This window comes from Enterococcus termitis, from assembly GCF_001730305.1.
Taxonomy (GTDB): domain Bacteria; phylum Bacillota; class Bacilli; order Lactobacillales; family Enterococcaceae; genus Enterococcus_L; species Enterococcus_L termitis.
The window spans coordinates 57,672-115,342 of sequence record NZ_MIJY01000045.1; the positions used below are offsets into that span (position 1 = coordinate 57,672).

The 57,671-nt window shown below is 36.9% G+C and carries 50 protein-coding genes and 3 pseudogenes (2 of these 53 cut by a window edge); 39 read left to right on the forward strand and 14 right to left on the reverse strand.

What is annotated here, in order from left to right:
- The 9 genes and pseudogenes from BCR25_RS16925 to BCR25_RS16960 all read left to right on the forward strand — a co-directional run.
- Positions 1-936 carry the 3' portion of an AMP-binding protein gene (locus tag BCR25_RS16925; RefSeq protein ID WP_069664789.1) on the forward strand. It extends 291 nt beyond the left edge of the window, so the window shows 936 of its 1,227 coding nt (coding positions 292-1,227); its start codon lies off the left edge, out of view; it ends in the stop codon at positions 934-936.
- An 11-nt stretch (positions 937-947) separates the two neighbouring features.
- Entirely contained in the window at positions 948-2,264 is a 1,317-nt protein-coding gene (locus tag BCR25_RS16930; RefSeq protein ID WP_069664790.1) for a glutathionylspermidine synthase family protein, read from the forward strand.
- On the forward strand, positions 2,264-3,574 hold the full coding sequence (locus tag BCR25_RS16935; protein ID WP_069664791.1) for an MATE family efflux transporter: 1,311 nt from the start codon (positions 2,264-2,266) through the stop codon (positions 3,572-3,574). Before BCR25_RS16930 ends, BCR25_RS16935 begins: the two co-directional genes overlap by 1 nt.
- The gene (locus BCR25_RS16940; RefSeq protein WP_069664792.1) at positions 3,567-4,883 is read left to right on the forward strand and encodes a circularly permuted type 2 ATP-grasp protein; all 1,317 of its coding nucleotides are present in this window, start codon (positions 3,567-3,569) and stop codon (positions 4,881-4,883) included. The genes BCR25_RS16935 and BCR25_RS16940 overlap by 8 nt, the downstream gene beginning before the upstream one ends.
- A gap of 660 nt (positions 4,884-5,543) precedes the next feature.
- Positions 5,544-5,699: pseudogene (locus BCR25_RS21010) on the forward strand (methyltransferase); the annotation flags it as partial.
- A gap of 12 nt (positions 5,700-5,711) precedes the next feature.
- Positions 5,712-5,891: pseudogene (locus BCR25_RS20770) on the forward strand (DNA alkylation repair protein); the annotation flags it as partial.
- 6 nt (positions 5,892-5,897) lie between these two features.
- Positions 5,898-6,539, forward strand: a pseudogene (locus BCR25_RS16950) (ABC transporter ATP-binding protein).
- A complete protein-coding gene (locus BCR25_RS16955) occupies positions 6,536-7,294 on the forward strand; it encodes an ABC transporter permease (RefSeq protein WP_069664794.1) in 759 nt (252 codons plus the stop codon). Before BCR25_RS16950 ends, BCR25_RS16955 begins: the two are co-directional and overlap by 4 nt.
- A 135-nt stretch (positions 7,295-7,429) precedes the next feature.
- Positions 7,430-8,830 (forward strand): glycoside hydrolase family 1 protein, encoded by a 1,401-nt coding sequence (locus BCR25_RS16960; protein WP_069664795.1) that lies wholly within the window; start codon positions 7,430-7,432, stop codon positions 8,828-8,830.
- 39 nt (positions 8,831-8,869) lie between these two features.
- Here the strand turns inward: BCR25_RS16960 and BCR25_RS16965 are convergent, their stop codons facing one another.
- From BCR25_RS16965 to BCR25_RS16980, 4 genes are all read right to left on the reverse strand, one after another.
- On the reverse strand, positions 8,870-9,592 hold the full coding sequence (locus tag BCR25_RS16965) for a GntR family transcriptional regulator (protein WP_069664796.1): 723 nt from the start codon (positions 9,590-9,592) through the stop codon (positions 8,870-8,872).
- 139 nt (positions 9,593-9,731) lie between these two features.
- Positions 9,732-10,991, reverse strand: coding sequence for a PTS cellobiose transporter subunit IIC (celB, locus tag BCR25_RS16970; protein ID WP_069664797.1), 1,260 nt, complete (start codon positions 10,989-10,991; stop codon positions 9,732-9,734).
- A 172-nt stretch (positions 10,992-11,163) separates the two neighbouring features.
- The gene (locus tag BCR25_RS16975; RefSeq protein ID WP_083242738.1) at positions 11,164-11,988 is read right to left on the reverse strand and encodes a TPM domain-containing protein; all 825 of its coding nucleotides are present in this window, start codon (positions 11,986-11,988) and stop codon (positions 11,164-11,166) included.
- Positions 11,989-11,994: 6 nt separating this feature from the next.
- Complete coding sequence (locus BCR25_RS16980; protein WP_069664798.1) at positions 11,995-12,594, reverse strand: LemA family protein; 600 nt, start codon at positions 12,592-12,594, stop codon at positions 11,995-11,997.
- 521 nt (positions 12,595-13,115) lie between these two features.
- On the opposite strand from BCR25_RS16980, the gene BCR25_RS16985 reads away from it, so the two are divergent.
- The 9 genes from BCR25_RS16985 to BCR25_RS17025 all read left to right on the forward strand — a co-directional run bounded on the left by BCR25_RS16985 (position 13,116) and on the right by BCR25_RS17025 (position 21,342).
- Complete coding sequence (locus BCR25_RS16985) at positions 13,116-14,003, forward strand: SDR family oxidoreductase (RefSeq protein WP_069664799.1); 888 nt, start codon at positions 13,116-13,118, stop codon at positions 14,001-14,003.
- A 31-nt stretch (positions 14,004-14,034) separates the two neighbouring features.
- On the forward strand, positions 14,035-14,469 hold the full coding sequence (locus tag BCR25_RS16990) for a DUF2188 domain-containing protein (RefSeq protein ID WP_069664800.1): 435 nt from the start codon (positions 14,035-14,037) through the stop codon (positions 14,467-14,469).
- Between the two features lie 39 nt (positions 14,470-14,508).
- The gene (locus BCR25_RS16995; RefSeq protein WP_069664801.1) at positions 14,509-14,952 is read left to right on the forward strand and encodes a hypothetical protein; all 444 of its coding nucleotides are present in this window, start codon (positions 14,509-14,511) and stop codon (positions 14,950-14,952) included.
- A gap of 195 nt (positions 14,953-15,147) precedes the next feature.
- Entirely contained in the window at positions 15,148-17,199 is a 2,052-nt protein-coding gene (locus tag BCR25_RS17000; protein WP_069664802.1) for a BglG family transcription antiterminator, read from the forward strand.
- Positions 17,196-17,477 (forward strand): PTS sugar transporter subunit IIB, encoded by a 282-nt coding sequence (locus BCR25_RS17005; RefSeq protein WP_069664803.1) that lies wholly within the window; start codon positions 17,196-17,198, stop codon positions 17,475-17,477. Before BCR25_RS17000 ends, BCR25_RS17005 begins: the two co-directional genes overlap by 4 nt.
- 23 nt (positions 17,478-17,500) lie before the next feature.
- Positions 17,501-18,868 (forward strand): PTS ascorbate transporter subunit IIC, encoded by a 1,368-nt coding sequence (gene ulaA / locus BCR25_RS17010; RefSeq protein ID WP_069664804.1) that lies wholly within the window; start codon positions 17,501-17,503, stop codon positions 18,866-18,868.
- Positions 18,868-19,698 (forward strand): transketolase, encoded by an 831-nt coding sequence (locus BCR25_RS17015; protein ID WP_069664805.1) that lies wholly within the window; start codon positions 18,868-18,870, stop codon positions 19,696-19,698. Before ulaA ends, BCR25_RS17015 begins: the two co-directional genes overlap by 1 nt.
- Entirely contained in the window at positions 19,698-20,621 is a 924-nt protein-coding gene (locus BCR25_RS17020; protein ID WP_069664806.1) for a transketolase family protein, read from the forward strand. The genes BCR25_RS17015 and BCR25_RS17020 overlap by 1 nt, the downstream gene beginning before the upstream one ends.
- Positions 20,622-20,811: 190 nt before the next feature.
- Entirely contained in the window at positions 20,812-21,342 is a 531-nt protein-coding gene (locus BCR25_RS17025) for a DNA-3-methyladenine glycosylase I (RefSeq protein ID WP_069664807.1), read from the forward strand.
- A 227-nt stretch (positions 21,343-21,569) separates the two neighbouring features.
- On the opposite strand, the gene BCR25_RS17030 is transcribed toward BCR25_RS17025, so the two are convergent.
- Complete coding sequence (locus BCR25_RS17030) at positions 21,570-22,745, reverse strand: aminotransferase class I/II-fold pyridoxal phosphate-dependent enzyme (protein WP_069664808.1); 1,176 nt, start codon at positions 22,743-22,745, stop codon at positions 21,570-21,572.
- A 136-nt stretch (positions 22,746-22,881) separates the two neighbouring features.
- Positions 22,882-24,189 (reverse strand): PTS sugar transporter subunit IIC, encoded by a 1,308-nt coding sequence (locus tag BCR25_RS17035; protein ID WP_069664809.1) that lies wholly within the window; start codon positions 24,187-24,189, stop codon positions 22,882-22,884.
- A gap of 165 nt (positions 24,190-24,354) precedes the next feature.
- Here BCR25_RS17035 and BCR25_RS17040 point away from each other — a divergent pair, with 165 nt between their 5' ends.
- Entirely contained in the window at positions 24,355-25,203 is an 849-nt protein-coding gene (locus BCR25_RS17040) for a MurR/RpiR family transcriptional regulator (protein WP_069664810.1), read from the forward strand.
- A 109-nt stretch (positions 25,204-25,312) separates the two neighbouring features.
- On the opposite strand, the gene BCR25_RS17045 is transcribed toward BCR25_RS17040, so the two are convergent.
- The gene (locus BCR25_RS17045) at positions 25,313-26,047 is read right to left on the reverse strand and encodes a MerR family transcriptional regulator (protein WP_069664811.1); all 735 of its coding nucleotides are present in this window, start codon (positions 26,045-26,047) and stop codon (positions 25,313-25,315) included.
- Between the two features lie 445 nt (positions 26,048-26,492).
- Between BCR25_RS17045 and BCR25_RS17050 the strand changes: the two genes are divergently transcribed.
- The gene (locus BCR25_RS17050; RefSeq protein ID WP_069664812.1) at positions 26,493-28,715 is read left to right on the forward strand and encodes an ATP-binding cassette domain-containing protein; all 2,223 of its coding nucleotides are present in this window, start codon (positions 26,493-26,495) and stop codon (positions 28,713-28,715) included.
- Positions 28,716-28,780: 65 nt separating this feature from the next.
- On the opposite strand, the gene BCR25_RS17055 is transcribed toward BCR25_RS17050, so the two are convergent.
- Complete coding sequence (locus BCR25_RS17055) at positions 28,781-30,271, reverse strand: AcpB/EbpR/MafR family transcriptional regulator (protein WP_083242739.1); 1,491 nt, start codon at positions 30,269-30,271, stop codon at positions 28,781-28,783.
- Positions 30,272-30,609: 338 nt separating this feature from the next.
- On the opposite strand from BCR25_RS17055, the gene BCR25_RS17060 reads away from it, so the two are divergent.
- The 9 genes from BCR25_RS17060 (at position 30,610) to BCR25_RS17100 (ending at position 41,767) form a co-directional block, all read left to right on the forward strand.
- Complete coding sequence (locus BCR25_RS17060) at positions 30,610-31,170, forward strand: helix-turn-helix domain-containing protein (protein ID WP_069664814.1); 561 nt, start codon at positions 30,610-30,612, stop codon at positions 31,168-31,170.
- Between the two features lie 78 nt (positions 31,171-31,248).
- Positions 31,249-35,799, forward strand: coding sequence for a hypothetical protein (locus tag BCR25_RS17065; RefSeq protein ID WP_069664815.1), 4,551 nt, complete (start codon positions 31,249-31,251; stop codon positions 35,797-35,799).
- Between the two features lie 14 nt (positions 35,800-35,813).
- Positions 35,814-36,137 (forward strand): LPXTG cell wall anchor domain-containing protein, encoded by a 324-nt coding sequence (locus BCR25_RS17070; protein ID WP_069664816.1) that lies wholly within the window; start codon positions 35,814-35,816, stop codon positions 36,135-36,137.
- Between the two features lie 48 nt (positions 36,138-36,185).
- Entirely contained in the window at positions 36,186-37,043 is an 858-nt protein-coding gene (locus BCR25_RS17075) for a WxL domain-containing protein (protein ID WP_069664817.1), read from the forward strand.
- Positions 37,044-37,118: 75 nt separating this feature from the next.
- Positions 37,119-37,994 (forward strand): WxL domain-containing protein, encoded by an 876-nt coding sequence (locus BCR25_RS17080; protein ID WP_069664818.1) that lies wholly within the window; start codon positions 37,119-37,121, stop codon positions 37,992-37,994.
- 91 nt (positions 37,995-38,085) lie between these two features.
- A complete protein-coding gene (locus tag BCR25_RS17085) occupies positions 38,086-38,880 on the forward strand; it encodes a WxL domain-containing protein (RefSeq protein WP_069664819.1) in 795 nt (264 codons plus the stop codon).
- Positions 38,881-38,968: 88 nt separating this feature from the next.
- Positions 38,969-39,706, forward strand: coding sequence for a WxL domain-containing protein (locus BCR25_RS17090; protein WP_069664820.1), 738 nt, complete (start codon positions 38,969-38,971; stop codon positions 39,704-39,706).
- Positions 39,707-39,843: 137 nt separating this feature from the next.
- Positions 39,844-40,950: a WxLIP family cell surface protein gene (locus BCR25_RS17095; protein WP_069664821.1), complete on the forward strand. Its 1,107-nt coding sequence runs from the start codon at positions 39,844-39,846 to the stop codon at positions 40,948-40,950.
- Between the two features lie 100 nt (positions 40,951-41,050).
- On the forward strand, positions 41,051-41,767 hold the full coding sequence (locus tag BCR25_RS17100) for a winged helix-turn-helix domain-containing protein (RefSeq protein WP_069664822.1): 717 nt from the start codon (positions 41,051-41,053) through the stop codon (positions 41,765-41,767).
- Between the two features lie 104 nt (positions 41,768-41,871).
- Here BCR25_RS17100 and BCR25_RS17105 read toward each other — a convergent pair whose 3' ends face one another.
- The gene (locus tag BCR25_RS17105) at positions 41,872-42,120 is read right to left on the reverse strand and encodes a hypothetical protein (protein WP_069664823.1); all 249 of its coding nucleotides are present in this window, start codon (positions 42,118-42,120) and stop codon (positions 41,872-41,874) included.
- 801 nt (positions 42,121-42,921) lie between these two features.
- Here BCR25_RS17105 and BCR25_RS17110 point away from each other — a divergent pair.
- Both BCR25_RS17110 and BCR25_RS17115 read left to right on the forward strand, forming a co-directional pair.
- Positions 42,922-43,242, forward strand: a complete 321-nt coding sequence (locus tag BCR25_RS17110; RefSeq protein WP_069664824.1) for a hypothetical protein — start codon at positions 42,922-42,924, stop codon at positions 43,240-43,242.
- A 22-nt stretch (positions 43,243-43,264) separates the two neighbouring features.
- The gene (locus BCR25_RS17115; RefSeq protein WP_069664825.1) at positions 43,265-44,041 is read left to right on the forward strand and encodes a C40 family peptidase; all 777 of its coding nucleotides are present in this window, start codon (positions 43,265-43,267) and stop codon (positions 44,039-44,041) included.
- Between the two features lie 430 nt (positions 44,042-44,471).
- Here the strand turns inward: BCR25_RS17115 and BCR25_RS17120 are convergent, their stop codons facing one another.
- The 4 genes from BCR25_RS17120 to BCR25_RS17135 all read right to left on the reverse strand — a co-directional run bounded on the left by BCR25_RS17120 (position 44,472) and on the right by BCR25_RS17135 (position 50,167).
- A complete protein-coding gene (locus BCR25_RS17120; protein ID WP_069664826.1) occupies positions 44,472-45,902 on the reverse strand; it encodes a 6-phospho-beta-glucosidase in 1,431 nt (476 codons plus the stop codon).
- Positions 45,903-46,022: 120 nt separating this feature from the next.
- A complete protein-coding gene (locus BCR25_RS17125; RefSeq protein ID WP_069664827.1) occupies positions 46,023-47,354 on the reverse strand; it encodes a PTS sugar transporter subunit IIC in 1,332 nt (443 codons plus the stop codon).
- Positions 47,355-47,584: 230 nt separating this feature from the next.
- Complete coding sequence (locus tag BCR25_RS17130) at positions 47,585-48,346, reverse strand: MurR/RpiR family transcriptional regulator (protein WP_069664828.1); 762 nt, start codon at positions 48,344-48,346, stop codon at positions 47,585-47,587.
- Between the two features lie 309 nt (positions 48,347-48,655).
- Entirely contained in the window at positions 48,656-50,167 is a 1,512-nt protein-coding gene (locus BCR25_RS17135) for an amino acid permease (protein ID WP_069664829.1), read from the reverse strand.
- 96 nt (positions 50,168-50,263) lie between these two features.
- On the opposite strand from BCR25_RS17135, the gene BCR25_RS17140 reads away from it, so the two are divergent.
- From BCR25_RS17140 to BCR25_RS17160, 5 genes are read left to right on the forward strand one after another with little or no spacing between them, the layout of a single operon-like run.
- Positions 50,264-50,692 carry a hypothetical protein gene (locus BCR25_RS17140; protein WP_069664830.1) on the forward strand — a complete coding sequence of 143 codons (429 nt, stop codon included), beginning with the start codon at positions 50,264-50,266 and terminating at the stop codon, positions 50,690-50,692.
- Positions 50,693-50,701: 9 nt separating this feature from the next.
- Positions 50,702-51,721 carry a sensor histidine kinase gene (locus tag BCR25_RS17145; RefSeq protein WP_069664831.1) on the forward strand — a complete coding sequence of 340 codons (1,020 nt, stop codon included), beginning with the start codon at positions 50,702-50,704 and terminating at the stop codon, positions 51,719-51,721.
- Positions 51,718-52,365, forward strand: a complete 648-nt coding sequence (locus tag BCR25_RS17150; protein ID WP_069664832.1) for a response regulator — start codon at positions 51,718-51,720, stop codon at positions 52,363-52,365. Before BCR25_RS17145 ends, BCR25_RS17150 begins: the two co-directional genes overlap by 4 nt.
- Before the next feature lie 11 nt (positions 52,366-52,376).
- Entirely contained in the window at positions 52,377-53,114 is a 738-nt protein-coding gene (locus BCR25_RS17155; protein ID WP_069664833.1) for a sirohydrochlorin chelatase, read from the forward strand.
- A complete protein-coding gene (locus BCR25_RS17160; protein WP_069664834.1) occupies positions 53,102-53,542 on the forward strand; it encodes a precorrin-2 dehydrogenase/sirohydrochlorin ferrochelatase family protein in 441 nt (146 codons plus the stop codon). Before BCR25_RS17155 ends, BCR25_RS17160 begins: the two co-directional genes overlap by 13 nt.
- A gap of 143 nt (positions 53,543-53,685) precedes the next feature.
- On the opposite strand, the gene BCR25_RS17165 is transcribed toward BCR25_RS17160, so the two are convergent.
- Positions 53,686-54,105: a hypothetical protein gene (locus tag BCR25_RS17165; protein ID WP_069664835.1), complete on the reverse strand. Its 420-nt coding sequence runs from the start codon at positions 54,103-54,105 to the stop codon at positions 53,686-53,688.
- A 173-nt stretch (positions 54,106-54,278) separates the two neighbouring features.
- Between BCR25_RS17165 and nirB the strand changes: the two genes are divergently transcribed.
- The 3 genes in view from nirB to cobA are tightly spaced (at most 2 nt apart) and all read left to right on the forward strand, a layout consistent with a single transcriptional unit that may run on beyond the window.
- Positions 54,279-56,681: a nitrite reductase large subunit NirB gene (gene nirB, locus BCR25_RS17170; RefSeq protein WP_069664836.1), complete on the forward strand. Its 2,403-nt coding sequence runs from the start codon at positions 54,279-54,281 to the stop codon at positions 56,679-56,681.
- Between the two features lies 1 nt (position 56,682).
- Positions 56,683-56,988 carry a nitrite reductase small subunit NirD gene (gene nirD, locus BCR25_RS17175; protein WP_069664837.1) on the forward strand — a complete coding sequence of 102 codons (306 nt, stop codon included), beginning with the start codon at positions 56,683-56,685 and terminating at the stop codon, positions 56,986-56,988.
- Positions 56,989-56,990: 2 nt separating this feature from the next.
- Positions 56,991-57,671: the 5' portion of a uroporphyrinogen-III C-methyltransferase gene (cobA, locus tag BCR25_RS17180; RefSeq protein WP_069664838.1), read on the forward strand. It continues 300 nt past the right edge of the window; only the first 681 of its 981 coding nucleotides appear in the window; the start codon lies at positions 56,991-56,993; the stop codon falls past the right edge of the window.

The following is a 57,671-nucleotide window of genomic DNA, read 5'->3' on the forward strand; positions in this document are numbered from 1 at the left end:
GCAGGTATAGGCAGAGATGATAGGGTTGCTACTTTTGGAATACCAGGAACCAAGACTTCAGAATTTAGTGTTTACTTAGGTTTAGAAAAAACGGGATGTTTTATTCTTCCTATTGGTGTACATGATGATTTTGATTATATTTACCATGCTATAAAAGAACATAATATTAACACACTATTAGTTATGCCGACAGATTTATTAACTTTTGTAAATTATCTTAACCAAAAAAAATATTTTTTGGAAATTGAAAAAATCATTACTGGAGGAGAAGCACTTGCCAGCACAAGTAAGCTATTTCTTTCTGATTCGATTGGAGTAAAATTCTTCGGTTCTACTTTTCAAGGAATGGATTTCGGTACTATTGGTTATAATAATGGAAGTAAAGATTCTAATGTATATTGTATTAATAATGATGATTTGTTCATTGAGGTTTTAAAGCTTAATGAGCAAGGTATTGATAAAGGCGGAGAAATTGTTGTGACGAATATTTCTCGTAGATTATCACCAGTTGTTAGGTATAAAACTGGTGATTACGGATTGAAGTTTTTTGAAAATAACAAAATGTACATTAAGGTATTAGGAAGAGTTGGAAGTAAGCCTAAGATTGGTGGAGAAATTTTTAACTTGGATATATTAGATAGATTCATAGAAAATAAGTCTTTCTATACAGGAAGACATCAAACTGTAATAAGCAAAGAAAATAATGTGGATAAAGTTCTAATTAAAATTGAGACAATTCTAAATACAGATTTTTCTTACCAGAGTGAAAAAGAGCGATTAAATAACTTCTTAAAAGAAAATCATCCTAAGCTAGAAAGTCAATTGCTGAATAACTATATTGAATCAATAGATTTTTTATTTGAGAATGAAAAATCCATAAAATTTCACAAATCAGAAAATACAAAAAAAATAATAAAAGTTATAGATGAAAGGTAGTGTTTAGACATATGATCAAACTAACAGCAGATGAATTTATTCATAATAATCAAATTATTCAAAATGCAATAAAGGAAATGAATGTCTCTTTTGAAGGGAGAGAATTTCCATATTCGATGCAGCCGTTGATTGTAAAAGAATCAGAGAGCAATTATTTTAAAGAAGCAACAGAAATATTGAGTGATTGTCTTGAAATAGTACTAAAAGCATATAAAGAAGATGATTTTGTTAGAAGTTATTTTTCACATTATGATAAATACAAAAGTTTAATACTATCCTCGACACCAGGTAAACAGATAACAATTTCTAGGTATGATGTTGTCTGGTATGGACGAGAATCATTTAAAGTTTTTGAATGTAATACTTGTTGTCCAGGGGGAGTGTCAATACTTGGTGATATAAAGAAAAATTATGTGCAACTTCCATTTATAAAAAAACATTTAAAAGAAAAATTATATGTTCCTTTTGAATGTGATGAAACCTCGAGTTTCATCAATGCTTTAAAACAAAGATTTGATGAAGCAACGGATTATGCCCCAAAAAAGATTGGAATAGCTTTTGCCAATTATGAAGGATTCTATTCTTATGAATTAAAAGAATTATGTACTGCTGCGAAAAAAATGGGCTATAACTCCTGTGTATGTGATGTCACAGACTTATATATTGGAAATGGAGATAAATTATATTACGAAGAAGACGAAATAAATATTGTTTACTACAAAGTTGATCAATTATTGCTTAATGAAAATATTTTATCAGAAATTATTACAGCTACAAAAAATGGATATGTTGTGTCTGTAAATTCTTACCCAGCAATGTATATAACTGAAAGTAAGATTGTTCTCGCCTTATTAAGAGATAGCTATTTCCAGAATAAATATTTAACGGATATTCAAATAAAAATTATTGAAAAGCATATACCATGGACTAAGAAATTATCCGACTCAGAAAATGTTTTTCATGAAGGTAGTTACGTTGGTTTAATTGATTTTTCAATAAAAAATAAAGATAAATTGGTATTGAAAATTGATAATGAAACTAGAGGAGCTAACATATATATTGGAAGGAATATTAATATTGAAAAATGGGAAAACCTTCTAAGAGCTAACAACAATAAAAATTGGATAGTTCAAGAATATTGTGAAATTCCTAATACGGTAGTTTTAGAAAATATTAATGGAGAAATAGTGGAAACGAGAAAAAAATACGGTATAGATTTCTTTATGTATAATGGGAAGTATTCAGGGATAGTTTCTAGATTATCAGAATCGGATATTATAAATGTTGGTTCTGGGGGGTATGAGCAACCAGTGTTGGTGATAAAATGATGTCTACAAAGCAACTTTTCAAAAAATCGATACCAATTATTTTATCTCAATCATCTTCAGTAATAATGGGATTGGTAAATCTTATTTTTATTAGTAGTTTTGGTTATCAACAAATTGGGATAGTTGGTATAAGTAATGTTTTTATACAGAACGCTTTAATCATATTAATTTCGTTTACTTTTCAAACGTCACTTAATGTTGTCAAAGCTAAGCATGATAAATTTAAGACTGAAACTGAAATAGTAAATTCATTGTTGGTAGCAACAATGATAAATTTACCAATTATTATCATATTGATTACATTTTCTAAACAAATTCTTAATTTGTTAGGTGCTTCGCAAGAGTTAGTAAATATTGGTTTAACTTATTTTATAATCAGGATAGTATCTATATTGTTCATTTCAGTATCTAGAGTGGGTGTTTCTTTATTTAGAGGGTTGGGAAAAAATAGATTAACAATGTATATTACAATATTGTGTAATATAATTAATATTATGTTGAATTTTGTATGTATAAACATTCTGAAATTTGGGTTGAATAGCTTGGCCTACAGTCTTTTAATATCAGAAGCAATCCAAATTATAATACTAGCTTATTTTATAAAAAAGGAAGGATATACTATATTTTCTGATTTCAGAAAGAAAGTAAATATGAGAATAATAAAAAAAGTGAATTTTGAAGGCTATAAAATAGGTTTGCAAGACATTGGACTGACTTTAACATCAGTTGTTTTTACTATGTTTGCAGCAAAAATAGGGGAAAAAGAATTGGCTGCAACAGAAATTCTATTAAATCTCTTAACGCTAACTTATCTTCCAGGTATAGGAATTGGCATAATTTCTGCACTAGAGGTTGGAGAAATTATTAGTAATCAAAAGCAAAATATAAGAGATCAACTAAAGAAATTAAGAAGAATTTTTATAAAAGTTTCACTACTATTTAATGTGCCTGTTTCTGTTGTTTTTATTTTCTTTTCGAATTTAATAGCTTCAGTGTTTACAACGGATTCTGCGATAATAAATATCCTAGTTAATATAATGTGGTTGTCATCAATATTTTTAATATTTGACACTATTCAGATGATATTAACTGACTGTGTAAGAGCCTTTGAAAAGAACAACGAACTTTTATTTGTTACTTTAATATTGAGTATGTTCCTCTTTGTTCCACTAAGCTATTTTATGAGTTTTACTTTAAATATGGGAATATATGGAATGTGGATTTCTTTTTATTTTTATTTGGTAGTACAAACCATAGTATTAAATTACTTATATTCAAAAGAAATGAGAGGGAAAGGTTACTATGAATGATTTTATAAATGAAAATAAATACAATGTTTTATCTATGAATGGTTTTTCTGAATTTCAAAAAGATATGAATGATCACAATATATTGGATATAAATGGGGGGGTCCCTATTCTCAATATACCAGGAATAATTCACCAAGATTTTTATGAGGAAATAGGAAATGTGAGTGTCAGGATATTAGGAATTATTTATAAAGTAGTCAATGAGACCTTCTCAGTTGAGGGTAAAAGTCTATTTAAGAAAATGGGATTTAATGAAGATGAGATAGATGTTTTTTTAAAGACTTTTGGAGATAACACTAACTTAATGTCTAGATGTGATGTAATGTTAGATCAAGAAAAGAAAGATTTCAAAATATTAGAATTTAATGTGGATAGTAGTGTTGGTGGCATGGAGATAGCTCAAGTAAATGAACATATGCTAAGACTATCACTATATAAAGACTACTTTAATAGTAATGATTTTTACTTTGTTGACCCTTTAGAAGAGTTTGCAAAAATGCTTTATAAAAACTCGAAAAACATGGGAGTTAAGACTATTGCTATAGTAGACAGTGAAGAGTATATAGATGGTTATGTGTGGAGCTTAGGAATCATGAAATCATATCTGGAAAAAAAGGGCTTTTCAGTTGTAATAGGAACTCAAAAAGATTTAGAGTTAAGGGATGATTTTCTATTTGTTAATAATAAAAAAATAGATCTAGTGTATAGAGTATTTTTGAATGAGGATGTCAAGAGTAACTACAGTTCACTATTGCCGATGTATGAAGCATATAAAAATGATAATTTGATTATTGTTAGCGGGTTACATACAGAAATTTATTCAAACAAAATTGTTTTTGCAATGATGTACGATAAAAATGTTCAATCAATATTAAGCAGTGATGATGTGAAATTAATTGAAAAATGCATACCTTATACGGGATTAGTTGAAATAGGAATTAAAAATTATTTGATTAAAAATAGAGATAAATTAGTTTTAAAGCCTGTTAGTGGGTATGGAGGTCATGGTATTTACCTAGGATGGGAATATGATGAAGATGCTTGGGAAGAAGTTATAAGTCAAATTATTGAAGACAGGACAAAATATATATTTCAAGAGCGAGTTTATCCTGCCGAGGAATTTCAATTAAAAGTTGTTGAAAACAGATGTGTATCAGAGAAATACATATCGACTTGGGGATTTTATATATTTGATAACAAACTTTGTGGGAGTATGTATAGAGGGCAAAATGTATCTAGTGGAGAAGTCGTCAATGCAGCGCAAGGAGCAGGAATGACATCAGTGTTTATAGAAAAGGAAGATTTGTGAGATTTCAAATGTGATGATAAGTAGAATATATGAAACTAGCGAGAAAAAAATTCGCTAGTTTTTTGGCTTTGCGCAAAATAGTAGAAACGCAATTCTATTGACGAAATTAGCAATTTAATGAATATCATTTGTCTATTGTGTTGAATAAGTAGAAAGAAGCTGTGAAAATAGATTGTCATTTTTCGATTTAAACGGCGTGATAATCTTCGATATAATTCGTTATTTGCCTTCTCTATATGTAAATTATACGTGTAAATAATCAGAATCTTACATAAGCCGATTGTGTCATATTCTCTTAAATATGCATTTCCCAAAAACAGTAGCTATTGATACATTGATTTTGTTGTAAGTTTTGGTAATAAAAACATGAAATAATAAAGGATAATTGAGAATTAACTTTCTTATCCTATAGCTATTATTAGTCCAACAGCTTTAAGAAACAGCAAGATTTGCACCACTAGTAGGAAGATAAAGAACATTTTATTATATTTATCAACTAACAACAATTATACTTATTGTATATCCACTATTTTTGTAGTTTCACTTTAAGTCTAGTCTAAATTATCTAGAAACTGTAATCTATCTGTTAGGACTATTCGTTTTGTTATTTTCCTTAATTGCTTTTGCTAAGCAGACGCAAATACAGTAAGAGTAAACGGAATTTATCGATATTCAAGAAATCGGATGTATTTAGGGGATTTATTATTCTTTCCTGGCTGTGTGTTAATCAACCAGTCAGTTTGCTTATTTTTTTGTCTCATTTTGTTTCAACTCTCGACTCATTTCATAATACTATCTGAAGAACGTTGGTGTGAAGAATATTTTGATAGTGAATATGTTAGAAAGTCATGCGGAAATGCGCTAAGGAATATCAGTAAAAAATATCCTGAAAAAATTATGGAGGAATTATCGTTAGGGCAAGCCAGTAAGGAGGAATTTCAAATAGAAAAAATTATTTTCAAAAATAAATATTTAACGCATTTTCTGAATAACAATAAAAAGGGCTGAATCATCTTGTTAGCAACTGAACATATCTCTTTTCAACACGGAGAACAAATAATCCTAAACGATATTACCACATTACTCGAAAAAGATAGCCATACAACGATTACTGGACCATCAGGCAGAGGGAAAAGTACCTTGTTTAAATTACTGGTTTATTTATTAACCCCAACCAAATGAACTGTCACGTTCAATGACCAGAACATTGCAGAATTAACAACAGAAAATTACCGCATGCAAGTATCCTACTGTTTCCAACAACCATCGTTATTTGGAGAAACCGTTCGGGATAATTTTATGTTTCCCTATGAAGTGCGTAAAAAGAGTTTTCAAGAAAGTCACGTACTAGAGTTGCTAAAAGAAGTAAGTTTGCCTGAAAACTATCTCGACAAAAAAATCACTGAATTATCTGGTGGAGAAAAACAACGTGTCGCATTGATTCGCAATGTGATTTTTTTACCAGAAGTCCTACTTTTAGACGAGGTTACAGCTGGCTTAGATGAAGAAAGTAAGCAAATCGTTAACCAATGGTTGTTGAAGTTGAATCAGGAGAAAAATGTCACGTTGATTCGTGTGACCCACGACGCAGAAGAAATTAACCAATCAACGATTGTTAAAAAAATCGTGGCAGGAAGATTGGAGGCGCAAAAATGAACTTAGCAGTAAACGATCTTTCACTATTATTTGCCAGTATGTTAGTTATTGTTGCATTACTGATCAGCTACAAAGAAAAATTAGGTTTTACCAAAGATATCATTATTAGCGTGTGCCGTGCAGTTATTCAACTGATTTTAGTTGGTTATTTACTTAAATATATATTTCAAGTGGATAATAAAATAGTGACGATTGTCATGGCGGGAGTCATTATTATCAATGCTGCATTGAATGCTAAAAAGCGCAGTAATCATTTGAAAAATGGCTTTTTGATTTCTTTTATTGCTATTGTGTGCAGTACGGGTGTAACGATTGGTGTCTTGGTTTTTTCGGGAGCAATTCGTTTTATTCCATCACAAATTATTCCGATCAGTGGGATGATTGCCAGCAACTCCATGGTGGCAATTGGTTTGTGTTATCGAAATATGGATAGTTTATTTCATGATCAAAGACAAGCTGTGCTTGAAAAATTAGCATTAGGTGCTGATATCAAGTTAGCCTCACAATCGATTGTGAGAGCAAGCATTCGAACAGGAATGGCTCCCACGATCGATTCAGCTAAAACAGTTGGGATCGTTAGTTTGCCTGGGATGATGTCAGGATTGATTTTTGCTGGAGTCGATCCAGTACATGCGATCAAATATCAAATCATGGTGACCTTTATGTTGCTGTCAGCAACAAGTATTGGTTCAGTGATAGCAACCTATTTTGCTTACAAGGAATATTATAATGAGCGCAAGCAATTAATAAGCTGATTATTTGAGAATTAGATAATGTATTGTGATTTCATAATATCGGCTTTTTGTTTTAAAAGTCTAGACATTTGCGCAGGTTCCGATTATAATGTAAGTGAAAGAACGAATGATTATCAAACGAAAGCAGGTAATTTCATGACAAAGACATTCAAAGATGATTTCTGGTGGGGAGCTGCTACATCAGGTCCTCAAAGTGAAGGAAGATTTAATAAAAAACATGCAAACATGTTTGATCACTGGTATGAAATCGAACCAGAAGATTTTTATGATCAAGTAGGACCGGATGTAACATCGAATTTCTATAACAGCTTCAAAGAAGATATTGCATTAATGAAAGAAATTGGCTTGAATAGCGTACGAACATCGATTCAATGGACACGCTTGATCGATGATTTTGAAACAGGAACAGTTAACGAAGATGCAGTTCGTTTTTATAATGAAGTCATCGATGAATTTATCGCTGCAGGTATTCGTCCTGTCATGAACTTACATCATTTTGATTTGCCAGTGGAACTATATCACAAATATGGTGGTTGGGAATCGAAGCATGTCGTTGATTTATACGTGAAATTTGCTGAAAAATGTTTTGAATTATTTGGCGATCGTGTAAAAGACTGGTTTACTCATAATGAACCGATCGTTGTTGTAGAAGGTGAGTATCTACATCAATTCCATTACCCTAAAATCGTTGATGGTAAAAAAGCGGTACAAGTTGCTTACAATTTAAATTTAGCCTCTGCCAAAGCGATTCAGTCTTTTAGAAGACTGGGACTCCAAAACGAAGGTGGAAAAATTGGGATTATTCTTAATCTAACACCAACTTATCCAAGATCAGAAAGTGCAGAAGATTTAGCAGCGGCAAACATTGCAGAACTATTTAATAATCGGATGTTTTTAGATACTGCTGTTCATGGGGAATTTCCAGAAGAACTAGTGGCGCTATTAGAAAAAGATGGCGTGCTTTGGGAAAGTACATCAGAAGAACTTGCCTTGATCAAAGAAAATACGATCGATGTACTTGGTGTAAACTTCTATCATCCAAATCGAGTAAAAGCACCGGACGTTGCGCCGAATAGCGTGGGAGCATGGCTGCCAAACCGCTATTTCGACGAATACAATATGCCGGGACGTCGGATGAATATCGATCGTGGCTGGGAAATCTATCCAAAAGCGTTGTATGATATTGCCATCAATATTCGCGATAATTACAACAACATTCCATGGTTTGTATCAGAAAACGGCATGGGGATTTCTGGTGAAGAACGCTTTATGGATGAAGCAGGTGTAGTGCAAGATGATTATCGTATCGATTTTATCCGTGAACATTTAGAATGGGTGCATCAAGGGATCGAAGAAGGATCAAATTGCTTTGGTTATCATTTATGGACACCAATCGACTGCTGGTCATGGGCAAATGCCTATAAAAACCGCTATGGTTTTATTTCAACAAATATCCATACACAAATCAAAACGATCAAAAAATCTGGACACTGGTTTAAAACAGTGGCTGAAACGAATAAACTGGAAAGTAACTAGAAAGAAGCAATTGAGTTCATTGAGCTCAATTGCTTCTTTTTAGTTGTAATCTACATTCAAAATGGAATAGCCGCGTTGATCGTAGCGGTTTCGGCTGCAAGAAAATTCGATTGGACGTCCATCTTTCAAATAGACAACCTGTTGTACTTCCAGCACAGGATCATCTTTTTTACAATTCAAATATTTTTGATCATATTCATCCGATTTACTTGCTTGGATATTTCTATAAGCACCAGCAAAATTTAACAGTAATTGTTCTTTGACATAGGTATAAATCGACTCTTTTAGGATATCCGTAGTTAAACCAGGAACTAAGTCACAAGGCATATATGTATGCTCTAGAATAAATGGTTCATTTTCCAGAATACGCAGGCGGATAATTTTATACACAGGTTGTTCCGCAGAAATTGCCAGTCTTTCTTGGACCTCTTGTGAGGGGAATTCAACTTCAAACAGGATAACACTGCTTTTAAGGTCTTTATGGCGATCATTCATTTGCTTACTGAGGCCGCCATATTCGTTTGCAGGAGAAGTGTCTTTATCCCAAAATGAGCGATTCAATACTTTGGTTCCAGAGCCTCTTTGAGAATATAGCAGTCCTTCCATCACTAAAATACCGATGGCTTTTTTTACAGTCATACGGCTGACATTAAATTCTTTGACCAGATCTGTTTGATTGGGCAAAAGAGTATCTGCTTTGTAGATATTTTCTTTTATTCGTTCACGCAAAGTATCAGCGATTTCTTCGTATTTTGGTTTCATATTGTCACTACCTCCTAACTTGTATTGTAACTGATAATCAATGTATAGACAATTATCTAAAAAGTGTTGTACAAAAAAAGAGTAGAGACGATCGAAAGCTTTAGGATCGGCGCTACTCTTTGATTAAGGAAACGTGTGGCTAAATTTTTTCTTTATCCAAAATACGTAAGAATGGGTACCAGATAAAGCCGACAATAATCATATCCACAAGTTGAAGGATACCGCCAAAAATAGAGTTCGTTGCCAGCATACCACTGAAGAAAATCGGCACAGTCCAAGGAACAGAAACACCTGTAGGCGGAGGCACGATGCCAGCTGCCATTACTAGATAGTTAAGAACAGTGACGATCAACGGAGCAATGACCCAAGGAATTAATATTGTAGCATTTAAAACAATCGGTAAACCAAAAATTGCTGGTTCATTCACGTTAAAAATACCAGGAGCTAAACTCAAACGGCCAATATCACGATATTGTTTTTTCTTCATAACAAAAGCCATGATCAGTACAACTGCTAACGTCATACCTGAACCGCCCAGTCCAACGGTAAATGTTTCCATAAATGGTTTTGTGATAATATGTGGCAACTCTTTTCCTGCTTTGTAGGCTTCTAAATTATCCAGCATCAATGTGTTCCAAATCGGGTCCATAACAGAATTGACAATAATTTGTCCATGTAAACCAAAGAACCATAAAAACTGAACAAAGAACAAAGCAATCAAGGTTGCAGGTAAACTACTTCCTAAACCAACTAATGGTTTTTGAATGATCTCATACACCACATCATGAAGATTGGTATTAAATAATCCAGTTACTGCGGCATTTAGAAATAAGAAAACAGACAAAGTTAATATAGCAGGGATTAATGCTGCAAATGATTTAGCAACTGCAGGTGGCACACCATCGGGCATTTTGATCTGCCAGCCTTTTTTAGTGATGCGGCAATAGATTTCTGCCGCTAAAAATGCTGCGATCATACCGATAAACATCCCTTTAGCTCCTAAACGATCTAAAGATAACACACCAGAAACTTCAACACCTTCTGTAGTAGTCATCACAAATGGTGTCAGTAATAAGAAGCTAGCAAATGAGACTGCTCCGCCAAAAATACCTTCTACATCATAAGATTTTGATAAATAATAGCCAATACCAAAGGTGACGAAAACAGACATAATACTCATTGTTGCATTTTGCCCATTACCAAATAATGAGGATAAAGTGCCTTTTGTCGCATCGCTGAAGAAAGGAAGATTATTGATTACAACGATGATCGAACCAAACATTGTTAATGGAAATGACAGCATAAAAGCATCTCTAAGTACAGATAAGTAACGGTTTTGCCCCAGCTTATTGGCTAAAGGCATAATTTTTTCAGCAAGAGAATCCATAAAACCATTCATGAGAATCACAATCCTTTATTATATAGTTGTAATCGATTACAAAAACAATATACCATCTTTAATATTAAATGTCTATACTTTTGTTCTTTTAAATCTGGTTTTATGGAGAATGAGTATAAAAAAAGAATCCAATCAAACGATTTATTCGTTGATTGGATTCTTTTTTATTAAATTAAATGCTGGCACCGCCACCGCCGGAAGAGCCTCCTCCTCCAGAGAAGCCGCCACCACCACCGAATCCACCGCCGCCTCTTGAAGAGCCGCCGCCAAATCCGCCGCCGTAACCGCCACCGCCCCAATACCAAGGACCGCCGCCTCTACCACGACCTCCACGTCCGCCAGAACCGAAGATAGCGGCTAGGACTACAACTGCTACAATACCTAGGGCAAAAAAGTCTGGAACACCAGAATCGTCATCAGAAGATACTTGCTTCAATTCATCTTCTGAAAGTGCGTTTTTATCTACAGGATAGTCATAATGCTGATCGATCAATGTTGTAACCGCATTGAATGTATACTGCAATCCTTTATTGATCGAAGCTGGATCAATAGACTTTAAATCATCTTTAGCATGCTGTAAAATATTTCCCGCGATACTGTCAGGAATAACGTCCTCTAAGCCATAGCCAACTTCGATCCGCACATTGCGTTCACCATCATTGACAGCATAGAGAATCAACACACCATTGTTTTCTTTTTGGTTTCCGATTTTCCATTTTTGGAAAAGATCAGGAGCATAGCCATCTACACTATCACCATCGGTAGAATCGATGACTGCTAAAACAACTTGGGGAGCTTCTGGTTTTTCTTTATAGATTGCTCCTTTTTTATCGATTAAATTCTTTGTCGTGTCATCAAGTATCCCTGGCTGATCTAAGTAAAAGTGATTGGGTGCTGCAGGTAAACTATCAGCAAATGCCGGCATTTGAATACCGGCAAAAAGAGTGACAAGGAAAATAAAGAGACCTGCTAATAACCCTCGTCTAATTTTAGTCATTTAGGATCACTTCCCGCTGGAGGTGCTTGTTGAATCATCAAAATTGACTGAAGGGACAGAGCTAGCTGTTGGATCTGCTTTAAAGTAATCCTTTTTACCTAAGCCCATCATATTTGCAAAGATATTTTTAGGGAATGAAACTACTTGCTCATTGTATTCTTTTACAACGTCATTATACCGTTTACGTTCAACGGAAATACGGTTTTCAGTTCCTTCTAGTTGAGTCATTAACGTTTGCACATTATCATTTGATTTTAGTTCTGGATAATTTTCATTGATGACATTGATCAATGTTCCAACAGATTGATCTAGCTCTTGGCTGGCTTTGATTTTGTCTGAATCGTTATTTGCTGAACCATATGCTTCACGGGCTTTGGCAATATCACCAAAGACTTTTTGCTCTTGTTGCATGCTGCCTTTAACACTGTTGACTAAATTGGGTACAAGATCGGCTCTACGCTGCATTACATTTTCTACTTGACTCCATTGCGATTCAACAGACTGCTCTTTTTTGGCTAAACCGTTGTATTGACTGATGCCGAAAACAACTAATAAGACAACACCAATTAAAGCGATTAATCCAATTTTTGATTTACTGCTTTTCATAAAAACTCCTCCTTATAATAAAAATGATCAACACTTTCTGCGAAAGTCTTGTACTGTTCAACATCAGTTCACTCTATTCACTGTGTTTCACAGCAAAAGCGGAACAAATCGTTAACTCTTTTTCGTTTTAAAAGATTGATTTGTACAGCTAGCTAACACATAATCAACACTGCCTTCGAATTCAATAGATACGTATCACTTTAAAATGTTTAGAGATACTTCAAAGCAAAAATATACTGTTTATTGAGATCGGTAAAGAAAGAGTTGATTAATTCGATGTAATGATATTGTAATGTTTTTGAAATGTTTTGACATCCATCCTAAGACCTATTTTTTGTCAATAAATAGATTTGTACTGTTAATTATAAAGATTTTTGACGGATAAGCCAATGAAATCGACTTTTATGAGAGCTTATTCAATATAGAATCATATGATTTGTCAGAGCTTCTATTTTGTATTAGGGTAAAAAAGTAAGCTGGTAGTTACTTTTGTTGGCAACAAATTTATAGGAGGAATCAAGATGACAGAAAAAATCGAAAATCCGTTGACAAGATTCTACGATGGGAAATTTGAAAAGCAATCACAAGAAGCACCTGCATTACAACAAAAAATGACGCCTGTACCTGATTGTGGAGAATCAACGTACAAAGGCTCCGGTAAATTGGAAGGGCGTAAAGCACTGGTTACAGGTGGTGATTCTGGGATCGGACGTGCAGCTGCAATTGCGTATGCGAGAGAAGGGGCCGATGTGGCCATTAATTACTTACCTTTTGAAGAAGCGGATGCTAAAGAAGTAAAAGCATTGATTGAAGCAGCAGGGCGCAAAGCGGTTTTATTACCTGGAAACCTAAAGGATGAAACCTTTACTAGAAACCTTGTTCATGAGGCAGCGAAAGAGTTAGGCGGCTTGGACATTTTGGTTTTGAATGCTGGAATGCAGCAGTCTGTAGAACATATTAAAGATTTATCCACACAACAAATCATGGATACGTATACTACAAATATTATATCAATGTATTGGACAGTCCAAGAAGCACTGGATTATTTGCCAAAAGGCGGCAGTATCATTACAACGACGTCGATTCAAAGTGCAGAGCCAAGTGCAAACTTACTAGATTATGCAGCAACAAAAGGAGCGATTACATCCTTTAGTAAAGGATTATCCGCGCAATTAGCATCTGCTGGTATTCGAGTAAATACAGTAGCCCCTGGTCCAATTTGGACAGCGTTACAAATTTGCGGCGGACAACCACCAGAAAAAATTCCTGAGTTTGGTCAGAAAGAATCAATTGGACGAGCAGGTCAGCCAGCTGAATTAGCAGCTGTGTATGTATTCTTAGCTTCTAATGAAGCAAGCTATGTCACAGGACAAGTCTATTCAATCACAGGTGGAAGTTTCTTTGCATAATGAAACGTATTAGCTAGGGAGATGAGTGACCATGCCATGGGATTTAAAGGATTACCCCAATTCATTTAAAAACTTTGAACCGTTGTTAAAAAAGAAAGCTATTGAGATTGCCAATGCGCTAGTGAGCGAAGGCTATTCCGATGACAGAGCGATCCCGATTGCCATTTCTCAGTCTAAAAAGTGGCTGGAAGAAGCAACGGATAAAGAAAAAAATGCGTTTAAGAAAGAAGCCGCTCCTAAAAAGACAGACAAGCATGGCAACAAGAAAATCAATACTGAATTGCTAGACAATGATGTTTTGGTTTACTTTAAAGAAAATCGTTGGTATGTTCAGACGAAAAATGCAGAAAAAGCGGTGGATTCCTTTGATACGAAAGCGTCCGCAATGAAACGAGCGAAAGAAATCGCTGAAAATAAAGAGTCGAAGGTTATTGCCTATAAAAAAGATGAAAAACCAGATTTATGATTGATTCTTTAAGATGTCAAAAGAAAGGAGTGTTAGATAATGGAAAACATAGCTGAATTATTAGCGGGTCGCTGGGTCATAAAAGGAACGACCTTTCCCATGTGGTTATCCAAAAAACGACTAGCACCAATGATCGCTTATGAATACTTATCCGATACTCCTTTGACATTTTTAGATATAGTCAGTTATAAAAATCGACAGGGAAAAACCAAAACCATTGTAGGGATAGATACGTGGAGAGAAGAGGCGTTTGTTTGGCGAGGGAAAGGGCTGCTTAGGATCTTAAAAAGTAACTGGTCGATTCTTGCGCTTACAAAGACCATTCTGGTGATCAGATTTGAGCCAACTCTTTTTACACCAGCAGGTATCGATGTACTGGTACGCCAAGATGCCCCAATCGATCATCCAGAACAATTAATCAAGGATTCGCCTAAGAAATATGCGCTTAAATCAAGTGAAGTTGAAGGTTTAGTTTGGCTTTAAGAAATACTAGTAAAGAGGATTCGTTTTTAAATAATCAATAAAATAGCTATGGAGTCAGTGATCGATTGACTTCCATAGCTATTTTGTTGTTTTCTTAATTGAGTCCAATCATTTTGAAAAGTCAAAACGAGATTAGACCCAACACTTCTTTGATTTGTAGCGTTTACATTATATAGTGAAGACAGGAGGAGCAAGATGATTGATTATCGAATGAGTTATCTTATCGGCATGCCGCATGACGTTGGTTATTCCATTCAAGCAATCAGTGGGATTACAGGAATGACCACAGAAACAGTGATCGATCAGCTAGGAAAACTTAACGAGCAGCTGCAGCAATTTTCCTACAAGACAATCGACTGGGAACAAGACAAAATCTATTTTTCTAAGCAAGTCACGGATAAGTGGTTGGAGCTTCATTTTGGAAAACAGGAAGCAGATATTTTTTATTCGGAATATGAAAGACAAGCGTTACTCTATCTTTTGACGTTTATCGCAGAAGAGGATTTATCTGTTTATTATTATCAAGAATTTCTTCAAGTAAGTAAAAACACAATTTTAGCGGATATTAAAAAGTTACGAGAACGTCTAGCTGAAAGGAACATTCATCTGGATTATTCACGTAAAAAAGGGTTTTATTTGTCTGGGCACGAAGAGCAGATTCGGATGCAAGCGCACCAGATGATCGCGAACATCGTTATGACGGTTTCAGGAAAATGGGGCTTGAAAAAGGGCTTGATGAAGGATTCAGTAATGTTTGAAGCAGAGGTTCGTTCTTGTCTATTGGAAACAATCAAGGCAAGTGAACTGACTATTGTACCTAGCCGAACCGAAGAGACGATCTATTTTATGGCTTATGTTTTAAGACGTGGGAAAACATATTCGTATCATCTGGATGAACAAACAAAGGGCAGGCTAAAAGAGCTAAATGCTTTTTTGGCGAGTCGGCAATTTTTGTCTCAATTTCCTGAGATTTTAGCTAGGGAAAATGAACAATTCTATTTTACACTGATTTTTATGACGATTACCCAAGGAGAAATTCGAGACACTGCATTAGAATTTTTACTGGAATGTGCAAGTCAAATTATTCATGAGATGGAACGCTTGGCAGCTATTGAATTTAAAGCGTATCGGAGATTATTGTTAGATTTTTTCTATCATTTGGTGCCAGCCTTTTTTAGAATCAAGTATCATTTTTCATTAGCAAATGTGCTGACAGAAGAGATCAAAGAGCAATACGGTGAACTGTTTACTTTAACAAAAATAGCTTTGCAGCCTTTGGAACGATTGACAGGTCATGCTATTCCTGACGAGGAAGTCGGCTATTTTACGATTCTATTTGGTGGTGAAATCGGTAATCAACGAGAAGCCAATCGAATTATTCGCTATAAAGCGCTAGTTTTGTGCCCAAGTGGTATCAGTTCGTCATTGATCATGCAGTCGGAGTTGAGGGAGCTTTTCCCTACGATTGATTTTGATCTAACGACAACGGTCGATCAACTTGAAAGTATTTCTGAGTCTGACTACGATGTGATTTTTTCCAGTGTACCGTTAGATACATCAAAAAAGACTTATTTAGTTAATCCCATCCTATCTCAATTAGAAAAAAATAATTTGATCCGCAGTGTGCAAGAAGACTTGTTGATTCCGGGGATCGTGGTTCCTTCTGTCGATGAAATTATTGAAACCCTATTACCGTATATCGAACTGAAAAAAGGCGTTACCAAAGAAAAAATCTATCGTATCTTAAATCGAAAAATGATCAAAAAATTGAAAGTGAAAGAAGATGAGAAGCCAATGTTATCGGAGTTGCTGACGGCAGGCATGATCCAGTTGACGGATCAAAAAATGAACTGGGAAGAAGCGATCGCTTATGCGGCCCAACCTTTAAAACGACAAGGGAAAATCACAGAAAACTATATTGAAGCAATGATCAAAAAAGTCAAAGACTATGGCGCTTTTATTCATATAGGCAAAGGGATCGCATTGCCTCACGCAAGACCGGAAGATGGGGTCAGACAATTAGGTATGTCTCTTTTAAAAGTAGAAACGCCTGTTTTACTTTTAGATGATCCTAAGCATGAAATTACAATTTTCATCTGTTTAGCAGCTGTGGATAATGAAATGCATTTAAAAGCGTTGGCGAGTTTAACAAAAATTTTGTCCAACAAAGAGAATTTGGAAAAACTATTAGCAGCAAACGATCAAGCAACAATTATTCAGTTATTAAAGGAAGGAGAATCATTATGAAAATCGCAGCAGTGTGCGGATCTGGTTTAGGATCTAGTTTTATGGTGGAAATGAATATCAACAGTGTATTGAATGAACTAGGGGTAACAGGAGTTGAGGTGGCGCATTACGATATGGGCAGTGCAACGCCAGATTTGGCAGATGTCTTTTTTGTCGGAGGAGATTTAGCGGATAGTGCGCAGCATTTAGGAAATGTCATTGTATTAGACAGTATTATTGACATGGATGAGTTAAGAGAAAAGGTCAAAGCCGTTTGTGTAGAAAAAGGGTTACTTTAAACGAAAGAAGGTAGGAGAAAAATATGAATAGTGTGTTAAATATATTGATCGATATTGCAAGTACGCCAGCAATTTTAGTGGCACTGATCGCTGTTCTAGGTTTAGGCTTACAGAAAAAGCCGATTTCAGATGTTGTCCGTGGCGGAATCAAAACCTTTGTTGGGTTTTTAGTGGTAACAGCAGGAGCTGGAGTGATCGAAGGGTCATTGGCACCGTTTGGAGAAATGTTCCAGCATGCCTTTAACATGCAAGGCGTAGTACCAAATAATGAAGCGATCGTTGCTTTGGCTTTAACAAAGTATGGCACTTATACAGCACTTATTATGTTAGCGGGAATGGCATTTAATATCTTGATCGCCCGCATTACGAAATTTAAATATATCTATTTAACGGGTCATGCCACGCTTTATATGGCGTGTATGATTGCTGTGATTATGAGTGTGACAAACATGAGTGCAGTGCCGTTAGTCTTAGTGGGTGGTTTAGCATTAGGCTTGGCGAATACGATTTTTCCAGCCATCGCCCAGCCGTTTACCAAACAAATCACCAAAAATGATTCAGTTGCATTAGGTCATACAGGAAACTTCGGTTATGCGCTTAGTGGTTTTATCGGAAAATATGTAGGGAATAAAGAGAAATCAACAGAAGATATCAATTTTCCAAAAGGGCTATCCTTTTTAAGAGATTCAACTGTGAGTATTACCTTAACAATGGGAATTGTCTATACAATCGTAGCGCTGTTTGCAGGGAATGCGTTTATTTCTGAAAATCTAAGTAATGGAACGAATTATATTATTTATGCGTTACAACAAGCAGGGATGTTTGCGGCAGGTGTATTTGTGATCTTGGCTGGGGTTCGTTTGATTTTAGCTGAAATTGTACCAGCATTTAAAGGAATTTCTGAGAAATTAGTACCTAACTCGATTCCAGCATTAGATTGCCCAATCGTTTTTCCATATGCACCAAATGCTGTGTTGATTGGCTTTTTAACTAGTTTTGTTGGGGGAATCGTTAGCTTGTTTATTATGATCGCCACAGGTACAACCGTGATTATTCCAGGTGTAGTACCGCATTTCTTCTGCGGGGCAACGGCAGGTGTTTTTGGAAATGCAACAGGTGGTGTGCGTGGAGCTGTGGTGGGTTCATTTATTCATGGCGTGATCATTAGTTTTATGCCGATTTTATTGATGCCTGTAATGGGCGATTTAGGTTTCCAAGGGTCGACATTCTCTGATACAGATTATGGTGTGACGGGGATTTTCCTTGGTAAATTAGCTGATATGGGTGGACAAATCGCAGTGGTTGTAGGCATTGTTGCAGTGTTAGCTTTACTGCTTGCACTAACCCTATTTGGAAAGAAAAAGACAACTGAAACGAAGGAGGTTGCCTAATGGATGCTCAGAAATTTGCAGATCAGATTCGTTATTATACGATGAGAGAATTGGATAATCTGGGGTTTGGTCATTTCGGCGGCAGTTTGTCGATCGTTGAGACGTTGGCTGTCTTGTATGGAAAAGTCTTGAATGTGTCACCTGAAAAAAAGGACGATCCAGACCGTGATTATTTTATTTTATCAAAAGGACATGCAGGTCCTGCGTTGTATGCTACATTATTTTTAAAAGGATATTTCGATGAAGCGTTTCTTTTTAGTTTAAATCAAAATGGAACAAAGCTTCCTTCTCATCCAGATCGGATCAAGACGCCAGGAGTAGATATGACAACAGGTTCACTTGGGCAAGGCGTTTCAGCTGCAACAGGGATTGCCAAAGGCAATCAATTATTAGAAAAAGAAAATTATACCTTTGCGCTTGTTGGCGATGGGGAGTTAAATGAAGGGCAATGCTGGGAAGCGTTTCAGTTTGCAGCGCATCAAAAGCTGGATCACTTGATTGTGTTGATCGATGATAATAAAAAACAGCTAGATGGTTATACAAAGGATATTAGTGAACCATTTGATTTTGTCGAAAAAATGCAGGCCTTTGGGTTTAGCAGCTGGCGTGTGGATGGTAGTGATGTCGGGGCGATCGAATCGGCGATTGCACAAGCAAAACAAACGTTAGGTAAACCGACAGCCCTCGTTTTAGATACAGTCAAAGGACAAGGTGTTCCTTACTTTGAAGAATTAGCGGATAATCATCATGTCCGCCCAGATGAAGCAGGAAAAATAGCGATTAAAGAAGCGATCGAAGCGCTGGCTGAAAAGATTGAGGTGAATCAGTAATGAAAGACTTAGAAATGCGGCAAGTTTATACAAAAACATTGTTGGAATTAGCAGAAAAAGACCCGGAAATCGTAGCATTAGAAGCAGATTTAGCCAGTTCAATGGGGACCAGTAAATTAAAAGAACAACTAGGCAAACGATATATCAATGTCGGCATTATGGAAGCCGAAGAAATGAGCGCAGCAGCTGGGTTAGCCGTGACTGGTTTTATTCCATTCATCCACACCTTTGCGCCGTTTGCAACGAGACGTTCGTTTGACCAAGTCTTTCTTTCTTTGGGGTATGCTCAGAATCATGCGGTGATCGTGGGAACCGATCCCGGTGTTACGGCTGAAATGAACGGTGGCACCCATATGCCGTTTGAGGATATTGCCTTGATGCGGGTGATTCCAAACAACAATATTTATGAAGTGTCAGATCCGTATCAGTTTAAAGCGATTTTAGAAGATGCCCACAAAGCACAAGGATTGTTCTATATTCGGACGATTCGTAAAAAAGCAACGCCGCTATATAATGAAGCGATTGATTTCTCTAAAGGCTACTGTAAGTTGAAAGAAGGAACAGAAGGGACGATTTTTGCTAGTGGGATCATGGTAGCAGAAGCACTTCAGGCAGCGGCTGATTTAGAGAAACAAGGGATTTCAGTTCAAGTGATCGATTTGTTTAGGATCAAACCGATGAATGAAGATATCGTGATCGAAGCAGCAAAATTAGGCCCAATCGTAACTGCAGAAAACCATAATGTGATTGGCGGGTTGGGGAGTGCTGTTGCTGAAATAATAGTAGAAAATCATCCTGTAAAAATGAAACGGATCGGTGTCAAAGAGCAGTTTGGTCAAGTTGGTAAACTAGAGTATTTGAAAGAAGTTTATGGCTTGAAAGCTGTTGATATTACAAAAGCGATGTTGGATTTACTAAAATAGATGTGTTAAAAGCTTAGGACGTAAGTCATAAGACAAATAAAATAGCAGACCGGAAATCGTAAAAAGCTTTTTGGTCGGCTATTTTTTAGCGTTTGAACATCAGTCAAACCTTTTTTAGCTGTGACTAAATAAGGTCGTCCATCTTTTTATGATATGATAAGTAAAACAGTTATTTTAGGAGATAAACAAGATGAAAGAGAAACAACCTTCGAAATTTGATTGGTACCATAACCAATGGGGAAAACCTACGCATGATGATCGTTTATTGTTTATTTTATTAACAGTGGGCACCTTTCAAGCAGGTTTAAGTTGGAAAGCAGCGGCTGGAAAATTAGATGCTTTTTTAAGAAACTTCCATAATATGGAGATCCAAAAAGTGGCGGCTATGATGCCGGATGATGTTGAAAGAATTCTAAAAGATCCAGAAATGATTCGTAATCCGAGAAAAATCAACGCCACGATTCAAAACGCTCAAGCGATTTTAGCTGTGCAAAAAAAATATGGCAGTTTTGCGGATTATATGTGGGATTTTGTTGGCGGTGTTCCTTGTTTGAATGTATATGAAGAGGCGTATGAAGTGCCCAATGTCACCCCTTTATCTAAAACTGTAGCAAAAGATATGAAAAAGCATGGGTTTACTTTTGTAGGACCCGTTGTGACGTATATGTTTATGAAGGCGAGTGGGATGATCCAAGATGAAGTGTTGAATCGGGAGGTATGATAAGTAAGAGTCTGTATTCTACTTGGTAGGGATCAAATTTCTTACGCCAAATAGTGAAAAACAAATTGCATAAGCAGTGGATGACTGACTTACACAATTTGTTTTTTTATCTCTAGAGCGTATCTTTTTATTTATTTACAGAACGTTTACTACCAACCAACACCATATTTTAGTCAGACACATTAATTGTCACATTCAATTATTGTGTTATTTTTTTAGAAGGGAACCTATTTACCATAAACCTGGTCTAATGCTTGTTGAATATCCTCAACAATTGACATCGGTTCTTCTAAACCAACATACATCCGAATATGTGCGGGAGACAGTCCGCGTTTTTTCACAGCATCCAAGTTATTTCCTTTAACGACTGGTAGTGCTAGACTTTCGAAGCCTCCCCAGCTAACACCAATAGTTACAATTTCTAATGCATTGACAAATGCTTTAAGGCGCGTAAAATCGGTATCTTCTAAATCAATGGCAAACAATGAACCATAGCCGCTTAAATATTTATCCGCAAGTTCCTTTTGTTCACCAACAGCTAAATAAGGATGATGAATTTTACTGATTCGAGGATCTTCTTTTAAATGATCTAAAACAGTTTGGATCGCATGAGTCTGATGAGCCATACGTACAGGTAATGTTCTCAAACCTCGAATGGCTAGCCACGAATTAAAGGGACTGTTGACTGCACCAAGCGATTGATGTCCATTTTCAAAAATCTCATCAACTAACTTTTCTTCGCCTATAACAGCCCCTGCGACAATATCAGAATGACCACCGATATACTTTGAGCAAGAGTGGATCACAATATCCACACCATAATCTAATGGATGCTGAAATAAAGGGGATGCCCAAGTATTATCGATGACAGTACGTATATTCTGTTTTTGAGCCATTGCAGTAATTTTTTCTAAATCCAACAGTTCAAATTTTTGAGAAGAAGGACTTTCAAAATAAATCACTTTGGTATTAGACTGAATATGAGCTTCGATTTCAGCAGTTGTTGAGACATCTATTTTGGTTAATGTTACACCAAATTTTTCCATATATTGGATAAAGGACAGTGATTCACCGTATATCGTATTGACCATCAAAACATGGTCACCTTGTGATAGGAGCGTAAACATGGTTGCGGAAATAGCGCCCATACCTGATGAAAATACTTTGCACTTTGCTCCTCTTTCAAGTCGAGCAATCTTTTTTTCCAGTATTTCAGTTGTTGGATTCGTTCCTCGAGTGTAGACATAGTTATTCTTTTCATCTGCACTTACAGCGATAAACTCTTCATAGGTTGGAAAAGAAAAGGAAGACGTTTGAACTATTTCGGGAGCCATCGAGTGATAGCTTTTTTCAGTCTGTTTTTCTACTTCACAGCAAATATTTTCATCATATTCATTTTTCATCATCATTTTCTCCTTAAGTTTTAAAGCTGAACGAACTCGTTTAGCACTGACTGAAAAATAGACAAAATTGATGGAGACATTTTTTGGCTCATTCTATTTTTGTCTTTTTTCCGAAGTGCCAGCTCGTGAAGCTAGATTATAGTGTGTCGGGTATTTCATGAAGCTCTTCTTTTTTGTACTGATTGTCTAATGCTTTAACGAAAGGATAGTAAATAGCTACCGAAGCAATCACCGCTATGATTTGGGTAACAGCTCCTTGCCATTGTCCCACTAGAAAACCAGAAAAAATAAAGGGAGTAGCCCATGGTGCTTGAATACTCGTAAACATCGGCATAAAACCGACCTTCATTGATAATAAGGCAATCAATACAGAAACAATCGGAGCAATGGTGATTGGAATCAGGATCAATGGATTAAAAATAACTGGAAGACCAAAGATCAAAGGTTCATTAATATTGAAAAAAGCAGGGACAAATGAGATTTTTGACATAGCCTTCATTCGTGATGAGCGGGCAACAATTGCCATTGCAATCGCTAAACCGATCGTACATCCAGCGCCGCCGATCGTAGCGAATTGATCCAACATCTGAACTGTTCCAAAATTACCTGTTTGAGTGGTAAGTTGACCTAATTCTGCTAAGGCCTGATTTTTATCTGCATTAGCGTATAGGATTGGATAAAGCATAGAGTTGATCACAGTTGGATGGATACCAAACCACCACAGTAAACCATTCAAACCAGCGACTAAAACAATCGCAAAAGGAGTTCCGATGATTCCTTGAAGTGGTGCTTGAATCAATGTATAAATTAATTGCGGGAATGACTCTGAAAAGACCACGCCAACACCATTTATGACTAAAGAAACAGCTACAATAAAGATTCCTGGAATCAATGCGCTAAATGCTTGACTGACCATCGTAGGGACACTTTCGGGCATGCGGATAATCAGCTTTTTTTTCAAACAAAAACGTGTCAACTCAACAGAAATGATGGACATGATAATAGCGGTAATAACGCCTTGTGTTCCTAACCAATCAAAAGATAGAACTTTATTCACGACTTCACCTGTTTCAGTTGTAACACTTTTAGGTAAAACCACCACATAAGCCACAATTCCCAAAACGAGTGAGGTCAATTTGTCCATACTATAGCTTTCTGCTAATTTATAAGACATTGTTCCAGCAAAAATGATTCCCATCATATTAAACGTTGCTCTATATGCTGGTGAAATGAAATTCATCCACTCTGAACCAAAAATACCTGCCATAAACTCTTCATATCCTGGAACAGGAAAATCTGTGATCAGCATGAAAATCGATCCGATGATCGTCAATGGTATAATGGCAAAAAAACCATTCCGTAATGCTTGAAAGTACCTTAGATTTGTAATTTTTGACACTTTTGGAACCAAAGATGACTCGACCCAACTAGTCATTTTTTCCATTTTTATCTCCTCCAACAATCTATTTGTTATAAGCACATCTTAGTTAAAACGCTTTCTTAAGTAAATAGGAAACACGAATTCTGTAACTATGTTTCATAAATAATTGGGATAAGGTATACTTAACGAGAAACATAGTTTCTTTTCTTACAAACGAAAGGTGAGGTTATGAATTTAATTGAAGAACTGAAGCAGACGGAGAAATTTACTTATAATGAACAATTGATCATTGAATTTATTTTGGCACATACTGAAAGAGTTCTACATATGTCAATTTATGAATTGGCAACTACAACTAATTCTTCTACATCTACGATTGTCCGTTTGTGCCAAAAGGCAGGAAACAGTGGGTTTAAAGAGTTTAAAATCAAACTTTCCAGAGATTTGGAAGTGTACTATCGAAATATTCGCAACATTGATGCGAACATGCCTTTTAACAGAGAAGATTCTGATAGTATGGTCGCAAATAAAATTGCTCAGCTTACAGAAGAAACCATTTATTCAACACAAACGATTTTAACAGAAAAAGACTTGAATCAAGGGGTTGATTTACTGTTAAATGCAAAAAATATCATGGCTGTTGGAGTGAGTAATTCCTTTATTCGATTAACTGATTTTCAAACCAAACTTTTGCGCATCAATATGTATATTCAGCTTGTTCATTTACAGCCAGAACAATTTTATCTGGCAAATAATGCAACAAAAGAGGATGTTGCGATCATTGTTTCTTATAGTGGAAATACAGCAGAAATGGTAAACGAGGCTCAAATTTTTACTAAACGAGGGACACCGATCATTGCAATTACGTCAAATTTAAAAAGTCAGCTGGCTAAGTATGCTACTGTCGTATATCCGATTCCAAACAATGAAGAAGCGGATTTTAAAGTTTCGACTTTTTCGTCACAAATTGCTATTGAGTACATTTTAAATGTTCTATACTCGTGTATTTTCAATCGCAATTTCGAAAAAAATTATACTTCATTGAAGAATACGCCGATTTCTATCTTGAAGTTTTGACTATGAGAATGACACAGAAAGGATATTTCTATCGAGAGTGTGAGCTTGTAGTCATCGCCAAGATAGTTACTTGATAGGTACATAATAGCCATTTATGCTGTATTATAACTCAATAAAAATCAGAATCAGGAAAATCTTCAAAAAAATTAGGCTCTAAAAACTGAATCAATGCATAAATATATTTCGTAGAAATCATTTGCCGTTTCAATAATTCATTCAAAGAACGTAAGGATTGCTCGGCAAGTTCAATCATTCGTTTAGGAGAATCAGCGTGAAATTGAGCTAGGATTTCCCGAACCTCATCTAATGACCAAGTAGAGGCACGAATCATGCGAATGAATAATAATTGCTGGATCGCGTGTTCATCAAACATTCGATAGTTACTTTCTGGATCACGAGGAACTTCAAGAAGTTGTTCTTTGGTCCAGTGTCGAATAGCTGTTTCTGTGATGGCTAAACGTTCAGCGGTTTCGCCGATCGTTAACCAACCGCGTTTTGGCATTTGTGTGATGTCTTGCCATTCTTCTTCGTGAAGGAGGGCTAAGGTTTGGTCGGATATTTTTTTTCGTTGATGCAATTTGACTTGTTCATCATTGAGTAACCAAAAAGCGGCAGAATAATTACCAGCTTGAATAGCTGTCATGATTTTTTGAGTTACGTGATAGCCATAAGTGATCGTTGTTGTTCTAATTGCCCGAAAATAGTGAAGACTTTCTTCCGTATAAAGCCGATAACCACTGTTGCTTCTCTTGGGTAAGGGAAGTAACAGCTTTTTTTCATAGTGCCGTAACAAGCTTGTACTAATATTTAATTCTCTTGCGATTTCAATTGGCTTAAACAGCATGAACAATTCCTCCGGATGACAATGTTTTCTCTTATTATAATTGATTTAAAGCAGAATACAATCTAAAACCTTAGAACTTGCATGAATGTGCTACGATAGGGTTAGTCTGGTGATATCCAGCTACTCGGGCTAGCTCTTCAGGAAAAAGATAAAAATAGAATGAGCCAAAGAGCGACTCAGTCGATTTTTCCTATTTTCCAGTCAGAGCTACACGAGCCCGCTGCGCTTTTAACTGTTATCCAGCTGCACAAATCAATCCTTAGGAAAATAGATAAATTGTCAGTGAAATAAAAAGCATTTCAATGTCAATTTCCTAATTTTCTACAGGATTAACCGATTTGTTACGCTTTTGCTGTGAAAACACAGTGAATAGAGTGAACTGATGTTGAACAGTACAAGACTTTCGCAGAAAGTGTTGATCATTTTTATTTTAAGGAGGATTTTTATGACAGAATATGTAACGATCAATGGGGCGAGAGAGAATAATTTGAAAAATGTTTCTGTAAAAATACCGAAACGAAAAATCACTGTTTTTACAGGAGTGTCAGGTTCAGGAAAATCTTCGATTGTTTTTGAAACAATAGCCAATGAATCTCAACGGCAGTTGAATGAAACTTTTAGCGCCTTTATCCAAAACTTTCTGCCGAAGTACCAACAACCAGACGTAGACAGTATTGAAAATTTATCCACTTCAGTGGTCATCAATCAAAAACGTCTCGGAGGAAATTCTCGTTCAACGTTAGGAACGATCACGGATATCAATCCATTATTGCGGGTGCTCTTTTCAAGATTTGGTCAACCAAGTATTGGAACAGCCAATTATTTTTCGTTTAATGACCAAGCCGGGATGTGTCTTGAATGTCAAGGTATCGGCAAAACGGTACGTATCGATGAAGAGAAATTTTTGGATCGTTCGCAGTCTCTAAATAGTGGAGCTATTCAGTTTTCGGCGTTTAAAAATACTGAGTGGTATATGAAAGGCTACTTAGATTCAGGACTTTTTGATAATGATAAAAAAATTGAGGATTACACGGAACAAGAATTAGAAACATTGCTTTATGGAAAAGATTTCAAAGTGAAGATCGATGGGGTTAATTTAAGTTACGAAGGACTATTTACTAAATTTAATCGTCTATATCTACAAAAAGAAGGAGAAATTTCTCCAAGAACCCAAAAGCTGATCAATGAATATACACAAGAAGCTTGTTGTCCGACTTGTGATGGGAAACGTTTATCCCAAGCTTCCTTAGCTGTAAAAGTCGGAGACTATTCGATTGCTGATTTTACATCGATGGAACTTGGAACGATGCTCGAAGTGCTGGACACATTAGATGTTCCTAATGCTCAACCTATTATTAAAAATTTGAAAGAAAAAATCAGTCATTTAGTTGAAATCGGCTTAGGCTATTTAAGTTTAGAACGAGAAACGACTACCTTATCTGGCGGTGAATCGCAGCGTGTGAAGATGGTCAAGCATTTAAACAATAGTTTGGTAGATTTGATTTATATCTTTGATGAACCCAGTATTGGGCTGCATCCCAGAGATGTGCATCGGTTAAATGAATTGTTGTTTAAGCTGAGAGATAAAGGCAATACTGTGATTGTGATTGAACATGATCCAGATGTGATCAAAATTGCCGATCATGTAATCGAGGTTGGGCCGCAAGCTGGAAAACATGGTGGGAACATCATGTTTGAAGGAACCTATCAAGAATTACTTGCATCAGATACGCTAACTGGAAACTTTTTGAACAATCAAACCGTATTAAAAAGCGAAGTTCGACCTGCGAAAGAATTTTACCAAGGACGTTCTTCAACCATGCACAATTTAAAAAACAGTACACTGCGGATTCCTAAAAAAACATTGACGATGATCACAGGTGTAGCAGGTTCAGGGAAAAGTACCTTAGTCAAAGATTCCTTTTTAGCGGAGTATCCCGAAGCAATCGTGATCGATCAAGCTGCCGCACAAACGAATTCACGTTCCAATCCCGCGACGTATATTGGCATCATGGATAACATTAGAAAACTATTCGGCAAAGCAAACGATGTGTCACCATCCTTATTTAGTTACAATTCCAAGGGTGGTTGTGAGAATTGTAAAGGACAAGGGTTTATCGAGACAAATTTAGCCTTTATGGAAGCGATCAAAAGTGAATGTGATGTCTGTCACGGCAAGCGCTATAAACAAGAAGTTTTAGCGTATCAGTTCCAAGGGAAAAACATCACGGAAGTACTAGCGTTAACAGTGGAAGATGCGTTGGACTTCTTCCAAGAGTCAGCGATTTTAAAGAAAATCAACGCTATGGATCAAGTTGGATTGAGCTATTTAACGTTGGGACAACCGATGAACACCTTATCAGGCGGTGAATGTCAGCGCATGAAATTAGCTAGTGAGTTTTACAAAAAAGGCAGTATTTATGTCTTGGATGAGCCATCTACTGGATTACATTTATCTGATATTGAGCATTTACTTCAAATTATGAATCATTTAGTAGATCAAGGAAATACGGTGGTGGTAATCGAGCATCATGTTGATTTGATCAAGCAAGGAGATTGGATCGTAGATATTGGACCAGATGGTGGCAATCAAGGTGGAGAAATTGTTTTTGAAGGGGAACCGGGAGCAATAAAAGATAGTCGTTCGATTACAGGGAAGTATATCTAATTTTATACAAAAAAGACGATGAGAAATCAATCTCGTCGTCTTTTTTGTATAACGGAATTTAAATTTTATCTATATTCGTCTTCATTAGCAATGGAGTCTATAAGCGCAAATATATTCTTCCAGTCTCGCTCATTCGGAAGAAAATCCCAAATATAGGTTTTTGAAGCGTGGGGATAGACATGTTTATCAAACTGAATATCCGATAGTAATAAGTCATAGTGTTTATCATGATCTTGTTGTGTAGTTCCTGTATGAACAATTAAATCGTGGTTTGAGAATTTGATTAACTTTTGACTGAGATATTCTTCGCTAAGTGGCTCTACAGTACAGATCAATTTTACAGTAATTTCTTTTCTTATCTCCTCTAATTTCAGTGATGAACTAGCAATTAAAAGGATATTGTATAGTAAATAGTCTTGGTCAAACTGCTTTATAGCCTCTGGGAAAAGATGAAGAATGCTACTCATAATTTGCTGAGACTGTTCAAAAAATATGTAGTTAAGCTCTGAAACAGAATGAAGCATACTAGCAACATTTAAATGATGAATCGTTAAATCAGGAAAAGCAACTGTATATACATAAGAAGACAACAACCTAAAAATCAATTTAGTTTCATCCATAAAGATAAGCTTTTCGTTGCGTAGTTTGTATGCATGAATAATACTGATGGCAAATAAATAAGCGGGAGTTTTCTTGTTTTTGTGCCAATTCACTCTGATTTCGTAATCAATATGAAGTTCATCAAAAACGGGACTTGAAATTAAGAGCAACGACAAAAATGTCCATTCATTAACATGATACTTGGCAGGAACTTCTATTGTTATAAATTTTTTCATGTATTGTGAATAACTTTTAATGTAGGGATCGACAATATTTTTATTAGGAGCTGTGGTTATAAAATGCTGATGCTGATATCTAATGTGGTTAATTGCTAAGCGATATAGAAATTGGAGTCGTTCAGTATCGGTTAATTGAAAAGATACAGCGCTCATTTTTTCACTGTAAAGAGTTAAGATTTCTTCAAATGAAACTGATTTAAATGGCCATTGGGAGCTCTTAATAACCGACCAATAAAAGCGATAAAAAAATTCTCTAATTGCATGTTCAGGTCCTGAAATAACAAAATTATTCATATTAAGAGTGAGACCATTTTCGTTGAAATATTCCGCGAGGTTTTTTAACTTTCGATAAATTGTGCTAGTGGAGACGTAAAAGATATCAGCTAAATCTGCCAAAGAATATCCTTGTTCATGAAAAATCAAGTCGATCAAGCGGTAACTGATCGTATCTTTAATAAACAAACTTTCCGTTTCGCCAATCGAATGTAGGGGTGTTGCTTGTAAAAAAAAGCCCTTATTTTTTTTGCTAATAATTTCAAGGCTATCATTTTGATCATATTTAATTTGTCTTAATAGATTCAATGTTCGATAGGTCGCATCAGAAGAACATTTTCCGATTTTTGATAATTCCTTTTCTGTAAACCATCGTTCATTATTATAGAGCGTTCGCAGAAACAACAACGATCTCTTTTCTTGATTATCTAGTAGATTTTCAATAAGCCTTCACCTCACAGTTATTATAGTCCCTAGATATAATGTTTAACAAATAAATTTGCTTAATAAACTTTTTTTTTATTTTAATTGCCTATTTTTAAATAGTTTTTGTGAAACATAACACAATGTGTAATTACTATAATATAGAGGATGTAAGCCTTTTTAATCGTGAAAAAATGTAGATAAATTAGCCGTTTATTCTAAAACATCAGTTGATTAATGAGGATTTTGAAGTAGAATCGCTTGTAATATTCACGTAACATAAGTTTTAAGAAAACGTGTCCTACTGCACAAGCGTTTTTGAAGCGTAACTATTCATTATGAGAAAAGGAGTGGCGGATATGAAAATTGGTTATACGAATCGTTCATCGAATAAAGAGTACGAGATTTTATATAGATTAGGATGTGAATCGATTGTCGATCGAGATGTTCATTTATCAGAGATAGATAGCTTTGAACAGTTTGTAAAGAAGAATATTGATCATGAGATGATTATTGTTGATTTAGCAAGTATTGGCAATAAATTTACGATCAACCAATTATATCCTATTTTGTCACTGATTAAAAAGAATAAGGGTTCATTGATCATCAACGAGTTTTCTCAAACAAATTTATTTTCCAACGGCATTTATATCGAATTTTTATATTTAATGGCAACACATGATAAAAAAGCCTACCGCATCAGGGCGGATGAAGCGTTAGAAACTGCCAAAAAAAATGGAACAGCTAGTGGTAGACCTGCTATTGGTTTGGATATTATTGAAAGAATTCGTTATATGTATGAAAAAGAGAAGATGACGATTCAAGAGGTCGCCAAAGCATGTAACGTTTCAATTGGAACTGTTTATAAATATACCCGAGCGACCGTGAAACAAAAAATACATAGCCAGGTCGCAAAATAGGTAAGGCCTTTGAAAGGGGGTGGCGGCCTTCAAACAAGAGATGAAAAGAACGGCAAGATAAGGAGTGAAAATAATTCAATGAGGCAACAACGAACAAAGATAAAAAAATGGCAGATGTTAGGCGTTGGAATGACTATCTTAGGGATGGGAATTTGGTGGAGTCAATCGAATACATTACTCAAAGCAGAAAATGAGATCAATGCACCTAGCAGTGAAGAAACTAATTCTAAAGAAAAAACAACTCGATCAGCTGGAGACTTAAGCCGAGCATTGACTGTGGTATCGAATGAGCAAGGCTTAAAAGCTACACCCAAAGTTGTCACAATTGCTCAAAACGGTGCTTTTCCGACAGCTGGGGCGTCAACCTCAGAGCTTGCTAAGTTAGTAACTGGATTGACGATTCCAGCACCATCGACCGGTTTTACATTTGAATATGTCGATGCTGAAGGAGCATCAGTGACACCAAGTAGTGCTGCAGAGGGATTTCAAACGGTTTATGTCAAGATAACTGAAAAGACGGGCTCATCAAGTATCCAAGTACCGATTCCAGTCAATATTACAAACAGTACTACAACCGCTCTTCTCACGAATCAGGCCATGGTCAAGGCGGATAGCCGAATTATTCTATACCCAGATGAAATAAAGGATAAAACAAATCAAGAAATACAAGCTTTGATTCAATCGAAGGCAAACTTAAGTGCTTGGGATATGACTAGCGGTGAGTCACTACCAGTATCTGTCACAGCAACGACAGCCGTTAATAATACGGTAGGATCATATACTGCGACTTTCACTGCTAGTTTCAATGGGACAAATGCCACTACAACACGAACTGTAACGGTTTTTGGCGCGACATTACGGTCAACCTACTTTTCAACGGCTCAAAATACATCACCAAGTATGGGAACTAATGGTATAACGTATTTGCTAAAATACCAAACAACAGCGGCTGCCACATCTACAGGTGCTACATACGAGTGGGTAGCAGACAAGTCTGGAACGCCAACTGTGCCAGCCAATACCTATGATGCTAGTGAAACAGGATTTAAATGGGGCTATATCAAGATGACTGACAAGGATAATCCAACAGTCTCAACAGTTATCGAAGTTCCTATAACCGTTACTAGTGACAATGTGACGATCTCTGGTAGCGACAATATGGCCTACGGTACACGTAGAGAACTAAACATTCTAAAAAAATCTGACATAACAGATGGAACGACCATCGAATTAGCAGCCAATCTTAAAGAGAAGTTAGGTTTAACGGCCTGGGATGTAACTACGGGAACTGAATTACCAATCACGATTACTGACGTAGCAGGTTTAACTGTAAGTTCTAATGCTGGTACCTATGAACTAACTTTTTCGATCACACTAGCAGATAACTCAGTAAAAACAGTTAAAAGAACATACACTCTGTTGGCGGATAATATCATTAATGATTTGTTAGAAGGCTGGCAGACAGTTCCAGTAGGTGCAACAGATGGCTTTATCGAAAATCCCATTAACAATTCTAAAATAGGGTTTAATGGAAAAGGGATGACGGGCTCAGCTAACACTGGTGGTTCAGCTCTTCAAGGATTTGTGATTAGAGATAGTGCGAACCGAACATATATCCATAATTCTGCGAAAGTTGCTTCGATTCCTTTTGTAGATGGCAAAGCCGTTTATCCTAATGGTACAGCTGGTCTGGCGGGTTCCAATTCAGCCGATAGACAGATGGGCATAGGATATGGAACTTTAAATAGTAAGTTTGTCAGCCAGTTTTATTTGAAGAAAGGCAATCAACTTAGACAAATTTTAGTTGATCAAGCTAATCAGTTGGTCTATGTTTACGATTTGAAAATCAGTCAAAATTTGAATTTTTCTGTTAATTTATCCATGTATAATACTGCTTCAACAACACGCAGTCTGGCTATGTTGGAGAATGTTGATACCAATTATTACGTTGATAACGTGCCAATTTATTCTCTAGGTAATAACAGCGGCTTTTATATGGAACCCTCAACAGGTATACGGTTTACGATTAAACTGAAGGATTCAACAGGCCAGAATTTATCTGATTTTAGCATGCAAGCACCAGGTAGTTATACAAGTGCTTCACCAGCTAATGTCCCTAATTCATTGCAAACCACCAATTGGTTTAAACATGATTTTTCACAACTAGGAATCGAACAATATAATTATGCAAAAGATCAAGTTATCGTACGAAACGTCGATACAGCATATCAATTGGGTGCACCTTATCGACCTGTAGCCAGTGGAGAAGCTCTAAAAGCAGGGTATGAAATTTTTGCAGGGACAGAATTACCATATATGAGATTAACATCCGATCCAGAAGAATGGAATATTTATCAAGATTATCAAGGTGGTGATTTTGTCACCGATTATACTTTAGCTAGTATTCCTCACATTGGTGGTAACGGTACGATTTATGTGGAGTATCCAAATGAGGAAAAATTAAGTATTCCTTTTATAGCGGATCAAAATCTAGAATCTAAAGGTCAACTGACAATTCCACGATCGACCTTACCTTCTACACTTAATAACGAGCCAGGATCAATTAAAAATTATACAACGAGTATGCTAGGGATTCATGAAACTGAGGGAGCGATGGAAAACTTGCCTTCCAATGATTATTCTGTGAGTGTCAATGTCTATAATCTTGGGGGACAACCAATTGCTCAAACCATTAAACAAGGTACAACGTGGAGCAAGGCAGCTAGTGAATTAATCAAAGATCCTGTGATTTTGCCAGGGCATACTGCAATTTATGAGTATGCATCTGATTATCCAGATACCTCAAAACTTGGACTACAAATCGTTGAAGTTCGTATGACGGATAAAGAAGAACCGACACAAACAAAAATTATCGAAGTACCAGTAAATGTTATTTCAGGTACACCGCCGACAACCGGTCTAACCGTTGCAGCGAATGATTTTACCGTGTCTAAAGCGAAATTAGCGAATTTATCAGAAACACAAATCAAAGACCTAATTTTAAAAGAATCAAAAGCAAAAGGTTGGGACAACGCTACAGGTTTATCGACAGATATAAAACTAGCTGTTAAGACAACTGATTTAACAGCAAATCCAACAGAAACAGAATATAAAGCAACGATTCAAGGAACCAAAGATAGTGTGACGAGTGAAACAACTATTACGATTTCCATTGGTGCAGATTTGACAGCTCAGCCAGTCGCTCAATCAATTCCATTAGGATCTGATGAAAGTTATTGGAAAGCGGCAAATCTTAAAGAAACAGTCAAAGATGTAATGGAAGGTAGTAATAAAGTTACAGACTATACAGTTACCTTAGTCACATCACCAACGACGGATCGTATTACAACTGATAGTATAATGACCGTTAATGTTGCTAACGCAGCTGATCTAAGTCAATCGACTGATGTAGAAGTGCCAGTCAACGTAACTTGGGGAAATTCCTTAGCGCTTGGTGGAAGTGGAACTACGGTTAATGGATCTGGGCAATCTACATTGGCTCTAACTTTACACGAAGACAGTAACGAACGTCCGTATCTAAATTCTGCTTATGGTAACTTGCCAAAAGCAAATGAGAGTACTGCCTTAGCAAGTGCAGCAGCAGATGATCCATTCTATCAGGTAACTTATCTAGATATGTCAGGTCAGGCAACTGGCCAGAGTAATGCCAAAGAAGTGAATGATGGCCCAAATGCAGTAAATGATGTGACAATTCAAGGATTAGGCAGTCAAACACCAGCACAGTTGGTCGACCAATTAGGAACCAATGGCAAATTAAGTGTAAACTACGGCGACGTTCTAAAAGTCTACGTTAAGCAAGGACAACACGCATTGTATACAAACAATCAAGGTCCAGCGCAACCATTAGCGGACTTACCAAATAACGAAACCATTTTCGTACTAGTAACGAAAGACGGTTTTAAACCACTTTACTTTAATCAACTAACACCGAAAGAAGTGAGTATTGCTTCTGAATCAACGGCTACAACAGAACTTTACGACGCACATTACAACAGCTTAGCAGCTTATTTCACTACGAGTGGATCGAGCAGTAACTATACACAAATCAAACCAAATGGCTTTAAGACCTATCCCAAACTTAATTTAGCTGTCGGTGAAAGTGATAATGGTCGTGTTCTAGTAGCAGAACCAACAAGTACGACTAGTAATCAGTATGTAACGTATGCCTATGATACGACGTTTGTCGGCACTGGACCAGAATTACAAATCGTTTCACCATTGTCTTCGTTAAGTTTCGGCAGCCAGACAATTAAATCACAGACCCAAGAAATTAAACGAACAGATCCAAATTGGGGCTTTACGGTATTAGATAGTCGTCAAACCAAAGCTGCATGGGTCATTCAAGCGAAAATGAGTGAGCCATTTAAAACAAGTGATGCTAATTCGAAACAACTAAAAGGCGCCGAATTAAAACTCAAACAAGCAAGCGGTACGATTAGTTTAAATAGTGGGTATCAAACGATTTATACAAAAGAAAATCCTAGTGCCAGTAATAATGTTACTTGGTCAGCAGAGCAAGGCTTCTTTTTACAAGTCCCTCCAGGGGTGATTGATAAAGACGCCGTTTATTCAACAGATGTCGAGTTTATTTTGACGAGTGCACCATAAAGCAGGGGGATGACATGAGAAAAAATAAAGTAAAGTATTTGATTGCCATTCTTCTAGCGTTGATTGTTGGTTTTTCTAACCAGCATACGGTCTTAGCAGAAGAGGCGTCGATGAAAAGTAATGCAGGGATCAGCTTTGAAAATGATTATGAAGCAAATTCTACTGCATCAGAAGAATTACCAGATACAAATTCGCCTGTTCTAGTGACAGAGCAAGAAGTAAAACCAGCAGGCAAAAATTTACCGCAAACCGGGGAAATAATCGGAAATACAATCAGCTGGCTTGGGCTTATGCTCATTCTAATTGTTATGATCCGAAGCCGTCAAAAAAAGAAATAAACGTGTAAAAACGTTTATATATAAAAAAGTATTGAGGAGAGTTTAGATATGAAAAAAATCAACACAACGAAATTAGTAAGCATGGGGTTAATCAGTTTATGTGCATTAACTATAGGAGCGCCAAGTGCGTTAGCTGTAGATCCAGTAGCAAATAGTAAGGCAGATGTTAAATTTGTTGAAGATACTAGCACGATTGATCCAGAGAAACCAGAAGTTGTTGATCCAACTGATCCAGATAAAGAGCCAGGAGTTGTTGATCCAGGTGGCGAAGGTACTGGTGGTAACGGGACAAAAGCGTTCAACATCAATTGGGTATCAAATTTCAAATTTGGTGAAATCAAAATTGCAGGTAAATCCATGACCGCTTTTGCTCAACCAACAACATTGAACTGGGCGACAGAAACTGGTGGTACATTAACGCCAACAGGAGACAAAACTGCTGGTTTAGCGAACTTCCTACAAGTAACAGATAACACAGGAAGCAATGCTGGTTGGAATGTAAAAGTTTCAGGAACACCTTTTTATGAGTTAAATGATGCAGGTCAAGAAATTACAACAAGCCAATTAGCAGGTGCTCAAATCAATTTAACAGAACCACAAGTTGTTGGACTTTTAGACAGCGCCAGTCTAGCACCAACGACATCTTTAACAGCGGATAAAGACATTTTGACAGGAACGAACACTGTACTGCAAGCAGCTGCTGGTAAAGGACAAGGAACTTGGTCGTTAACATGGGGAGCTCAAGCAGATAAAACCACTCTAAAAGGAATCACAGTTGCAACTGACGATACTACAACAGGCGCAGCTACTTCTGGTGTGAAATTAACTGTTCCAGTTACTGCACAACCAAAAGCAAACAAGAGCTATCGTTCAAACTTAGTTTGGGTCTTTTCTACTGCACCATAAAAAAAGTAATTAAGTAGTGAAGAAAAAATAGTAGAACCTATAAAAAATAATGAATAACAAGGAGAAATTTAAACAATGAAAAAAATGACATTAGCAGGATTGGGAATCCTAACGTTTAGCACACTTATTTTAGGCAATCAAACAGCGTTAGCAACAGTAGAGAAACCAGAAGCAGATACTGAAGCAACGGTTCAATTTGAAGCAAATACAGATCCTGATACACCAGAAGTAGTTGTCCCTCCAGTAGGCGGCGGTGAAGGTGGTATTGTTGATCCAGATGGTAGTGATGGAAATAAAGGTGACGGAAACCCAAGTTTTAATATTGCTTATGTATCTAACTTCCGCTTCAACGAAAGATCGGATGATGATACAAACTTTACAAAATTTAAGCCAATTAAATTAAACGCCAACGGTATGACACAATGGGCTAAAGGAACGCAATTAACATTGAATGATGTTGACAAAGATGGCAAAGAGATTACACCAGCACAATCAACTGTATATAAAAACATTCCAAACTTTGTCCAAGTAGTAGACAACCGTGGTAAATTAAGCGGCTGGCACTTAGAAGTTTCAGCAGGCGATTTTAAAGGGAAAGATAGTGATGATCAAGAAGTAACTCTTAAAGGCGCAAACATCACATTAACTCAACCAACTATTGCAGGTCCTTCAGAAATCGAATTAACAAGTCCACTTGCACCAACAACGTTCTCGTCTGAAAAGACATTAAATGCAGGCGCACAAACAATTTTAGATGCTAAAGCTAATGCAGGAACAGGTTCGTGGTCATTGAAATTCGGTCAAGAAGAAACATTAGCTGGTGCTGACTATGAAACATTAGTAGAAGATACTGGCGTAAAATTAACGATCCCAGCTACTGCTGAAGCAAAAGCAAATGTTGCGTATAAAGCAGATCTTAAATGGACATTAACAGACGCTCCATCTAACTAATAGGAAAAATGTGCGTAGGAGTAGATCTCCTACTGCACTATTTAAAATGAAATAGACAATAAATAAAAGAAGATATTCGGGGGAAAGATAAATGAAAAAAGTAACATTATTAACAGCAACATTGATTGCGGCTACACTTTTAAGCGCTCAATCAGCACAAGCAGAAGAGACAGTTTATCCAGTTAAAGCACAAAGTGATGCAACAGTGACACTAATCGGCGACGACGGAGAAGGCGGCAACATCACTGGACCTGGTGGAGGTACTGATGGTGGGAACGGCGGCGAAATCACTCCTCCTGGCGGCGGTGAAGGTGGCGAAGGCGGCGTTGTTGATCCAGGACAAAATTCTTCACTACGTTTAAGCTTACTAACAGCTTTTGATTTTGGCACAATTAAAATGTCAGGGAATACAGAAACGTACACAGCAAAATTACCAACACCAAACTTTGTTGATGGTGGTAAACAAGATCGTCCGAACTTTATTCAAGTTACAGATAACCGCGGAAACCTAGCTGGTTGGAATGTTACAGCAAAAATGGCAGAACAATTCACGAATGGTGAAACGACTTTAAACGGAAGCTACATCACTCTTGATAATGGTTGGACACAACCGCAAACAGAAGACAATGCGATTTATGCGCCAACAGTTACAAGTGGTTCAGTGACTTTAGCAACTGGAGCGGATGCACCGATTGCAACGGCATCAGCTGATAAAGGGATGGGAACATGGAATATTATGTATGGAACGCTTTTTGCACCTGAAAAAGAATCACTAGGAGATGCTGCCAACAGTGTTCACTTAACGATTCCAGGGAATATCAAAAAAACAGAAGGCAGCTATACAGCAAAAATTCAATGGACATTATCTGACGCACCAGCTAGCTAAATCAACAAGATTCTAGAGCGTTTAAAGTATGGAAGGATCTATAATTTCCATACTTTAAATAACATCTAGTTTATTAAGGAGTGACGGGATGAAAAATCAAATAATGCTTAGTACCTTGTTGGCTTTACTGGTAATGCCAGTGACAGCTCTTGCTGATGACGAAGCAAGCACAGGCTCCAATGCCTATGTAACCATTGAAAAATATACTGGTGATGGGGAACAGCCAGTAAATCCAACAGATCCAAATGAAACAGTAAAACCAGCCCCAGATACCGATGGGAAGAATCCACATCAGCCAAGTACTAAAGGGCCATTAAGTTTAAATTATGTGTCAAATTTACAATTTGGCAGTCAAGAAGCGAACGGAAATGATGCTGTGTATCAAGTGAAACCAGATCGTGTGATCAATAGCCAAGAGGTCGAAATCGAAGTACCGAATTTTGTTCAAATTACCGATCATCGAGGAACAAATTCTGGCTGGACGCTAATGGTCAAACAAGATGGTGCATTCAAAAATGGTGCACATAGCTTAGATGGAACAGAATTAATATTTACCTCACCCGTTTTAAGCAGCAAGTCAGGTAAAGACAATACGTCACCAACAGCGAATGCTAATTTTACCTTAACTGCTGATGGTAAGTCGGCGATGGTTATGTCTGCTGCTACAGATCAAGGAATGGGAACATGGGTCGATTATTTTGGAAAAGACCTAGAAGCAGCAAAAACTGGGATTCAATTAAAAATCCCTGGGGACGCTAAAAAAGTCGCCGGATTTTACCAAACAAGTCTAACATGGACATTAACAGATACCCCTTTTTCTGAATAAGGACAACTGAAAGAAATAAGAAAATGTTTCACTGACAACGGGAATAAGCATCAACAGTCCCTGTAAAACAGTTCTTTCTTTCAGCTGTTTTTCATAAATAAGGGTGTTGGGATGAACAAAGAAAAGAGGAACTGAAGATGAATAAATGTATAAAACCGATTGTCGCAATCCTAAGTATGGTGGTTATGTGTGTCCTATTTAACATAGAGGCAGCAGCCGAAGAAATGAGCTTTTCAGTTGAAGCTCAATTACCGGATAACCAACTGGACAAGAATAAGACCTATTTTGATTTGAGAGTCACACCAGGAGAAAAAGAAGAACTAAAAGTGGCGCTCCAAAATAATAAAGATGAAGAAGTAACTGTTCAGATACAGGCAAATACAGCTACTACAAATGATAACGGTGTAATAGATTACGGTGAAGTAAAACCAGAACTGGACAAATCATTAAAAACGCCTTTTGCTAGAATCGCTAAGGTAGATCCAGAAGTGGTACTGGCACCAAAAGAAAAAAAAGTGGTGACAGTTCTAGTCAACGTCCCGAATAGCTCATTTGAAGGAATCATTTTAGGTGGACTTTACTTTACTCAAAAAGAAACAGATGGAGAAACAAAAGCGGATGCAGGTATGCAGATTGAAAATAAGTTTGCTTATGTTGTGGGTGTTCGTTTATCTGAAAAGGACGATGCAATTGAATCTGATCTAAACCTATTAGATGTAGCAGCTGGTCAACGGAATTATCGGAATGTAGTTGTGGCAACCTTGCAAAATCCAATGGCAAGAATTTTAGGACAAATGACAGTTAATGCACAAGTCTATGCTGAAAATGATTTAAAAACAGCAATCTATACAACTAAACAAGAAAACTTAAATATGGCACCAAACTCAAACTTTGGCTTCGGTATCAAGATGGCCAATAAAGCGTTTAAACCTGGAAAGTATGTCATGAAAATGACAGTTGAAGCAGATGGCAAGACCTGGCCCTTTGAAAAGGCCTTTGAGATCACAGCAGATGAAGCGAAAAAATTCAATGATGAAGCGGTTGACTTAGTAGAAGAACCAAACGATTACTTAATATACATAATCATTGGAGGCGCAATTTTAGTTGTAATCATTATCGGTCTGATCAGCTGGATGGTGTATCAAAAACGTAAAAGAGAAGCAGAATTAAAACGAAAAGCAAGCAAGAAAAGAAAACGTAAAAACAAGACTAATACGGATAAAAGAAAGAAACCGCTAGACTAGAAAGAAAATAGGGACAAGAAAGTGAGCTATCTGTTGAAATCAATGAATGTATTCAGCAGATAGAATGCTTCTGTTTTATTGAACAGGAAGGATGACGAAGATGTACAACATAGGCATTATACAAGCAAGTAAACACAGCGATGATACATATCTGGATCAATTAAATCAACCAATCTATCACGTTCATCCTATGACGAGGGAAGAAGTGCTGAATACTGGAGATAAAATGGATGCATTGATCATAGAAGAGGATTCTGCGATAGGCTTAAAACATACCTGTGAATTGATTTTGGAATTGAGACGAAACTGTAAGGCCTTGATTTGGGTCATTTCAAAAAATCAAATGAAAACCAATAAATTAGTATATCTACAGCTAGGTGCTGATGGTGTGTTGAATGAAGAGAGTGAACAGGAAGTATCACTTCTACAACTTACCAACTTGTTAAAGCGAATAAAAGCGGACGACATTCCAACCATCGAGGAAAATACTACAGAGCAACGAACGAATACAGAAATACCGATTCAATTGATTGCAACAAATTTAAGTGTTCTCTTGAAAGGCAAAGTTGAAGTCGCTTTGACTAAACTCGAATTTGAAGTCATTTCTTATTTAGCAGAGCACTCAGGCAAAGCGATTACATATGAAGAAATATATAGAAAGATTTGGAATGGAGAATTTGGTGATACAGAAACAGGGAACAAACAATACCGTGTCAGCAATCTGATTTTTCACTTAAGAAAAAAACTCGAAGTCGATTCGGCTAAACCGGAATATATCAAAACAGTTCGCTCAAGGGGATATATGTTAGTGTTGTAAGAAATAGAGAATAGGGAAAAGACAGTGTGAGCAACTAAAAAAGAAAAACGATATAAGTAGTTTTTAGACGGTTACTTACATCGTTTTTTCTATACTATTTAAAGTTATGTTGCTTCTACAAGAGTAGTCAAATGTTCATCCGCTGAAGCGATTAAAGTATCCAATGTTTGATAAACAACCTCAAACATTTCAGCACAAGCTTGTATCTCTTGCGGTCTTCTCTTGACGTTAGCATCAAGAAAGTATGGCATAAAATGCAAGGTGCTATGCCATGTTTTCAATTCACGTAAATAGGTTCGCAACTCTAAAATATCCTGATAACCGATTGTTTTTGATTCCTGTGATTTTCCCATATCCACATTCTCCTAGTCTAAATTTAATCTGAAGCCCAACTAGATAGGCAAACAAAAAACGATCAGAACCACGCCTCATCGTTTTCAATAGACACAAACACAGAACACTTGCCTACGCAATTTAGAAGAATTTCTCACATAAGGTAGAAATTCACACTAAAATTGGGTACAATAAAACAAGCTGGTACTTCGGTATCGGCTATCGGCAACTTGTATTGGCAGTGCTTGCTGACTTTACAGGGCCTCATGATTTTGGTTCCCGCCAAAATTGTGAGGTGCCGTTTTTTATTTTCTATCAGGTCGTTGTTACAAAATAGGATAGAAACAAAAAAGATATCGGGAAAATTTCCCAATACCTAATCATCAATAGTATGAACTACCCTTACTTTTTCACTTCTCATCAAATAAAACGATACAAAAAAGAAGCAGTCAAAGACACTTGAATTTTGTACAATGAAAGAAGCTAGTGGTAATGCTAGCGACTATTGGCGACTTGTTTGGGCAGTGCTTGCTGACTTTACAAGGCCTTCAAGTATCTGGTTCCCGCCGGATGCTTGAGGTGCCAATGGTTATTTATATGTGATGTAGCTTTATGAACGTTTCCGAGTTCGTAAAGCTTTTTTCGTTTCTATCCTACATCAATAAGTATAGAGAACTTAACATGAATGGTCAATACGAACAGGGAATAAAATAGGGAATTAAAAGAAAAAATTTTGTGAAGACAGACATGTCAAATTCATATTGACTTATAAAATGTTTTTATGGTAATGTTATTTTAACTAAAAGTGAAAGGAGATTCGTTTGAAAAAGTATAGTTTAATTTTGGTTTTGTTTGTTGCTTCTTTTTTACTATATGAATTTCCAGTAAAAAAAGCGATAGCGACAAATAAGTTCTATCATTTGTTAAAAGTAGAAGATTCTATAGAAAAAAATAGCATATATGATCTAAAAATCATCAAAAGTTTCACGCCTGAGTACGGGTATCATTTTGTTTTTAAGGTGAAAAATAGTAAATATGACTATTCATTTACTTATAAGTACGCTCAAAAATCTTGGGAACAATATTATTACGATGGAAAAGGTGGATATTTACCTTTACCAAATAAAAAAATTATTTTTTAATAAAGTGAGGAGAAAATGAAAAATGAAAAAAAGATGGAATGTTGTTTTATGGTTCTTGTTTGGGATCTTGTTTTTATTTCCAGGACAAGTATTTGCAGATGAGCTTGGTAACTTAGTTGAAAAATATGCTTTAACAGGCGAGGAGCTAGACAAATTTGAACAGCAAGAACAAAAGATTCAGAATACTCGGAGTAGTGTCGTTAATTATGATGAGTTATATGAAAATTATGTTAATTTTAAGGCGCAAGGTATTTTTGGTGATGAAGTATCTTTCGAGATGTTTCTGCAGGAAGCAACTACACCAGCACCTTCAGATCCTGTAGACGTTCGTTTTAGATCGGTTGCTGGTAGCCCGCAACCAGGCGATATTATGATAACAAATGGAACTTCTTTTCTAGGAGTGACAGGACATGCAGGAATTTTTATCGGCAACGGCAAGATACTTAGCATTGGTGGAGGTGGTGAAAAGCCTAGTGAAATGCCAATTATAAATTGGATGCAACGTTATAAGGGCTGGACAAAAATATACAGACCCGCTGCAAAATTTAATCCTAAAACAGCTGAACGTTGGGCCATTAATAATTACAGAAATAAAAATATTTCCTATGCTATTAACAATAGAATTTTTGAAAAAAATCCAACCTATTGTTCTAAAATAGTGTGGCAAGCATATTACTATTCAAGCGCTTCACCTCAAACTGGATTAGTTAGACGTCCCCTTTTTGATATTGTGTATCCATATACCTTACCTAATTTGTTTAGTCAAAAACCAGTTCATGTAGCAACTTGGAATTCTTAGTATAGTCAAAATAATTTAATAGACGATTATCTGTTTAAAACTAATAAAAATATCAATTCAATGAAAGATTAATTTGTTGATGTAAATCAAAGTTGTTAGAATAATATTTAGAGAGTCTAGTAAAAAAGTAATCAATTACGTTTACATCAATATTTCTATCCTATGGCTTATCGGTATTATATTAACCTTAAATTTAATGTCCATAGAAGACTTTGGAACTCTGACTTACGCTCAATAAGTAGAAGCACAAAAAGAGTATTCTATTCATTATGATATGGACATACTTCTAATCAGAGAAGTGGGTTTATTTTGGCAAGTCTATATCTTGTATTTAATAGATAAACAAAATACGTAACTAGTTAAACAAGAGTGGCTAAAACAAACAATTTCTCGTTTGTTTTAGCCACTCTTGTTTTTATATCAAAATCTCTTACAACGCTTCACCATTACTCTTAATCACTTGCTGATACCAATCAAATGATTTCTTCTTAGAACGCGCCAACGTTCCTTGTCCATCATTATCCTTATCCACATAGATGAAACCATACCGTTTCTTCATCTCACCAGTTCCCGCAGAAACCAAATCAATAAAGCCCCAAGGCGTATAGCCAATCAAGTGAATGCCATCAAATTCAACGGCTTCTTTCATCATTTCAATATGGGCTTTCAAATAATCGATGCGATATTGGTCGTTGATCGTGCCATCTGGTTCAAGTTCATCGATCGCACCAAAGCCATTTTCTACAATAAACAAAGGCAATTCATAGCGCTCATTAAACCAGTTCATCGCATAACGCAAGCCAAGTGGATCGATTTGCCAACCCCAGTCAGAAGCTTCTACATAAGGATTCTTGACTAAATCTTTCGATTCATCATAATCAAAAGCAGGGCCTTTATCATGATCTTTAATAGCAAATGACATATAGTAACTAAAGCCGATATAGTCCACACAACCATGGGTTAAATCAGTCAAATCCTGTTCCGTCATATCTAATTCAAAGCCTTTACGTGCCAAATAGTTTTCCATAAAACTAGGATAATGACCGCGAACATGAACATCGGTAAACCAGTAACGTTTTTGCATGGCACTGACGGACATCATCATATCTTTTGGATCACAAGAATATGGGTAAATAGGGCACATCGCGATCATACAACCGATTTGGAAATCAGGATTGATCTCATGGCCGATTTTAACCGCTTGCGAACTGGCAACTAACTCGTAGTGAGCAGCTTGATACATGATTTTTTCACGATCTTCGCCTTCTTGATACTTGATGCCAGAGTTGGTAAATGGAGCAAAATCTTCCGCATAGTTCGCTTGATTGTTGATTTCGTTGAAGGTCATCCAATAAGTGACTTTATCTTTGTACCGTTCAAAACAAACACGAGCAAACTTCGCAAAGAAATCGATCATTTTACGATTACGCCAGCCACCATATTCAGTGACTAAATGATACGGCATTTCAAAATGTGAGAGGGTGATCACAGGCTCGATGCCATATTTTAAACATTCATCGAACAAGTCATCATAAAACTGTAACCCTTCCTCATTTGGTTCTGCTTCATCACCATTGGGGAAAATTCGTGTCCAGGCAATCGATGTTCGGAAACAGTTCAAGCCAAGGTCAGCAAACAATTTTACATCTTCTTTATAATGATGGTAAAAATCGATTGCTTCATGGTTCGGGTAGTTTTCACCTTGTAGCACACCATCTGTGATTCGTCTAGGTACACCATGAGCACCGACGGTCATTACATCGGCAACGCTAACCCCTTTACCACCTTGATCCCATCCACCTTCTAATTGATGAGCGGCAACAGCGCCGCCCCAAAGGAAATTTTCTCTTAAAATCGACATCTTATCTACTCCTTGCAACTTTCCTATTTTGATAAATAAACCATCTCTGTACAACTGGGAGGAAATAATTGAACGGAGTCAGTTGTACAGAGAGTCGTTTGTTAAGCGATGATAAAATAATTACGCTTGTGCTTCGATCTCTTCAAGTGTTTCTTCAGTGACCGGTTGATTTGTTTCTTGTGCATAGTTGATCGCATCCATTTTTCTAGCGAATGGTAAGTAAATAAAGAATCCAACTGTTAAAACAAATGCTTGTAGTAAAGCTGCTTGCCAACCGCCAACTAATAAACCTGAAATAATTGGAGGAGTGGTCCAAGGGACTTGAACGGCTGTAAATAATGGTACTAAACCAGTGTACAGCGCAAAATAAGTAATAATAGATGAAACAACTGGTGTTAAAATAAATGGAATCGCCATGATCGGGTTCATTACGATCGGTGTGGCAAATGTGATTGGTTCATTGATATTGAAAACGGCTGGACCAATCGATAAACGACCCAACTGTTTGAACTGTGCAGATTTTGCAAAGAACACCATGTAGACAACTAAACCAATCGTCATCCCAGCACCTGTTACGGTTAAAAATTGATCTAAAAATTGTTGTGTTACAATGTGGCCACCGTTTGCAACGGTCAATTCTTTACCGGCTTTTAAAATATCTGTATTTTCCAAAGAGTTCGCTTGTAAGATCGGACCCATGATTCCACCGACAATTGTTGAACCATGAACGCCGAAGAACCAGAATAAAGGAACCAAGAAACCAAGAACTAAAGCACCGCCTAATGAATCGGTCACACCTTGAAGCGGTGATTGTAAAACGTCGTAGATGAAATCAAAGAACGTTGTTTTAAAGACTTTATCAAAGAAAATATAAACGAACATCGCACCTGTGATCAAAGCCGCAGCCGGAATCAAAGCAGTAAATGAGTTCGCAACATTTTCAGGAACTGCTTCAGGTAATTTGATGCGGATATCGTGACGTAAGAACCAGCTGTAAACCCAGCCAACGATCAATCCAACGATGATCGCTGTGATCATTCCTTTACCGGCTGTCCAGTCTTTATTGATAACATTACCAATGGTAACGCCACTGTCTACATCAGTTACATCTGGAGCCATAAATAAAATAAATACGACGAGTGAAATCATACCGGCAGGTAATCCTTCAAATCCTTCAGTTTTCACATAAGAATATGCAATACCGATAACTGCAAAGACGGACATAATAGCAAATGAAGCCCCGTATGCCTGATTAAAGTAAACAACAAGTCCGCTTTCAGTGATCCAGTTGGCAACGGATTCAATTGGTAGATTGGCTAACAAAAGGAAAATCGATCCGACAATCGTAAAGGGCATGGTATACAACATCCCATTTCTTAGTGCCGTGATCGCTTTGGTATTTACAAATTTTAAAACGGGGGGTAGAACTTTCTCATTGATCCATTCGTTCATTAAAAACCTCTCCTTTGTTCTGATTTCAAGTAAATAAAAATAAATGCGTGTAGTGTATTCAGATAAAGCGGCCGTCTCTATCTAAAGATTGAATACGTTTACATGTTTACTATAAAAGAATTTTTGTTTTTTTGAAATAGATAGGCTGTTTTGAGAAACATGTTCCAGCTGAAAAAACAAAAAAGTATCAAGCAAAAGCAAAAATGACTGTTGTTTGATACTTCTTTGTTTTATTCTGATTGCTCATTTGCCAGGTTTTTTCCTGCTTGGTGAGCTAACAGCTCAATCAAGGCAATGACTGGAATTTGAGTCGTGATATTGATAAAAGGATCTGCATAAACCGAGTGTTCATCCGGCATATAATAAGAAATGTTGTAGTCCGCCAAGCGGGCGATCGTTGAATGCTCATTGTTGGTGATGCTGAGGATCTTTGCACTGGAACGTTTGAAATTAGTTACCTGTTTGATTACTTCGGCTGTTTCACCAGAAACGGAAAGAATCACAGCTAGGGTATTTTCAAAGCCTCGCTGAGGAATAGGTGTGAACGGATCATCAATACTATAAGCATTGATCCCCATATTGGCAAAATAACGACTGCCGTAGCTCCCCAAAATGCCGCTAGTGCCAATCCCGGAAAATACCACATGACGTGCAGCTGAAATCAGTGCTATTGCAGGTTTTAACGTTTCATAATAGGTTTGTTGATTGATTCGTTTTAAAAAGGAATCGACATGAATCGTAGACGTATAATATTGTTCGAAAGAAGCATCCTTTTTTTCTTCGGCATCTTTTTTGATCGCATACTTTAATTCTGAAAATCCATCAAATCCCATCTTAGAACAAAAACGCAAAATGGTTGAAGTGGACACATGACAGTCGGCAGAAAGCTGGCGAATCGTTTGTTTGGGTATACGATCCATATGTTCCAAAATATAATGATAGACAAGCATTTCCAGCTCATTTAGCGACTGTACCTTTTCTAGATCAAACAAAAAATCCCTCCTACACAAGTTCGTTGTTTCTTTTAGGTTAGAAAACAAGTAATATCTATCCTTTATTGTACAGGAAAGTGCGTAATTTCGCTTGTTTATATATTTTTGAAGGAGGATCGAAATGATGGCTAAGTTATTGAAATCCTTAGTTAGTAGAAAAACACTTTATATACGGGATGTTGGTTCTCCTGTTCACTGCTTTCATTTCTTACGTAATCAGACTTATGACGAACTATATTTTACATTTATAAAGAAATTTGGAGAAAGTTTCAAATAAAGCAGGAACAGAAAAACAGGCATAGTGAAAAGCTATGCCTGTTTTTTTTTGTGTGAATCCAATGTATATGGATCTTGTTTGAACTGAAAGCTTTTGTAAAGCAAGTAAGCAATCAAGGTAAATAACATGGGTCCAATCAATAAAGAGATACTTTGCATGACTTCTCCTTTTGAGATGGGCTGATATAGTTGAAAACTTATTGCTAGAATAATGCTGAAAATGACACTATAACTAATGAAGTGTGAACGAATCGAATGGCTAGATGGATCATTCAGCGACTGCTTCTTAAAGGCTGGATAAGCCAGTGCGACAAGTAAGTAGGGAATAGCTCTTGATATGTTCGTCATTAGTGTTAATTGATTGTACAAAAATACAACATAGTGACTGCCAAAACTAATTCCTAAAATAAACAAACTAATCAGTCCACCCTGGATCAATAAAGCATTCGTCGGCATATCATATTTATTTTTTTGTTTAAGTCTAGGGTGCCAGTAATGTTCTGGTGTTCCTTCGACAAGGGTACGGATCGGCAAATAAGAAATCGTCGAAAGTAAACTGATATAAGATAAAAGTAACGTCAAAGCAGTAAAGCGAGTGAATAACTGGGCTAGTAATTGACTGTGTGTAGTATTTAGAGAAAGAGATTGACCAACAGAATAGCCAAGATGTTCCATTAGCTCATACATCAAGTTGCCTAAATGAATAGTGTCATTGGCTTTCAAAGCGGCTAAGTTGTTTCCGCCGCTCCACAATAAAATTCCTAAAAAATAACAAAGGACTACAAGAATACTACTAAAAATCAATAATTTTGGAAAGCGACTCTTTTGTTCGCCAGTCTTATCAACGAGGCTAGCAATCGTATCTAAACCACCAAACGCAGTAATGGCAAATATCAAAAAGGAGAGCTGCTCTGTTAGTGTTTGACTAGAAGCCGAAGGACTTTTTCCTGCGCTAAAACTTGCTGTAAGATTGGGTAAAATATCTGGCTGATTGGTCAGCCATAACCACAAATTACTACTAAGACTGATAACGACTAAAAGACTCATCATGATCCCGCTTAAATATAAAATAGAAGCGATCCCTTTAAAGCCCCGACTGATAAAGAAAAAAGTCACCGCAACAGCAGCTAATGATAATAAACCGATCAGAACGGAAGTTGAAATAACAGGGAACGGACTGTTTTTTTTTGTTAAATCCTCTCCAAATAACAAGATGGATAAAGGAATCCAAAGCTTCATAAACAAACTGATCATCCAAATAAAATAGCTACAGTACCATAGAAAAGAAGCAATAAACGCGACCTTCTCGGAAAGATGTCCAGCAAGCCACTGATACAAGCCACCAATATGATTTTTATACACACCAGTAAATTCTGATATAATAATAGCGTAAGGAATAAAATAGAAGAGCGCCGCCCCAATAAAATAGGGAACGGCCTTGATTCCCATCAAGAAAAATGCAGTTGTCATACTTGAAAAAGAAAACACGGTCATAGTAATGATCATGATTAAACGTTTAGGGCTAAATGCAGTAATTGTTTTCATAAAAAATCCTCTTATCATTGATATAGCTTTAAGGATAAGAGAAGGAAATGGAGAATACAAGCCTTTTATTAAAAATTAGGGAATAGGAGTATGAACATGGTAGACCAGATTCAACTAAAAATCGATCAAATAAAAGAAGCGCTTCAGGTTGATTTTGTCGCATTGGCGCTTTCTACAATCGATGAAAAAAGCACTGCCCGTGTGATTCGCTGGAATTACGTCGCGGGGAATACGAATCAGCATTATCAAAGAATTCGATTGCAGGTTGGAAAAGGGATCGGTGGCATTGTTTGGCGCACAGGACGTGGTTATCAGGCAACGCAGTTACAACAGCAGCCGGAACAATTACTTGAACTGCCGATCACTCGTATGGAAAAACTTGAAACGGTCGTCGCTTATCCAGTTTTGAATGCTGGAGAAGTCAAAGGTGTACTATTAGTTGGTTACCGGAACGTTAAAGAGGTCTCAAATGAATTTTTAGCAGCCGTAAAGGACAAAGCAAATGAACTGAAGGTTTATTTATAGGTGGTATATATGGAAAAAAAAGGATTAGAATTACTATTTGAAGAGGCGAGTGATGCTCTGTTTTTGATTGAAAAGGATCGCTGTATGAAACAAAATAAATCGGCGTTGGAGTTGGAGCAGCATTTTTCCATTCATTTAAATAAGATTTTAGATATTGCCCAAGGCAAAGGCTGTATGCTTCACTCTACGATGGAAAACTGTTTGGACTGCGAAGTCAAAGCGGATTGGGATCAACGCGCTTTTCCTATTGTTTTAGAGACTACGTCTGGCAAGCAAGAACAATTCAGCGGCAGTTACAGTCAATTAGATTCAAACAAGTCGTTGCTGAGTATCCGTCGTGTAGCGACAGAAGATCGTCTGCAGCAGATGATTCAAAATAAACGTTTGATCGAGTACGTAAATCAGGCCCATGAAAATGAGCGGCGAGCTTTATCGCAAGAACTACATGATGGCTTGGCACAAAGCATTTACAGTTTGATGCTGGAAACACGGCAATTGAAATGGAATACTCAAACGAATGATTTTAATGAAAAACTACAGAGGATAGATGAAGATTTTGTCTCCTTACTTAATGAAGTGAAGCAACTTGCTGTTGATTTACGCCCTGCTGCCCTTGATGATTTGGGCTTGATCCCGGCGATAGAAGCTTTACTTTATCGGTACCGAGAGACGACAGGAATCGAGATCCATTTTATTCCAGTTGTACCAAATCGGCGTTTTGCAGATAGCTTGGAAACGATCACCTATCGGGTCTTGCAAGAAAGTGTAATGAATAGCGTGAAATATGCTGATGTTGATGAGCTGTGGGTAACGTTGAGTGAAAGAGAAAATCATTTAGTCTTAACTGTTCGTGATCACGGTAAGGGATTTGATCTTCAGACAGTCAATGAACATAGTCAAGGATTAGGTCTGTTGCATATGCAGGAAAGAGCTGAATCGATCAATGGTCATTTAGAGATTCATTCTGAAAAAGGGGAAGGAACCACGATCATTCTACGGTTACCGATCGGATTGGAGGGGATAAAATGAATATTATTGTAGCCGATGATCATGCGGTTGTTCGCAGCGGTCTGCGTTTACTGTTGGAGGGACAAAAAGATTGGACAGTTGTTGGTGATGCGGCGGACGGTACAGAAGCTTTTTTACTGCTGGAAAAATATCCAGTAGATGTTGTCCTAATGGATATGCGGATGCCGCCAGGAGAAAATGGCTTGCAGACCACTCGGCGGATCAACGAGCATTTTCCTCACGTAAAAACGATTATTTTGAGCATGCATGATGAAGAAGAATATGTTCGGACGGCATTGGAATACGGTGCAAAAGGATATATCTTAAAAAGTTCACCAGACACTGTATTATTAGAAGCTGTTGAACAGGTCGCCGCTGGGAAAGTGGTTATCGACCCATTATTCGGTCAATATACTAAAGAGCGCTGGACTAACGAGACAGCGGATATTGAAAAAGATAACAAATATGAACGACTATCAAAAAGAGAGCGGGAAGTCTTACCGCTAGTGGCATTAGGCTATAGCAATAAAGACATTGCGGAACGCCTGTTTATTTCAGTCAAAACAGTTGAAGTCCATAAATCTAATTTAATGAAAAAGCTGGAATTTGAAACATTTAGTGAATTGTTGCAATATAGTATGAAACATCAATTAATCGACTTATGAGGTGAGAAAAAATGATCGGTATTCTTTATGTATTTCACGGCAGTCAAAAAAAAGAAAAAAATCAAGCGGCAATGAATTTCATTCAACAGCTACAACAGAGGTTAGAACCAAAACGCTATCAAAAAACAGCATTTTTAGAAAACCATCCAGATACGATTACGCGCATTGCTGAAGAGATGATTTCAAATGGCGTTGATCAGCTCATTATTGTTCCAGTGCTGCTATTTGCCGCCAAGCACGCATTGGTTGATATCCCAGCAGAGTTGGAAGTAGTCAAAAAAAATCATCCAACGGTTCAAATTATTCAAACTGAAACCTTTGGCAGTAAAACAGGCAGTCGCGCAGTTTTACTTGAGCGGTTCAAAACGGTTGCTGCTGATTATCCGCACAAGCAGTTGACTGGTTTTTTAATGGCACATGGAACAAAACAAACAGATGAACCACAGCAAGCCTTGCTGGAAATCGCTGCAGAAATTCAGCAGCAAGTCGATTTCCCTGTGACTGCGGTCAGCTTAAAAGGAAAAGAAGATTATGTGGAGATAATCAATGATGGATTGAGTAAAGACAAACAGCCAGTCATCGTGCCATTCTTTTTATTTGACGGTCATTTGATTACAATCATGAATACAAAATTAGCTGAGGCATTTCCAGAGATCGATTTTATTGTCACACCAACCTTAGAATTTGATCCGAGGATTTTGCCGGATATTGAAGCGATCGTCAATGAGGCAGTAGCATGTATCCAATAATGCTTGATTTGACGGATAAAAAAATCGTCATTATTGGCGGTGGGAAAATTGCATTGCGAAAGACGTTAGGGATTTTAAAAGCAAAAGGAACGGTAACCGTTGTTGCACCGAACTTTTTGCCGGAATTTGCTGAATTAGACAGAGTAAAACGAATTACAGCAACATACAAAGCTAAATATATTCAAAAAGCTCAGCTTATTTTTGCTTGTACAGATTCTAAAATCGTCAATCAAAAAATCGTTCGAGATGCCTCTGATTACCAATGGGTCAATGATTGTAGTCGAAAGGAAAACAGTGATTTTTTTAATATGAGTACGATTGAGCATGAGGAGTATTTAATTGCGTTATCGTCTTATGGGAAAGATCCTTCCAAAACGAAAGAACAACGAAAAACCATTCAACATTTATTAGATCAAGAAAGAAAATAAAAGCATATAGTTTCGTAGGAGTTGTGTTTATTTTGTCGTTTATATAGATTTAGAGAGTCTGTGACAGAAATGTAGTGCCTCCCCAAAGTTAGAGTAAACTAACTTTGGGGGCACCTCATTCTGTCCCAGGCTCTTATTAAAGTTTATATATAATCTTTAATAATTGCTTCAAATTTTTTATTGATTAGCTTATTAAAAGCGATATTGATAAAAATTTCTTGTCCGTCTTTTAAAAGTAAAATAGGATAATAACTTTTGACAGGGTTTTTAGGAGCGTTTAATTCCCTATAAGCAATTTCTTTAATGTCTTCTTTTTTGATAACTAGTTGATCGTTTAAATGTAAAAAAATTGCTTGTTCATAAATTGAGATACCATCTTTTCTTTTGAAAATAAGAAAAAATAGTCCAATCAAGATAAAAATAACTCCGAAAATGTATCCAAAAATTTTAGCATACATGAAATTTGCTCCTATACTAATCAAAATTCCTAAAATGGTAAAGACCAACCCGTTTTTTAAACTGTCTGTTTTTGCTTTGTAAAGTAACTCTCCGTACTCGTTCATAAATTCACTCCTTTTACTTATTGTAACATAGTATTCATATCAAAATTTTCTGAAAATAGACCATTTAATTAGGTAATTCCCTAATAGTCAGGCGCTATCATTATTGTTATTCTGAAAACAACAAAGCGTCTAACAGATTGCTCAAAGAATCACAAAAGGAGATCATGTATAAAATGAAAGAAAAGCTTGTCTTAATTGGAAATGGAATGGCTGGGGTTCGCACGATCGAAGAAATTCTTGATCGCGATGCTGAACGATATGCCATCACGATCATTGGCGAAGAAAAATATCCGAATTACAATCGTATCATGCTGTCGAACGTGTTACAAAAGAAAATGACTGTATCAGAAATCATTACCAATCCACTTGAATGGTATGAAGAAAATCAAATTGAACTAATCAATCATGATCCAGCAGTCGAAATGGATACAAACAATAAAAAAATCATCACCCAATCAGGTAAAGAAATCACGTATGATAAATGTATTTTAGCAACAGGCTCAAGAGCGTTTATCTTGCCTATTGGAGGTGCTCAATTACCTGGAGTTGTTGGCTTTAGAACAATCGATGACACGGAAAATATGCTGGAGGCTGCCCAGAAATATCAAAAAGCAGTAGTGATCGGTGGCGGTTTGTTAGGACTAGAAGCAGCCAAAGGACTTTTGGATCAAGGGATGGATGTAACCGTTGTTCATTTGGAAAAATGGTTGATGGAAACACAGCTAGATGAAAAAGCGGGGAAAATGCTGCAGGCAGATTTAGAAAAACAAGGATTAAAATTCTTGATGGAAAAAGCAACGCAAACGATTTTAGGAGAAACACGTGTAACAGGCTTAGCTTTTAGTGACGGCACATCGATCGAAACCGATATGGTCGTCATGTCGATCGGAATTCGTTCAGAGACAACTCTTGCTAGAACAACAGAGATTGACGTCAATCGAGGAATCGTTGTTGACGACTTTATGCATACGAATGTAGAAGATGTTTATGCTGTAGGTGAGTGTGCGGAGCATAACGGCAATGTTTATGGCTTAGTAGCGCCGTTATTTGAACAAGGCAAAGTTTTAGCAGATGTATTAACAGATCGAGAAGCGAAACCTTATCAAGGAAGTACGACCTTTACGTCACTGAAAGTATCAGGATGTGATCTTTATTCTGCTGGAAATATTAGACAAGAAGAAGGCGTCAACAGCATCGAAGCCTTTGACGGAATCAATTACACGTATAAGAAGATTTTTGTGAAAGAAAACCAAGTCGTAGGTGTTGTCTTATATGGTGATACGAGTGAAGGCAATCGTTATTACAATATTTTGAAAAAGAATGAAACGATTGAAGAGTATACCCCCGTTTCTTTACTGCACATGGTTGGAGAAGAAGCCAGCGCTGATGTGAGTGAGTGGCCGGACGATGAAGTAATTTGTGGTTGTAACGGCATCGACAAGGGAACGATTATGAGCGCGATCAAAGAAAAGGATCTAACATCAGTTGCTGATGTGACAAAACATACAAAAGCAGGCGGCTCATGCGGAAAATGTAAATCAGTGATCGGAGATGTTTTAGCGCATACTTTAGGTGGAGAAGTTGTTTCAGCTCCAACAGGTATTTGTGGTTGTACTGATTTAACGAGAGATCAGATCGTCACACAAATTTACGCGAAAAAATTAACCTCTTCAGAAGAAGTCTATCGCGAATTGCATTTTACTAATTCAGAAGGCTGTCCAAAATGCCGTCCAGCGATCAATTTCTATTTAAATGTAGCTTGGCCAAAAGAGCATGAAGATGAAAAAGAATCTCGCTATGTGAATGAACGACTATACGCCAATATCCAAAATGACGGAACCTTTTCAGTGATCCCAAGAATGCGCGGAGGAAAAACCAATCCGCAACAATTATTGCTGATTGCAAAAGTGGCTGAAAAATATGATGTACCGATGGTGAAAGTGACAGGAAGCCAACGAATCGGCTTATATGGTGTGAAGAAAGAAGACTTGCCGAAGATTTGGGAAGAGCTGGATATGAAAGCAGCCGGTGCGTATGCAAAAGCGGTTCGTTCTGTAAAAACATGTGTTGGCGCCAATTTTTGTCGCTTCGGAACACAGGATTCTATGGGATTGGGCATCAAATTGGAGCAGCGTTATGAATTTATCGATACACCACACAAGTTTAAAATGGGCGTTTCAGCTTGTCCTAGAAGCTGTGTAGAAAGTGGTGTAAAAGATTTCGGCATTATTGGTGTAGAGAATGGTTTCCAAATTTATATCGGCGGAAATGGTGGAACCGAAGTCAAAGAAGCTGTTTTATTAACAACGGTTGAGACAGAACAAGAAGTCATCGATATTTGTGGAGCAATGCTTCAATATTATCGTGAAACGGGTATCTATGCAGAACGTACTGCACCGTGGATCGAACGTATGGGCTTTGATGTGGTGAAAGAAGTCTTATTAGATCCAGAAAAACGTCAAGAATTAATAGCAGCTTTAGATAAAGCAGTTGAAGAGCGTCGTGGAAATCCTTGGAATGAAGTAGTTGAAGATCAAAAAACACGCCAAGAATTGTATACAGTAGGGAGAGTCTAAAATGGAAAAAGTTTTTGTTGCCCGTTTGGATGAATTAGCATCAAGAATGGGAAAAGAAGTCATTGTTGGAGCGCAAAAAATCGCTGTCTTCCGTTTAAGTGATGATCGTGTCAAAGCAATCGAGAATGTGTGTCCGCATAAGCAAGGTCCTTTAGCAGAAGGAACTGTCTCTGGTGAGTACGTATTTTGTCCACTTCATGATTACAAAATCGATTTAAATGATGGACAAGTACAAGATCCGGATGAAGGCTGCGTGCGTGCCTATGAAACGATTGTCGAAGATGATCTTGTTTACGTTATGGTGTAGTGATGGGAAAAGTCTATTTTGTTGGTGCTGGTTCAGGAGATCCTGAACTGTTGACACTTAAAGGGAAACGAGTACTGGAATCAGCTGATGTGATTATCTATGATCGGCTGGTTCATCCAGTATTGTTGTATCTTGCCAAGGATTCAGCTCGTTTTATTTTTAGTGGAAAATACCCAAAAAACCATGTACTAAAACAAAAGAATATTAATCAATTGTTAGTAGAAGAAGGCAAACAAGATCAAATTATCGTTAGATTAAAAGGTGGCGATCCTGGGATTTTTGGACGTGTTGGTGAAGAAATTGCGACACTTAAAACGGCGGAAATCAGCTATGAAATTGTTCCAGGCGTTACGGCTGCTTCTGCGGCAAGCAGCTATAGCGGCATCCCTTTGACGCATCGTGAGTCCAGCAGTAAAGTAACGCTCGCAACAGCTCATCGTCAGGTTGGCGAGACTGTGGATTTTAAAGGGCTGACAGAAAATGGCACGATGTGTTTGTATATGGGCGTTGAAAGAGCAGCAAGTACACAGGAAAAGCTTTTACAGCAAGGGGTCTCTAAACATTTGCCAGTGGCGATCATTGAGTGGGCTAGTTTAGGACGGCAGCGAACCATGACCACCACAATCGAAGAGATGGTAAAAACGATTGAGCTGGAGCAGGTTCAAAATCCGTCTCTGATTATT

Coding starts and splice junctions, on each gene's coding strand:
- BCR25_RS17095 (WP_069664821.1), top strand. CDS start 39,844: ATGAATAAATGTATAAAACCGATTGTCGCAATCCTAAGTATGGTGGTT.
- BCR25_RS16980 (WP_069664798.1), bottom strand. CDS start 12,594: ATGAAAAGCAGTAAATCAAAAATTGGATTAATCGCTTTAATTGGTGTT.
- BCR25_RS16975 (WP_083242738.1), bottom strand. CDS start 11,988: ATGACTAAAATTAGACGAGGGTTATTAGCAGGTCTCTTTATTTTCCTT.
- BCR25_RS17065 (WP_069664815.1), top strand. CDS start 31,249: ATGAGGCAACAACGAACAAAGATAAAAAAATGGCAGATGTTAGGCGTT.
- BCR25_RS16930 (WP_069664790.1), top strand. CDS start 948: ATGATCAAACTAACAGCAGATGAATTTATTCATAATAATCAAATTATT.
- BCR25_RS17060 (WP_069664814.1), top strand. CDS start 30,610: ATGAAAATTGGTTATACGAATCGTTCATCGAATAAAGAGTACGAGATT.
- BCR25_RS17040 (WP_069664810.1), top strand. CDS start 24,355: ATGAATTTAATTGAAGAACTGAAGCAGACGGAGAAATTTACTTATAAT.
- BCR25_RS17165 (WP_069664835.1), bottom strand. CDS start 54,105: ATGAACGAGTACGGAGAGTTACTTTACAAAGCAAAAACAGACAGTTTA.
- BCR25_RS17090 (WP_069664820.1), top strand. CDS start 38,969: ATGAAAAATCAAATAATGCTTAGTACCTTGTTGGCTTTACTGGTAATG.
- BCR25_RS17135 (WP_069664829.1), bottom strand. CDS start 50,167: ATGAAAACAATTACTGCATTTAGCCCTAAACGTTTAATCATGATCATT.
- BCR25_RS17000 (WP_069664802.1), top strand. CDS start 15,148: ATGATTGATTATCGAATGAGTTATCTTATCGGCATGCCGCATGACGTT.
- BCR25_RS17005 (WP_069664803.1), top strand. CDS start 17,196: ATGAAAATCGCAGCAGTGTGCGGATCTGGTTTAGGATCTAGTTTTATG.
- nirB (WP_069664836.1), top strand. CDS start 54,279: ATGAAAGAAAAGCTTGTCTTAATTGGAAATGGAATGGCTGGGGTTCGC.
- BCR25_RS17030 (WP_069664808.1), bottom strand. CDS start 22,745: ATGAAAAATGAATATGATGAAAATATTTGCTGTGAAGTAGAAAAACAG.
- BCR25_RS17105 (WP_069664823.1), bottom strand. CDS start 42,120: ATGGGAAAATCACAGGAATCAAAAACAATCGGTTATCAGGATATTTTA.
- BCR25_RS17125 (WP_069664827.1), bottom strand. CDS start 47,354: ATGAACGAATGGATCAATGAGAAAGTTCTACCCCCCGTTTTAAAATTT.
- BCR25_RS17120 (WP_069664826.1), bottom strand. CDS start 45,902: ATGTCGATTTTAAGAGAAAATTTCCTTTGGGGCGGCGCTGTTGCCGCT.
- BCR25_RS16985 (WP_069664799.1), top strand. CDS start 13,116: ATGACAGAAAAAATCGAAAATCCGTTGACAAGATTCTACGATGGGAAA.
- BCR25_RS16935 (WP_069664791.1), top strand. CDS start 2,264: ATGTCTACAAAGCAACTTTTCAAAAAATCGATACCAATTATTTTATCT.
- BCR25_RS17100 (WP_069664822.1), top strand. CDS start 41,051: ATGTACAACATAGGCATTATACAAGCAAGTAAACACAGCGATGATACA.
- BCR25_RS16960 (WP_069664795.1), top strand. CDS start 7,430: ATGACAAAGACATTCAAAGATGATTTCTGGTGGGGAGCTGCTACATCA.
- BCR25_RS17070 (WP_069664816.1), top strand. CDS start 35,814: ATGAGAAAAAATAAAGTAAAGTATTTGATTGCCATTCTTCTAGCGTTG.
- BCR25_RS16940 (WP_069664792.1), top strand. CDS start 3,567: ATGAATGATTTTATAAATGAAAATAAATACAATGTTTTATCTATGAAT.
- BCR25_RS17145 (WP_069664831.1), top strand. CDS start 50,702: ATGGAAAAAAAAGGATTAGAATTACTATTTGAAGAGGCGAGTGATGCT.
- BCR25_RS17150 (WP_069664832.1), top strand. CDS start 51,718: ATGAATATTATTGTAGCCGATGATCATGCGGTTGTTCGCAGCGGTCTG.
- BCR25_RS17045 (WP_069664811.1), bottom strand. CDS start 26,047: ATGCTGTTTAAGCCAATTGAAATCGCAAGAGAATTAAATATTAGTACA.
- ulaA (WP_069664804.1), top strand. CDS start 17,501: ATGAATAGTGTGTTAAATATATTGATCGATATTGCAAGTACGCCAGCA.
- BCR25_RS16965 (WP_069664796.1), bottom strand. CDS start 9,592: ATGAAACCAAAATACGAAGAAATCGCTGATACTTTGCGTGAACGAATA.
- BCR25_RS17085 (WP_069664819.1), top strand. CDS start 38,086: ATGAAAAAAGTAACATTATTAACAGCAACATTGATTGCGGCTACACTT.
- BCR25_RS17075 (WP_069664817.1), top strand. CDS start 36,186: ATGAAAAAAATCAACACAACGAAATTAGTAAGCATGGGGTTAATCAGT.
- nirD (WP_069664837.1), top strand. CDS start 56,683: ATGGAAAAAGTTTTTGTTGCCCGTTTGGATGAATTAGCATCAAGAATG.
- BCR25_RS16990 (WP_069664800.1), top strand. CDS start 14,035: ATGCCATGGGATTTAAAGGATTACCCCAATTCATTTAAAAACTTTGAA.
- celB (WP_069664797.1), bottom strand. CDS start 10,991: ATGAATGGTTTTATGGATTCTCTTGCTGAAAAAATTATGCCTTTAGCC.
- BCR25_RS17025 (WP_069664807.1), top strand. CDS start 20,812: ATGAAAGAGAAACAACCTTCGAAATTTGATTGGTACCATAACCAATGG.
- BCR25_RS17115 (WP_069664825.1), top strand. CDS start 43,265: ATGAAAAAAAGATGGAATGTTGTTTTATGGTTCTTGTTTGGGATCTTG.
- BCR25_RS17050 (WP_069664812.1), top strand. CDS start 26,493: ATGACAGAATATGTAACGATCAATGGGGCGAGAGAGAATAATTTGAAA.
- BCR25_RS17035 (WP_069664809.1), bottom strand. CDS start 24,189: ATGGAAAAAATGACTAGTTGGGTCGAGTCATCTTTGGTTCCAAAAGTG.
- BCR25_RS17140 (WP_069664830.1), top strand. CDS start 50,264: ATGGTAGACCAGATTCAACTAAAAATCGATCAAATAAAAGAAGCGCTT.
- BCR25_RS17080 (WP_069664818.1), top strand. CDS start 37,119: ATGAAAAAAATGACATTAGCAGGATTGGGAATCCTAACGTTTAGCACA.
- BCR25_RS16955 (WP_069664794.1), top strand. CDS start 6,536: ATGAACTTAGCAGTAAACGATCTTTCACTATTATTTGCCAGTATGTTA.
- BCR25_RS17020 (WP_069664806.1), top strand. CDS start 19,698: ATGAAAGACTTAGAAATGCGGCAAGTTTATACAAAAACATTGTTGGAA.
- BCR25_RS17155 (WP_069664833.1), top strand. CDS start 52,377: ATGATCGGTATTCTTTATGTATTTCACGGCAGTCAAAAAAAAGAAAAA.
- BCR25_RS17015 (WP_069664805.1), top strand. CDS start 18,868: ATGGATGCTCAGAAATTTGCAGATCAGATTCGTTATTATACGATGAGA.
- BCR25_RS17160 (WP_069664834.1), top strand. CDS start 53,102: ATGTATCCAATAATGCTTGATTTGACGGATAAAAAAATCGTCATTATT.
- BCR25_RS16995 (WP_069664801.1), top strand. CDS start 14,509: ATGGAAAACATAGCTGAATTATTAGCGGGTCGCTGGGTCATAAAAGGA.